We start from the raw sequence: 54,936 nt of genomic DNA on the forward strand, positions 1-54,936 counted from the left end.
ATCGCGAGGATCACCATGGTCCCGGCGAGGCACAGCGCCGCGTGCACGGCCCTGCGCAGCAGCACGGTGCCGAGCGCGCCGAGCACCGCGACGCTGCCGAGCACCCAGAACTGGAAGGTCTCGCCGGTGGAGACGGCGGTCTGCGCCGCCAGCGTGCCGGTCATGAACGCGCCTCCCCGCCCCGGGAGCCGGCGCCGGTTGCGCTCGCCGGGTGGATGCCCGTCGGGTCGGCGCCGGAGGCACCGGTCCCCTCCGCGTGCGAGTGGGCCGGGGACGCCGCCGCCGGTTCCTCGGCGCCGTAGGTGTCGGCCGACTCCTGGGGTACGCCGGTGTCGTGCGGCGTCTGCTGGACCGTGCCGGGCGCGGCCTCGGTGACCAGACCCCGGTAGTAGTCCTGCTCGGTCATGCCGGGGAAGATCGCGTGCGGCGAGTCGACCATGTTCTCGTCCAGGCCCGCGAGCAGCTCCTCCTTGGTGTAGATGAGCGACTCGCGGGAGGAGTCGGCGAGTTCGTACTCGTTCGTCATGGTCAGCGCCCTGGTCGGGCACGCCTCGACGCACAGGCCGCACAGGATGCAGCGCAGGTAGTTGATCTGGTAGACGCGGCCGTAGCGCTCGCCCGGGGAGTAGCGCTCCTCCTCGGTGTTGTCCGCGCCCTCCACGTAGATCGCGTCGGCCGGACAGGCCCAGGCGCACAGCTCGCAGCCCACGCACTTCTCCAGCCCGTCCGGGTGCCGGTTGAGCTGGTGCCGTCCGTGGAAGCGGGGCGCCGTGGGCTTCTTGTACTCGGGGTACTGCTCGGTCAGCCGCTTCTTGAACATGTCCTTGAAGGTCACGCCGAAGCCGGCCACGGGATTGTCAGGCACCGTCGGCCCCCTTCTCGCCGTTGTTCTCACCGTTGTCGCCGCCGGCTCCGCCGGCCGCGCCGCCGCCCGTACCGACGAGCGAGCGCTCGCCGCTCTCCGCGCGCGACCGCCTGCGCGGCACCGGCGGAAGCGTCTGCCCTGGCAGGGGCGGTACGGGATAGCCGCCCGCCATCGGGTCGAAGACCTCGTGCTCCGCCTTGGCGCGCGCCTCCTCGGCCTCCCGCTCCTCCTGCCTGCCGCGGTAGAGGTCCGCGACGAAGGAGAGGATCACGATCACCAGGGCCGCGCCGCCGACCCAGTAGAGCAATTCGCTGGTCTGCAGCAGGCCCTCCCTGCGCATCGCCCGCACGGTGGCCACGAGCATCAGCCACACCAGCGAGATGGGGATGAGCACCTTCCAGCCCAGCTTCATGAACTGGTCGTAGCGGGTGCGCGGCAGCGTGCCGCGGATCCACACGAAGAAGAAGAGCATCAGGTTGAGCTTGATGAAGAACCACAGGAGCGGCCACCAGCCGTGGTTGGCGCCCTCCCACCAGGTGGAGATCGGCGCCGGGGCCCGCCAGCCGCCCAGGAAGAGGGTGACCGCGAGGGCCGAGACGGTGACCATGTGGATGTACTCGGCGAGCATGAACATCGCGAACTTGATCGAGCTGTACTCGGTCTGGAAGCCCGCGACCAGGTCGCCCTCCGACTCCGGCATGTCGAACGGAGCGCGGTGCGCCTCGCCGACCATCGACACCATGTAGATCAGGAACGACACCGGCAGCAGACACGCGAACCACGTGTTGCCCTGCGCCGAGACGATCGACGAGGTCGACATCGACCCGGAGTAGAGGAAGACCGCGGCGAAGCTGAGCCCCATCGCGATCTCGTACGAGATGATCTGGGCCGTCGCGCGCACGCCGCCGAGCAGCGGGTACGTGGACCCGGACGACCATCCCGCGAGCACCACGCCGTACGCGGCGATCGAGGAGGTCGCCAGGATGTAGAGCGCGGCCACCGGCAGGTCGGTGAGCTGCATCGCGGTGCGGGTGCCGAAGATCGAGACCTCGTTGCCCGCGGGCCCGAAGGGGATCACGGCGATGGCCATGAAGGCGGGGATCGCGCCGAGCACCGGCGCGAGGATGTAGACCGCCTTGTCGGAGCCCTTCACCACGACGTCTTCCTTGAGCATCAGCTTGATGCCGTCGGCGAGGGACTGGAGCATGCCCCAGGGGCCGTGTCTGTTGGGCCCGATGCGCAGCTGCATCCAGGCCACGACCTTGCGCTCCATGACGATGGAGATCAGCACGGTCACCATCAGGAAGGCGAAGCAGAACACCGCCTTGATGGCGATCAGCCACCACGGGTCGGTGCCGAACATGGAGAGGTCCTCCGCGGCGAGCACGTGCGTCGCCGTCGTCGCAGCCGTCGCGGTCATTCCGCCACCTCCTGCGCGGCGCCCTGCCGCGCGCCTGCCGTGGTCTGCGCGTCTGCCGGGGCCTTGTCGCCCGCCGTGATCTGCACGAGCTGGCCCGGGCGCGCGCCCAGGTCCGCGTACACGCCGCCGCCCGTCGAGTTGAGCGGGAGCCACACCACGCGGTCCGGCATCTCCGTGACGGCCAGCGGGAGCTGGAGCGATCCGGCGGGCCCGGAGACCCGCAGCAGGCCGCCGTCGGCGACCCCGGTCTCGGCGGCCGTCGCGGGCGAGACCCTGGCGGGCGCCGCGTGCCGCGTACCGGCCAGCGCCTCGTCGCCCTCCTGCAGCCGCCCCTGGTCGAGCAGCATCCGGTGGCCCGCGAGCACCGCCTCGCCCGCCGCCGGCTGCGGCAGCGGCTGGGCCGTGCCCATCGGCGCCGGCGCCGCGACCGCGTCGGCGTCCGCGTGGCCGAGCCGGTCGAACTCTCCGCGCACGGTGTGCACATCGGGCAGCCCGAGGTGCACGTCCATGGCGTCGGCCAGCATGTGCAGCACCCGCGCGTCCGGCGGGACAGCGCGCCGCGTCATCTGGTCGGGCTTGAGCGCGGCCTCGAACGGGCGCACCCTGCCCTCCCAGTTGAGGAAGGTCCCGGCCTTCTCGGCGACCGCGGCGACCGGCAGCACCACGTCGGCGTGCTCGGTCACCGCCCCGGGCCGCAGCTCCAGGCTCACCAGGAAGCCGGCCGACTCCAGCGCCTGCGCGGCGCGCGCCGGGTCCGGCAGGTCGGCGGGCTCGACGCCCGCGACGAGCAGCGCGCCCAGCTCGCCGGTGGCCGCGGCCTCCACGATCTGGGTGGTGTCCCGCCCGTACCTTCCGGGCAGTTGGGCCACGCCCCACACCCGCGCCACCTCGTCGCGGGCCCGCGGGTCGGTGACCGGGCGGCCGCCGGGCAGCAGCCCCGGGAGGGCGCCCGCCTCGACGGCGCCGCGCTCGCCCGCGCGCCGCGGGATCCACACCAGCCGCGCCCCGGTCGCCGCCGCGGTGCGCACCGCGGCGGTCAGCGCGCCGGGAACGGCGGCCAGGCGCTCGCCGACCAGGATCACGGAGCCGTCGGAGCGCAGTGCCCCGGCCGCCTCCTCGCCGGCCGCGTCAAGGCCGACGCCGCCCGCCAGCGCGTCCAGCCACTCGGTCTCGGTGCCGGGGGCCGCCGGGAGCAGGGTGCCCCCGGCCTTCTCCAGACCGCGGGTGACGAACGGGGCGAGGGAGAAGGTGCGCTGGCCGTGCTTGCGCATCGCCTTGCGGAGCCGCAGGAAGACCCCGGGGGCCTCCTCCTCCGCCTCGAACCCGGCGAGCAGCACCGCGGGCGCCGCCTCCAGATCCGTGTAGGTCACGCCGTCGCCGTCCAGGTCACGGCCGGTGCCCGCCACCTGGGACGCCAGGAAGTCGGCCTCCTCGCCGGAGTGCACCCGCGCGCGGAAGTCGATGTCGTTGGTGTCCAGCGCCACCCGCGCGAACTTCGCGTACGCGTAGGCGTCCTCGACCGTCAGCCGCCCGCCGGTCAGCACCCCGGCCCGGCCGCGCGCCGCGGCAAGACCCTCGGCTGCCCGCTCCAGCGCCTCGGGCCAGGAGGCGGGCTCCAGTTCACCCGCCTCGTTCCGTACGAGAGGGGTGGTGAGGCGGTCGGGGCGCTGCGCGTAGCGGAAGCCGAAGCGGCCCTTGTCGCACAGCCACTCCTCGTTGACCTCGGGGTCCTCGGCCGCGAGCCGCCGCATGACCTTGCCGCGCCGGTGGTCCGTGCGCGTCGCGCACCCTCCCGAGCAGTGCTCGCACACGCTCGGCGAGGAGGTGAGGTCGAAGGGGCGGGAGCGGAACCTGTACGCCGCCGAAGTGAGCGCGCCCACCGGGCAGATCTGGATGGTGTTGCCCGAGAAGTACGACTCGAAGGGCTCGTCCTCCCCCGTGCCGACCTGCTGCAGCGCGCCCCGCTCCAGCAGCTCGATCATGGGGTCGCCGGCGATCTGGTTCGAGAAGCGGGTGCAGCGCGCGCAGAGCACGCAGCGCTCGCGGTCCAGCAGCACCTGGGTGCTGATCGGCACCGGCTTCTCGAAGGTGCGCTTCTTGCCCTCGAAGCGGGAGTCGGGGCCGCCCGCGCTCATCGCCTGGTTCTGCAGCGGGCACTCGCCGCCCTTGTCGCACACCGGGCAGTCCAGCGGGTGGTTGATGAGCAGCAGCTCCATCACCCCGCGCTGGGCCTTCTCCGCGACGCCTGAGGTGAGCTGGGTGCGCACCACCATCCCGTCGGTGCACTGGATGGTGCAGGAGGCCATCGGCTTGCGCTGCCCCTCGACCTCCACGATGCACTGCCGGCAGGCGCCCGCGGGGTCCAGCAGCGGGTGGTCGCAGAACCGCGGGATCTCGATGCCGAGCTGCTCGGCCGCGCGGATCACCAGGGTGCCCTTGGGCACGCTGATCTCCGCGCCGTCGATGGTCAGCGACACCAGGTCCTCGGGCGGCGGCCCCGCCTCGCCCCCGCCGGAGGCTTTGGCGTCTGAGCTGGTGACGGTCACGCGTTCACCTCCGGGTGTGTCGTTTCACGGTCGGCCCAGGCGGTCGAGCGCGCCGGGTCGAAGGGGCAGCCGCCGCCGTCGACGTGCTGCTCGTACTCCTCGCGGAAGAACTTCATGGAGGAGGCGATGGGCGCGGCCGCGCCGTCGCCCAGGGCGCAGAAGGACTTGCCGTTGATGTTGTCGGCGATGTCCTCGATCTTTCCGAGATCGTCGCGGGTGGCCTTGCCCTCCTCGATGTCCCGCAGCAACTGGACCAGCCAGTACGTGCCTTCGCGGCAGGGCGTGCACTTGCCGCAGGACTCGTGCGCGTAGAACTCCGTCCAGCGCAGCACGGCCCGCACCACGCAGGTCGTCTCGTCGAAGCACTGGAGCGCCTTGGTGCCGAGCATCGACCCGGCCTCCCCGACGCCCTCGTAGTCCAGCGGCACGTCGAGGTGCTCGTCGGTGAGCATCGGGGTCGAGGAGCCGCCCGGGGTCCAGAACTTGAGCCTGTGCCCCTTGCGCATCCCGCCGCTCATCTCCAGGAGCTGGCGCAGCGTGATGCCGAGCGGCGCCTCGTACTGGCCAGGGCCCGCGACGTGCCCGCTGAGCGAGTACAGCGTGAAGCCAGGGGACTTCTCGCTGCCCATCGAGCGGAACCACTCCTTGCCCTTGAGGACCAGGGCCGGCACCGAGGCGATGGACTCGACGTTGTTCACCACCGTGGGGCACGCGTACAGACCGGCGACCGCCGGGAAGGGCGGGCGCAGCCTCGGCTGGCCGCGGCGCCCCTCCAGCGAGTCGAGCAGCGCGGTCTCCTCGCCGCAGATGTACGCGCCCGCTCCGGCGTGCACGGTGAGCTCCAGGTCCTTGCCCGGGCCGAGCGCATCTTTGCCGAGATATCCGGCTTCGTACGCCTCGCGGACCGCCTCGTGCAGGCGCCGGAGCACCGGTACGACCTCGCCGCGCAGGTAGACGAACGCGTGCGAGGAGCGGATCGCGTGGCAGGCGATCGCGATGCCCTCGATGAGGGAGTGCGGGTTGGCGTAGAGGAGGGGGATGTCCTTGCAGGTGCCCGGCTCCGACTCGTCGGCGTTGACGACGAGGTAGTGCGGCTTGCCGTCGCCCTGCGGGATGAACTGCCACTTCATGCCCGTCGGGAAGCCCGCGCCGCCGCGGCCGCGCAGGCCCGCGTCCTTCACGTACGCGATGAGGTCGTCGGGCTGCATGTCCAGGGCCTTGCTCAGGCCCTGATAGCCCTCGTGTCTCCGGTACGTCGCCAGCGTCCACGGCTCGGGCTCGTCCCAGAAGGCGGAGAGCACCGGCGAGAGCAGCTTCTCGGGGCTGTTCTGGTTCACTTCGGCGGCCACCGTCATCACTCCCCCTCCTCGGCGTCGCGGGGCGGTACGACGTGGTCGCCCTCGGTCCGGCCCTTGGCCAGCCGCAGACCGGCCAGCGAGGCGGGGCCCGCGGCGCCCGTCGCCTCGACCGCGCCCGAGCGCTCGTCGGGGAAGCCCGCCAGGATGCGGGCCGTCTCCTTGAAGGTGCACAGCGGCGCGCCGCGAGTGGGCGCGACCTCACGGCCCGCGCGCAGGTCGTCGACCATGCGCTTGGCGGACTCCGGGGTCTGGTTGTCGAAGAACTCCCAATTGACCATGACCACCGGCGCGTAGTCGCAGGCCGCGTTGCACTCGATGTGCTCCAGCGTGACCTTGCCGTCCTCGGTGGTCTCGCTGTTGCCGACGCCCAGGTGCTCCTTGAGCTCGTCGAAGATGGCGTCGCCGCCCATCACCGCGCACAGCGTGTTGGTGCAGACCCCGACCTGGTAGTCGCCGGAGGGCTTGCGCCGGTACATGGTGTAGAAGGTGGCGACCGCGTTCACCTCGGCCGTCGTCAGGTCCAGCATCTCCGCGCAGAACCGCTGCCCCGTACGGGTCACGTGCCCCTCCTCGGACTGCACCAGGTGCAGCAGCGGGAGCAGCGCTGAGCGGCTGTCGGGGTAGCGGCCGATGATCTCCTTGGCATCCGTCTCCAGCCGCTGCCGCACGTCGGCCGGGTAGTCGGGTGCGGGCATCTGCGGGATGCCCAGGGGTACTTCCGCTGTCATCGGTCGACTCCTCCCATCACGGGGTCGATGGACGCGACGGCGACGATCACGTCGGCCACCTGGCCGCCCTCGCACATCGCCGCCATGGCCTCGAGGTTGGTGAAGGAGGGGTCGCGGAAGTGCACGCGGTAGGGGCGGGTGCCGCCGTCGCTGACCGCGTGCACGCCGAGCTCGCCCTTGGGGGACTCGACGGCCGCGTACGCCTGGCCAGGGGGGACCCTGAAGCCCTCGGTCACCAGCTTGAAGTGGTGGATCAGGGCCTCCATCGAGGTGCCCATGATGTTCTTGATGTGGTCGAGCGAATTGCCCAGGCCGTCGGGCCCGAGCGCCAGTTGGGCCGGCCACGCGACCTTCTTGTCGCCGACCATCACCGGGCCCGGCTCCAGCTTGTCGATGCACTGCTCGATGATCCGCAGCGACTCCCGCATCTCCTCCAGGCGCAGCAGGAAGCGGCCGTAGGAGTCGCAGGTGTCCACGGTCGGCACCTCGAAGTCGTACTCCTCATAGCCGCAGTACGGCTGGGCCTTGCGCAGGTCGTGCGGGAGTCCGGCGGAGCGCAGGATCGGCCCCGTGGCGCCGAGCGCCATGCACCCGGCGAGGTCGAGGTGGCCGATGTCCTTGAGCCGGGCCTTGAAGACCGGGTTCCCGGTGCAGAGCTTGTCGTACTCCACCAGGTTCTTCTTCATCTTCTTCAGGAACTCGCGGAGCGCGTCCACGGTCCCCGGGGGCAGGTCCTGCGCGAGGCCGCCGGGGCGGATGAACGCGTGGTTCATGCGCAGACCGGTGATCAACTCGTACAGGTCCAGGACGTGTTCGCGGTCCCGGAAGCCGAAGATCATCACCGTCGTGGCGCCCAGCTCCATGCCGCCGGTCGCGATCGCGACCAGGTGCGAGGAGAGCCGGTTGAGCTCCATGAGCAGGACGCGGATGACGTTGGCGCGGTCCGGGACGTCGTCCTCGATGCCGAGCAGCCGCTCCACGGCCATGCAGTACGCCGTCTCGTTGAAGAACGGCGTGAGGTAGTCCATGCGCGTGACGAAGGTGGTGCCCTGCGTCCAGGTCCTGAATTCGAGGTTCTTCTCGATGCCGGTGTGCAGATAGCCGATGCCGCAGCGGGCCTCGGTCACCGTCTCGCCGTCGATCTCCAGGATCAGCCGCAGCACGCCGTGCGTGGAGGGGTGCTGGGGGCCCATGTTGACGATGATGCGCTCGTCGTCGCTGCTGGAGATGGCCTGCGCGATCTCGTCCCAGTCGCCGCCGGTGACGTCGTAGACGGTGCCTTCGGTGGTCTCGCGGATTCCGGCAGGTGCGTGCGTGCTCATCAGTTGTACGACCTCCGCTGGTCCGGAGCCGGGATCTGGGCGCCCTTGTACTCGACGGGGATGCCGCCCAATGGGTAGTCCTTGCGCTGCGGATGGCCCTGCCAGTCGTCCGGCATCATGATCCGCGTGAGCGCGGGATGGCCGTCGAAGATCAGGCCGAAGAAGTCGTACGTCTCCCGCTCGTGCCAGTCGTTGGTCGGATAGACCTCGACGACGGACGGGATGTGCGGGTCGGCGTCCGGCGCGGTGACCTCGATGCGGATCATCCGGTTGTGGGTCACGGACCGCAGGTGGTTCACCGCGTGCAGCTCGCGCCCCTTGTCCTCGGGGAAGTGCACGCCGCTCACGCCGGTGCACAGCTCGAAGCGGAGGGCCGGATCGTCGCGCAGGATCCGCACGGCCGGGAGCAGGAACTCGCGGGCGATGCGGAAGGTCATCTCGCCGCGGTCCACCACGGTCTTCTCGATGACGTTCTCCGGTACGAAGCCCTGCTCCTCCAGCGCGCCCTCGAACTCGTCCGCCACCTCGTCGAACCAACCGCCGTACGGCCGTTGGCTCGCGCCCGGGAGCCTGACGGTCTTCACCAGGCCGCCGTATCCGGTGGTGTCGCCGCCGTTGCGGGTGCCGAACATCCCGCGGCGCTTGCCGATCACCTCGCCGGGCTCGTTGCCCCGCGGGGCCGGGACGCCGTCGCCGTTCACGGCGCCGTTGCCGTTCACGTGGTCGTCGCTCACCTCAGCAGCCCCTTCATCTCAATGGTCGGGAGCGCCTTGAGGGCCGCCTCCTCCGCCTCGCGGGCCGCTTCCTCGCGGTTCACGCCGAGCTTGGAGCCCTGGATGTTCTTGTGCAGCTTGAGGATCGCGTCCATCAGCATCTCGGGCCGCGGCGGGCAGCCGGGCAGGTAGATGTCGACGGGTACGACGTGGTCGACGCCCTGCACGATCGCGTAGTTGTTGAACATCCCGCCCGAGGAGGCGCACACGCCCATGGAGATGACCCACTTGGGGTTGGGCATCTGGTCGTAGACCTGGCGCAGCACCGGGGCCATCTTCTGGCTCACCCGGCCCGCGACGATCATGAGGTCGGCCTGCCGGGGCGAACCGCGGAACACCTCCATGCCGAACCTGGCGAGGTCGTACCGCCCGGCGCCCGTCGTCATCATCTCGATGGCGCAACAGGCGAGTCCGAAGGTCGCGGGGAACATCGACGACTTGCGCACCCACCCCGCCGCCTTCTCGACGGTGGTCAGCAGGAAGCCGCTCGGCAGTTTCTCTTCAAGTCCCATTTCTCAGGAGCCCCTAATCCCATTCCAGGCCGCCGCGCCGCCAGTCGTAGGCGTACGCGACGCCGATGAGGGCGACGAAGACCAGCATTTCGAGCAGGCCGAACATCCCGAGGGAGTCGAAGTGGACGGCCCACGGGTAGAGGAAGACGATCTCGATGTCGAAGACGATGAAGAGCATCGCGGTGAGGTAGTACTTCACCGGGAAGCGCCCGCCTCCGGCCGGCTGCGGCGTGGGTTCGATTCCGCACTCGTACGCCTCGAGCTTGGCCCGGTTGTAGCGCTTGGGTCCGATGAGCGAGGCCGCCACCACGGAGAAGATCGCGAAGCCCGCCCCTAGCGCTCCCAGTACAAGGATTGGTGTGTAGGCGTTCACCTATCCCCGCTCCTTCCAGTCGACCCTGCTCGTCGACGCTGACTGCCGGTTGACTGCTCCGGGCCCGTGCGCCCGCCCCACAGAAGATCGCTGCTATGTGAGGCAGTTCACAAGCCCTCGCGCAGGGCATCTTATGCCCGAGCCTCTGTGATCTGCGACACGGGGGTCGCCAACGACTTTGTGATCTCCACCACCTGACGCCGTATCACCCGTGTTCAGCAGGGGTGATGGTCGCACCGGGGGCAGCGGAATGATCACCAGCGGTCACACCGGAACGCTGAGGGGACCCTTAGCGGGCCGAGTGCTATATCAAGTGCCGCGAGAGCGAGGCAAATTCGCAGTGGACAACTTCGGCTGGTATAGGCGCGCTCTTCCTCGTACGCCGCGGGCCCGCCGACCTTGACCGTCGCGAAGATCGTGAACACCGGCACAAACCCGGACAAGCGATCGCTCGGGCACAGCCCTCGGGCCACCCGGGCGCAGCCTCCGGAGGGACCGGGCAACCTCCGGGCGCGAGCCCGCGTCCTGACCTCCGACCCCCCTCGGGCCGTGGGCCGGATCGCCGCCCGGAAACCCCTGCGGGTGACTCCCGGTATCTCCCCGTTGGTTCGTCAGCGTCCGATTTATGGGGCCACTTGGGGGCCATGGGGCCGGTATGCCGTGAGCTATGCCACGCGACCCGCGTGACAGGGGCTGCCATGTTTGCGCGGCCGTTACCCGCGTGATAACCGATCCGTCCGAACCGGACATAACAGAGAACACCGTGGTCACAGGCGCTTAGTTGGGCATTGAGGGGTCGTCAGACCCGCGAATGAGAAGATCATTAAGGCGCCAACTCGCCGTGTACGCGCCGACTGTGGCGCATCGCACCTTTGTTGAGCCGCCCCGCGCGCTCCTGCTACCCATGCAGCCATGTCCCCGAAAGCTCAGATACCCAGCCACCGGAAGCCCCGGTCCCGCAAGGCGAGCATGGCCCTGCGCGCCGGTGTGACCGGCGGCGTGATGGGCACCGTCGCGCTGACCACCGCCGCCAGCTCTTGGGCTGCCGACGCTGACCAGCAGGCCCACACCGTCGAGATGCCGGCCCTCTCCGGCGACCTCGCCAAGGGCGCCACCCAGGCAGCCGACTCCATGGAGGCCACGGCGCAGCAGTACGAGCTGCAGGACGCCCAGCAGAAGGCCTTCGAGTCGGCCCAGAAGCAGGCCAAGGAGAACAAGGAGAAGGCCGAGGCCAAGGCGCGCGCCGAGGCGCAGCGCAAGGCCGAGGCCGCCAAGGCGAAGAAGGAGGCCGCGCAGGAGCGCGCCTCGCGCAGCTCGGACAGGACCCCGCTGTCCGGTGTGGGCGACGCCGTGCAGAACGTCGGCGACAGCGTCGGCGGCGGCAGCGGCAACTCCTCGTCGCTCGTCGGCTTCCTCAAGGCGCAGGTGGGCAAGGCGTACGTCTCGGGCGCCACCGGGCCCTCCGCGTACGACTGCTCGGGTCTGACGCAGGCCGCCTTCAAGCAGGTCGGCGTCGACCTGCCGCGCGTCTCGCAGGACCAGTCCACGCAGGGCACGGACGTCTCGCTGGACAACCTCCAGGAGGGCGACCTGCTCTACTGGGGCGGCAAGGGCAGCGCGTACCACGTGGGCGTGTACATCGGTGGCGGGAAGTTCATCGGCGCGCAGAACTCCTCCACGGGCGTCGTGGAGAAGGACCTGGACTACGACCCGCCGTCGGGCGCGGTCCGCGTACTCTGACGCACACACGCTTGAGGGGCCCCACCGCTTGATTCGCGGTGGGGCCCTTTGCGCGTCCTGGCCCTCTACGAGGTGGTGGGTGACGGTCAAGCCCGGGGGCTTTGCCCACCCACAAGGTTGTGGGCATTCGTTCCGCTGGGGCGGAACGGGTGGGCACAACCGGACCGCAGCCCCCGCACCCGCGCAACCACGCACCCAACGGGCCCGGGGCACAGCCCCGTGGAGGCCCGCGCCGAGCGCGGGACCTGGGTGCGGGGTGGGGACGGCCTCGCGGCTGGCGGTCCCGGTGTGCCCGCCCGTCCCGCCCCAGCGGGACGCACGCCCACACCTCCGTAGGAGGAGCCGATGGCGGCGCGAAGCGCCCACACCTAGGAGCGGGGACGCTCCTACGCTCGCGGCGCGACCTTGGCGAGGGCGTTGATCACGCGGTCTGAGGCGTCGCCGCCCGACGGGTCCGTCAGGTTGGCCATCAGCTTCAAGGCGAAGCGCATGAGGGCAGGGTGGGACATCCCCCGCTCCGTCGCCAGCTTCATCACCTTCGGGTAGCTGATCATCTTCACGAAGGCGCGGCCCAGGTTGTAATGGCCGCCGTACAGCTCCTTCAGCGCCTTCGGGTAGGCCCGCAGCACCATCTCCCGCTGCGCCGCCGTCGCCCGCGCACGCGAGTGCACGATGTGCTCGGCCGCCATCGCCCCGGCCTCCATGGCCTGCGCGATGCCCTCGCCGTTGAAGGGGCTGACCATGCCGCCCGCGTCGCCCACCAGCAGCAGGCCCCGCGTGTAGTGCGGCTGCCGGTTGAACGCCATGGGCAGCGCCGCACCGCGGATCGGGTGCGTCATGTTCTCGGGGACGTACCCCCACTCCTCCGGCATGGAGGCGCACCACGCCTTGAGGATCTCCCGCCAGTCCAACTCCTTGAAGGACGAGGAGGTGTTCAGGACCCCGAGCCCGACATTGGACGTACCGTCACCCATCGGGAAGATCCAGCCGTAACCGGGCAGCAGCCGGTCCTGCTCGCCCCGCCGGTCCCACAGCTCCAGCCAGGACTCCAGGTAGTCGTCGTCGTGCCGGGGCGACGTGAAGTACGTACGGACCGCGACGCCCATCGGCCGGTCCTCGCGCCGGTGCAGGCCCATCTTCAGCGAGAGCCGCGTGGAGTTGCCGTCGGCCGCCACGACCAGCGGCGCGTGGAAGGTGACCGGCTCCTTCTCCACGCCCAGCTTCGCGTGCACGCCCGTGATGCGCCCGGTGCGCTCGTCCACGATCGGCTCGCCGACGTTGCAGCGCTCGTACATCCGCGCCCCGGCCTTCTCCGCCTGGCGGGCGAGCTGCTCGTCGAAGTCGTCGCGCTTGCGGACCAGTCCGTAGTTCGGGAAGGACGCCAGCTCGGGCCAGTCCAGCTCCAGGCGGTGCCCGCCGCCGATGATGCGGAGGCCCTTGTTGCGCAGCCAGCCCGCCTCCTCGGAGATGTCGATACCCATGTCGATGAGCTGCTTCGTGGCGCGCGGGGTGAGCCCGTCGCCGCACACCTTCTCGCGCGGGAACGCGGTCTTCTCCAGCAGCAGTACGTCGAGCCCGCCGCGTGCCAGGTGGTACGCGGCCGCGGAACCGGCCGGTCCCGCACCGACGACGATGACGTCGGCGGTCCGCTCGGAGGCGAGGGATTTTTCGGCGGTCTCGGCCACGAGGACTCCCGCTAAGGCTGGGTGTTGGACAGGTGAAGTCTAGAGAGAGTGGCGGTACGGGCTACGGCCGTACGGCGCGGTGCAGGGCGACGATGCCGCCCGTGAGGTTCCGCCAGGCCACCTTGGACCAGCCGGCGCCCTGCAGGCGACGGGCGAGCCCCGCCTGGTCCGGCCAGTCGCGGATGGACTCCGCGAGGTAGACGTACGCGTCCGGGCTGCTGGAGACGGTCTTGGCGACCGGCGGCAGCGCCCGCATCAGGTACTCGGTGTAGACGGTGCGGAACGGCGCCCAGGTCGGGTGGCTGAACTCGCAGATCACGACCCGCCCGCCGTGCGGCCGCACCACCCGCAGCATCTCGCGCAGCGCCGCGTCGGTGTCCTGCACGTTGCGCAGCCCGAAGGAGATGGTGACCGCGTCGAAGACGCCGTCCTGGAAGGGCAGCCGCGTCGCGTCGCCCGCGGTGAAGGGCATCCAGTCGTGCTTCTTCTTGCCCTCGCGCAGCATCCCGAGGCTGAAGTCGCAGGGCACCGTGTACGCGCCGTTCGCGGCGAAGGGCAGCGAGGAGGTGCCGGTGCCGGCCGCGAGGTCGAGCACCCGCTCCCCCGGACGCGCGTCCACCGCGCGGTCCACGGCCCGGCGCCACAGCCGGGCCTGGCCCAGCGACAGCACATCGTTGGTGAGGTCGTAACGGGCCGCCACGTCGTCGAACATCGCGGCGACTTCCTGCGGCTGCTTGTCCAGAGATGCACGCGTCACCGCTCCATTGTCACGGTGCGGCGAGCCGGACCGTGCGCCGGGTCCGGCTACGGCGCGTACGCCGCGTCCTCCGGTACGGGACCCCGTGACCGAACCCCTATCTGCTGCGGTGCAGCAGGCGCCCGCCCAGCACCGTGGCCAGGCAGGAGCCGTCCGGTGCGAACACCGCGAAGTCCGCGGCCCCGGACGGCGCGAGGGTGCGCGGGCGCGCCTCGGGCAGCACCCGGATCGGCGACCGCTCCACCGCCGTACGCACCGAGGTCCGCCGGAAATGCCCGGAAAGCGAGGTGGTGCCGGTGGCCAGCAGCTCGCGCAGCCCGCGCCGCGCGCTGCCGCCCCAGCGGGCCTCGGTCATCTCCAGCGCCGCGAGCGCCTCGCCGGTCAGCGGCTCGGTGCCGAGCTCCGCCGCCTCCCGCGGATCGGGGAAGTAGGCGTGCTCCAACAGCTCCTCGGCGCGCGCCCTGTGGAGACCCGGGGTGATCACCCCGGGCCACTCCCGTACGCGTGCGCCGGCGCCGAACTCCTCGTACAGCTCCCGGAAGGGCCCGACGGCGGCGATCCGGTCGGCGGAGACGACGAGGGCGTGGCCGGCGTCGGCCGGGCGGTCCTCATCGGTGCAGGGCCGTACCCCGGTGCCGTGGTGGATCGTCAGCATGCCGTGCCCGCCCGTCGCTCCCCCGCGGTCAGTTGGCCTCGGCGAGCTTGAGCTCGGGGCGCGCCTTGCCGGTCTCGATGGCGGTGGAGGAGAAGTGCGAGACGACGCGGTCGTCCGTCGGGTCGTTCGCCGGGTCGTCGTGCACGACCAGGTGCTCGTACGTGGTGGCGCGCTGCGCCGGCACCCGGCCCGCCTTGCGGATCAGGTCCAGCAGCTCGAGACGGTTGGAGCGGTGCTTGGCGCCGGCCGAGGAGACGACGTTCTCCTCCAGCATCACCGAGCCCAGGTCGTCGGCGCCGTAGTGCAGCGAGAGCTGGCCGACGTCCTTGCCGGTGGTGAGCCAGGAGCCCTGGATGTGCGCCACGTTGTCCATGAAGAGGCGCGCGATGGAGATCATCCGCAGGTACTCGAAGAGGGTCGCCTGCGTGCGGCCCTTCAGCGTGTTGTTCTCCGGCTGGTACGTGTACGGGATGAAGGCGCGGAAGCCGCCGGTGCGGTCCTGCACGTCGCGGATCATGCGGAGGTGCTCGATGCGCTCGGCGTTGGTCTCGCCCGTGCCCATGAGCATGGTGGAGGTGGACTCGACGCCCATGTTGTGGGCGGTCTCCATGATCTCCAGCCAGCGCTCACCCGACTCCTTGAGCGGGGCGATGGCCTTGCGGGCGCGTGCGGGCAGCAGCTCGGCGCCCGCGCCGGCGAAGGAGTCCAGGCCCGCCTCCTTGATCCGGCGGATGGCCTCCTCGGGGGTCACGCCCGAGATGCGCGCCATGTGCTCGACCTCGGAGGCGCCGAGGGAGTGGATGACCAGCTCGGGGAAGCGCTTCTTAATCGCGGAGAAGTGCTCCTCGTAGTACTCCACGCCGAAGTCCGGGTGGTGGCCGCCCTGGAACATGACCTGGGTCCCGCCCAGCTCCACGGTCTCCTCGCAGCGGCGCAGGATGTCATCGAGGCTGCGGGTCCACACCTTGTCGCTCTTCGGCGACGCGTAGAAGGCGCAGAACTTGCACGCCGTCACGCAGGAGTTGGTGTAGTTGATGTTGCGCTCGATGATGTACGTCGCGATGTGCTCGGTGCCGGCGTAGCGCTTGCGGCGGGCCGCGTCGGCGGCGGCGCCGAGCGCGTGGAGGGGAGCGGAACGGTAGAGGTCCAGCGCCTCCTCGGGGGTGAGGCGGCCGCCCGCGGCGGCGCGGTCGAGTGCGGACTGCTGGTCGGCGTTCGCGGGCACCGGCGTCCCTCCCGTGGTGGCTCTGACGGACTACATACAACCGCCCCCAGCGTACGCCCACCCCTCCGGACCACCTGCGCCAGTCCCGCGCGGGGTGACGGGGTGGGGTCGGCCTCGCGGCTGGCGGTTCCGGTGTACGGGATACGGCTTACGGCTCCAGGAGTTCCACCCGTACGTCGGGCGGGAAGCCGGTCGTGTCGCCGACCCGGCGGGCGAACTCGGTGACCCCCTCCAGCTGCCGCGGTCCGAAGCGGAAGTCGAGGGTGGTGAAGTACCGCTCCAGCACCGGCGGTTCGAAGACCTCGTAGCGCGCGGCGTGCTCCGCCACCTTGTCGACCTCCTCCAGCGACAGGTCGCGGGAGGAGAGGAAGGCCCTGTGCACCTCGCGGACCGTCTCCGGCTCGCGGGCCAGGTAGTCGCGGCGCACCGCCCACACGGCCATGACGAAGGGCAGCCCGGTCCACTCCTTCCACAGCTCGCCGAGGTCGTAGACGTAGAGATCCTGGTCGGGCACGTCGCGCAGGTAGGCGCGCAGGCCGAGGTCACCGATGACGACGGCGGCGTCCGCCTCGCGCATCATCATGGGCAGGTCGGGCGGGCACGTGTAGTACGTGGGCTCGACGCCGTACCGCTCCGCCAGCAGAAGCTGCGCGAGCCGCACCGAGGTGCGCGAGGTGGAGCCGAGGGCGACGCGTCCGCCGTCCAGCTCCTCCAGCGGCACCCGGCTGACGATCTCGCACGACATCACCGCGCCGTCGCAGCCGACCGCGATGTCGGGCATCGCGACCAGATCGTCCGCGTTCTTCAGGAATTCCACCAGGGTGATCGGGCCGATATCGAGATCGCCGTTCACCAATTGTTCGCTCAGTTTTTCGGGGGTGTCCCGGGTCAGCTCCAGATCGAGGAGCGTGCCGGTGTGCACCAGGCCCCAGTAGAGGGGGAGGCAGTTGAGGAACTGGATGTGGCCTACCCGGGGGCGGGATCTCGGTTGTGCGCTCACCTTCGCGAGAGTACGCCCGGCCGCGGCGCGGGCCCGTGCGCGGGGTGGGATACGGGGTGCCGCGGGGCTCCCCGTGAGGCTCCCTGTCGGGCTCCCCGTGGGCTTGCCGCGGGCCTGCTTCGGGACTGCTGTGGGCCTGTCACCTGCGACTCAACGGGAGGGATCTTGAACTCTTCCACCCGGCCGGTGGACCGTGCTAGGCTCCCGAGCAAGTTGCAGTTTGGTTTCCCTTGCAGTACAGAGCCTGCGGAGCATGTGACCGCGGGCTCTTGTCGTTTTCAGAGACTTCTTCGCGGGGTTCTGGAGGCAGGGCGACCCTTATAGGCCCAGGGAGGGCTTATGGCTACCGGAACCGTCAAGTGGTTCAACGCCGAAAAGGGCTTTGGTTTCATCGCTCAGGACGGCGGCGGTCCCGATGTCTTCGTCCACTACTCCGCAATCAACGCGTCTGGCTTCCGCTCCCTCGAGGAGAACCAGATCGTGACCTTCGACGTCACGCAGGGCCCCAAGGGCCCGCAGGCGGAGAACGTCACCGCGCAGTGACACGATAAGCAGCACCCAAGGAGCCCCCGCCGCAGCCTGCGGCGGGGGCTCCTGTCTTTGTGCCGCCCGGCCCCTACGAGGTCGTGGGCTGTGGTCCGTGTCCTCGCTTGCGAGGTTGTGGGCTACCGCTCCCGTACGAGGTTGTGGGCAGTCGTTCCGCTGGGGCGGAACGGGTGGGCACAACCGGACCGCAGCCCCCGCACCCGCGCCACCACGCACCTGACGGGGTCCGGGGCGCAGCCCCGTGAACGCCCGCGCCGAGCGCGGGACTTGGGTGCGTGGGGGCGGGGGCCTCGCGGCTGGCGGTTCCGGTGTGCCCGCCCGTTCCGCCCCTAGCGGAACGCACGCCCACACCTAAGTGGTCAGGGGCGATCGTACGAGTCGATCGCTGCGACCTTTTCTGCGGAGGATGACGTCTCGTCGAAGTTGTGGTCCAGCCACTCCGAGAGGAGGGTTCGGGCCAGCTCGAGGCCGATCACCCGCTGGCCGAAGCACAGGACCTGGGCGTTGTTGCTCAGGACCGAGCGCTGGACCGAGTAGCTGTCATGCGCGGTGACCGCGCGGATGCCGGGCACCTTGTTGGCGCTGATCGCCACGCCGAGACCGGTGCCGCACACCAGCAGCGCCCGGTCCGCCTCCCCCTCGGCGACCCGGCGGGCCGCCTCGACCGCCACGTGCGGGTACGCGGTGTGCTCGTCGCTGCCCACGCCGACGTCGGTGACCTCGGCGACCCGGGCGTCGCCCTTCAGGTCCTGCTTGAGCGCCTCCTTGTAGTCGAGGCCCGCGTCGTCGGAGCCGACGACGATGCGGAAGGCGCCGGGGTTGTCGGTGGCCATCTGCGCTTACCTCCAGAGGAGTCGAGGGGTCAGGCGGTGGGGAGGGCGCCCAGCACCGCCGCCAGGGAGACCGCGCCGGGGTCGGGGGTCCCGACGCTGCGTTCGGCCAGCGGGCGGGCCCGGCCGAGACGGGGTACGAGGTCGGCGGTGGCCTCGGCCGCGGTGTGCGCCTCGGTGGCCGCCGTGGCGAGGGCCTTGCCGGGGGCCGCGCCCGCCTCCAGTTCGCGGGTGAACGCGGTGACGAACGGGTGCAGGGCGTCGACCAGGGTCTTGTCGCCGGGTTCGGCCTTGCCGAGGGCGGTGACGGCGGTGAGCGCGGCCTTGGCCGCCTCGGCCAGTTCCGCGGGCGTGGGTTCGCGGTCGGCGGGGAGGCCGGCGCCCAGGGCGCGGAGGCCCGCGCCCCACAGGGCGCCGGAGGTGCCGCCCGCCTCTGCGGCCCAGGCCTCGCCCGCGGTGGCCAGGACTGCCGCGGGGGCCGCGCCCTCGCCGTGTACGCGTTGGGCTGCTGCGAGGGCTGCGTCTACGCCCTTGCACATGCCTCTGCCGTGGTCGCCGTCGCCGGCGATGGCGTCCAGGCGGCCCAGGGCGTCGGCCTCCTGGTGGAGGAGGGTTTGGGCGGTGTGCAGCGCGCGCACGGCGTACGCCGCGGTGTCTGCGCCCGCACCTTGTGCGGGGGTTGCTGTGGGGGCTCCGCCCCCTTGCCCCCCTTGCGCGGGCGTGCCGCTGGGGGCGGGTTGGGCCTGCGGCTGGCGTTCCGGTGTGCCCACCCGTTCCGCCCCTGCGGAACGACTGCCCACACCTTCGTGGGGGGAGGCGGAGCGGGCGAAGCCCGCGTCGCCCCTGCGGAAAGCTGGAGTATCAGTCGGGGTCAGCCACAGGCGTTCCAGGTCCTCGTCCAGCCACGTCACCGTCAAGGAGCACCCCGCCATGTCCAGGCTGGTGACCAGTTCGCCCACCTCGGGGCGTACGAGGGTCAGGCCCGCCTCGGCGAGGAGGCGGGAGACCGTGCCCCACACGACGTACAGCTCCTCGTACTTCGTGGAGCCGAGGCCGTTGAGGATCACGGCGACCCGGTCGCCCGCGTCGGCGGGGCGCTCCGCCAGGAGGCCCTCCACGAGCGTGTGCGCCAGCTCCTCCGCGGTGCCCAACGCGCTCTCGCGCACGCCGGGTTCGCCGTGGATGCCCAGGCCGAGGCCCAGCTTCCCTTCCGGAACGGTGAACAGCGGCTCGTCCTGCCCCGGCAGCGTGCAGCCGTCGAAGGCCACGCCGAGGGTGCGGGTGAGCGCGTTGGTGCGCTCGGCCACCCGTACGACCTCCTCCAGCGAGGCGCCCTCCTCGGCGGCGGCCGAGGCCGTCTTGAAGACCGTGAAGTCGCCCGCGATGCCGCGGCGCCGGTCCGCGTCGTCGGCCGGCGCGCTGGCGATGTCGTCGGTGACAGCGAAGCACTGCGCCGGGATGCCCTCGGCGTTCAACTGCTGTGCGGCGAGGCCGAAGTTCATGACGTCGCCGGCGTAGTTGCCGAAGAGGAAGAGGACGCCGCCGCCCCGGTCCGCCTCGACGGCGACGGAGTGGGCCTGAGCGGACGAGGGCGAGGTGAAGATGTTGCCGATGACCGAGCCGTCGGCGAAGCCGGGGCCGACGACCCCGCAGAACGCCGGGTAGTGGCCCGAGCCGCCGCCGGTCAGCACGGCGACCTTGCCCTGCGCGCCGGGAGTCGCCCGTACGACACCGCCGTGCACCGCGCGCACATGCTCGGCGTGCGCGGCGGCGAAGCCGGTGACCATGTCCTCGGTGAAGGATGCCGGGTCGTTGAAGAGCCGTGTCATGCGTCGGTGCTCCATCCCTCGCTGCGGGCGGTGGTGAGGGTGCGCAGGTATCTGTCGTAGCCCTGCGCGTAGTGGTCGACCGCCTCCTGGTCCGCGGTGACCACGCGGATGCCGGCCCGCCACTCGGCGGGGTCGACGGGCGTGCCGAGCGCGTCCCAGGCGACCCGGGCCGCGCCGCGGATGCCCACCGCGTCGTCGCAGACGTGCAGTTCGCGGCCGAGGACACCGGCGAAGATGCGCGCCCATTCGCCGGAGCGCGCACCCCCGCCGGAGGCGGTGATCGTGCCGGAGACGCCGAGCGTCTCCATGCAGTGCCTGGCCGAGTACGCGACCGACTCGCACAGCGCCCGTACGAGGTCGGCGCGCCCGGTCGTCGGCGACAGTCCGTCCAGCCGCCCGCGTGCGCGCGCGTCCACGAAGGGCGCGCGCTCACCGCTGGCGGAGAGGAACGGCAGCGCGGTCACCCCGGCGGCCCCGTACGGGGACTGGGCGAGCAGCGCGTCGAGTTCGGGGATGCCGACGCCGAGCAGGTTGAGCAGCCAGTCCAGGCCGGCGGTGCCGATCATGGCGGGCATGACCCGCAGATAGCGGTCCTCGTACGGGGTGGCCAGCAGCATCCCCGCCGGCTCGTCGGAGAACTTCGGGGTGGGGTCGTCGGTGAGGACCTGGCTCGCGAGGGTCGTGCCGATGATCAGGTTGCCCTCGCCGGGCTTTTCGAGCCCGGCGCCGAAACCGCAGGCCGGGATGTCGAACGGGCCCGCGGAGACCGGGAGTCCGGTCGGCAGGTCCAGTTCGGCCGCGGCCTTGGGGAGCAGCCGGTGCACGGTGCCGCGCGGCGCGGGCTCGGCCAGCAGCCGCCGGTACGGGGTGAGCCCGCACAGCTCCAGCGCCTCGTCGTCGTACGTACGCGAGGAGACGTCGAGGAAGGGCTGCGAGGCGTCCGAGGCGTCCACGGTGATCTCGCCGGTGAAGCGCTGGACGATCGCGTCCACGCAGTACCCGGCGACCGCGGCGCCCTCAAGACGCTCGGGCTCGTGCTCGGCGAGGTGGGCGAGGAGCGGTCCGGCCGAGCCGGGGAACATCCCCGCCCCCGTACGGCCGTGCACCCCGGCCGTCACGCCGCCGGCGGTCCACGCGTCCAGGACGCCGGCGGCGCGGCCGTCCATCCAGGACAGGGCGCGGCCCACGGGGCGCCCCTCGGCGTCCCGCAGCCAGAGCCCGTCGCCCTGTCCTGTGAGGGCCAGGGCCTCGATCTCCTCGTCGCCGCCGAGCAGTCCGGCGTCCGCGACGGCGGCCCGTACGACCGTGATCACGGTGCCGATGACCTCGTCTATGTCCTGCTCCACGCGCTGGCCCGGCAGCGTGTAGACGGTGCTGCGCGCCTCGTGCGCCGGTGTGGTGCGGCCGTCGCGAGTGATGAGCTGGGCCTTGGTGACCGAGGTCCCGACGTCCACCCCGACGATCATGACTCGGCCGCCTCTTCCGGGGCTTCCGTACCGGCGAGCACCTCCGGGTTGGCCAGGTGGTTCAGCGGCTCGCCGCGCAGGTGGCGGGCGGCCTCGCCCGCGCTGATCGCGGCGGCGCGCTCGGCCGTCTGCTGCGTGGCGCCGCCCAGGTGCGGGGTGGTGAGCACGTTGGGCGCGCTGTGCAGCGGCCAGTCGGCGGGCGGCGGCTCGACGTCGTACACGTCCACCGCGAGCGCGCCGAGCTGCCCGGACTCCAGCAGCGCGGGCAGCGGCGCGTAGTCGAGCAGACCGCCGCGCGCGGAGTTGACCAGCACGGTGCCGTGCGGGACCAGCTTCAGGTTCTCCGCGTTGAGCAGGTGCTTCGTCTCCGGCGTGAGCCGCGCGTGCAGGCTGATCACCCGGCTGCGGCTCAACAGGTCGTCGAGCTCGGTGAGTTCGACGCCGTCGGCCTCCGCCTTGGCCTTGTCGGTGTACGGGTCGTGCACCAGCACCCGCGCGCCGAAGGCGTTCAGCACGCGGGCCACCCTGGCGCCGATCGCGCCGTAGCCGACCAGCCCGACGGTGGCGCCCTCCAGCTCGATGCCGGCGTTCTCGTACGCATAGAAGTCGCCGCGCCACACGTTCTTCTTGAGGTCCGCGTCGGCCGCGGGAATGCGGCGCATCGCGGCGAGCATGAGGCCGACGGCGAACTCGGCGGCGGCGGCCGCGTTCCGGCCCGGCGCGAAGGAGACCCGCACGCCGTGCTCGGTGGCGGCCTTCAGGTCCACGTTGACCGGGCCGCCGCGGCACACGCCGATCATCTTGAGGTTCGGCGCGGCCTCGAACACCTTGCGGGTGAAGGGCGCCATCTGGGTCAGCGCGATCTCGGCGTCCCCGAGCGCCTCGATGACCTGCTCCTCCGTACCGCTGGCCTCCTGTACGCCGCCGACCGGGCCGAACGGCTCGACGGGCCAGTGGGTGCGCAGCGTACGGAAGGCGAGGTCGCGGTCCGGGGCGCCCTCGCGGAGCGCGTCGGCGAACAACTCGGGGGCGACGAAGTCGTCACCGGAGACGAGGACCGTGGTCGTGGCCTTGTCCGTCATGCCCGGTCACCCTCCTTCTGGTCTTCCTTCTGGCCGTTCAGGTTGTCGATCAGGAAGCGGCGTACGGCGTCGTGCTCGGGCGACGCGAAGGAGGCGCCCGCGAGGGCGTCCTCGGCCGGCGGGTACTGCGGGTTGGGGATGGCGACGACCGTCATCCCGGCGGCCGCGGCGGCGCGCAGCCCGTTGCTAGAGTCCTCCACCGCGAGGCAGTCGGCGGCGGGCACGCCCAGCTTCTCGGCGGCGGCGAGGTACACGTCCGGGCTCGGCTTGCCGCGCGGCACCTCGGCGCTGGAGACGGTGGCCTTGAAGTGGTGGTCGACGCCGTGCTGCACGAGCACCGCGTCGATGACCCTGCGCGGGGCCGAGGAGGCCAGCGCGATGGGGCCGCGCGCGGCGGCGTCGGCGACCATCTCGCGCGCGCCGCCGAGGAGTTCGATGCGGCCGTCCTCCAGTGCGCGGATCATGCCGTCCACCACGGAGCGCTCGGTGTCCTCGGCGGAGTCCCCTCCCCCGGCGAACTCGGTGAGGAACTTCGCCCACTCGGGCGCGCTCATGCCCTGGCAGCTCTTGGTCTGCTCGGGCCCCCACTGCGCGCCCCGCTCCGCGGCGAACGCCGACCACAGCTCTTCCCAGAGGTGCTCGCTCTCGACGAGCACTCCGTCCATGTCAAACACCACTGCATCGGCCACGGCCGGAACTCCTTAACGTTGCGGTGTTTCGTAAATTAACACTGAGCCTGTTAGCTGTCACTAGGTAAGTGGGAGAGTTAGCAGCTCTCATGGCAGCCCGGGGAACCACGGTGACCTGGGCACGGTGCAGGATGGTGTGCATGACGGACCGGGCAGCACGCGCCACGCGGCAGCAGCGACAGCAGATGATCATTGACCATGTGCTGGCACACGGGGACGCGAGCATCGCCGAGCTCACCGAGATGACGGGCGTCAGCCTGATGACCGTGCACCGGGACATCGCGGAGCTGGCCGACCGCGGGATCCTCCGCAAGTACCACGGCGGGGTCTCGGCGCAGCCCTCCACCGTCTTCGAGTCCAGCTCGGACTTCCGGCTGCACGCGCACAGCGACGAGAAGGACGCGCTGGCCCGCGAGGCGCTGAAGTTCGTCTCGCCCGGGATGTCGCTGATGCTGGACGACTCCACCACCGCGCTCGCGCTGGCCAGGCGGCTGCCGCAGGTGGGCCCGCTCACCGTGGTCACCAACTACCGACTGATCACCGAGGAGCTGCGGAACGCCGAGGACATCCGGCTGATCTGCATCGGCGGCGAGTACAGCCGCACCCACGACTCCTGGATCGGACTGCCGGCGCTGGAGATGATCGGCGGCTTCTCTGTGGACGTCGCGGTCGTCTCCACCTCGGCGATGACCGGGTCCATGACGTACCACCAGGAGCAGGAGATGGTCGCGGTCAAGCGGGCCATGCGGGAGGCGGGCTCGGTCAGCGTGCTGCTGATGGACCACAGCAAGGTGGGGCGCAGCGCGCTGCACCGCCTGGAGTCCGTGGACTCCTTCGACCACGTGGTGCTGACCCGCCCCGTGGACGAGGAGGTGCTCGCCGGGATGGCCAAGCTGACCGACGTACGGGTGGCGGGCACCGAGTCCTGAGCCGGCCGGCGACCGAGGCGCCCGGCGACCGGGGTGTCCGGCGCTCGGGACACCCGGTGTGTGAGTGATCGCTCAGCGCAGCCTTAACAACACTGCTGGTTATTTTTCACAGACCCCTTGATATTTCTCTCAAGGAGTTTGAGTATCTGCGGCTGTAACACATCACCTCGGAGTGGAGGCCGCGATGCCGGGACGATCCGCGGGAGCGGGAACAGGCGGGCTGCTGGACCGCATGGGGATGCCGAAGCCCCTGCTGTTCGGCTATATCGGCGTGCTGCTCTTCATGATCGGCGACGGCGTGGAGAGCGGCTTCATCGCCCCGTACATGGCGGACCACGGCGCCGGTACGGATGTGCGGGCCGGCTATGTGATCACCGTGTACGGGATCGCGGTCATGCTCGCCTCGTGGTTCTCCGGCGCGCTGTGCCAGGTGTGGGGACCGCGCAGGGTGATGTGGGTGGGCCTGGCCATCTGGGCCGTGTTCGACGTGCTGTACCTGGTCGCGGCCCTCGGCGCGGAGAACTACCCGGCGATGCTGATCCTCTACGGCATCCGCGGCTTCGGCTATCCGCTCTTCGCCTTCGGCTTCCTGGTGTGGATCACCGACACGGCGCCGACGGCGCGCCTGGGCACGGCCGTCGGCTGGTTCTACTTCGCCTTCACCGGCGGTCTGCCGACCCTCGGTTCGCTGTGGTCGAGCTGGACGATTCCCGCGTTCGGCGAGATGGGCACGCTGTGGTCGGCGCTCGGTCTGATCCTGGTCGGCGGCGGCTTCGCGCTGCTGGGCGCCCGCAAGCGGGCGGGCGGTGACCGGCTGGCTCCGCCGGAGACCACCACCGGCGAATCGCTGATGAACAGCGTCTCGATCATCTGGACCCATCCGCGGGTGCTGGTGGGCTGCCTGGTGCGGGTCATCAACACCGCGCCGGAGTTCGGCATGCTGGTCTACCTGCCGCGGATCTTCTCCGACGACGTGGGCTTCGGCACCGACAAGTGGCTCCAGCTTCTGGCGATCATCTACGGCACCAACATCTTCTTCAACCTGATCTTCGGTGCGCTCTCGGACCGGATCGGGTGGCGTACGACGATCGCGGGCTTCGGGGCGCTGGGGTGCGCGATCAGCGTGACGGTCCTGTACTTCGTGCCGACGTGGCTCGGCCCGGACTACTACTGGGTCGCCGTGCTGGCGGGGATCCTGTACGGGGCGACGCTGGCGGGCTTCGTGCCGATCTCGGCGCTGATCCCGTCCATGGCGCCGGAGAACAAGGGCGGCTCCATGGCGCTGCTCAACCTCGGCGCGGGCGGCGCGACCTTCGTGGGCCCCGCGATCGCCTCCCTCTTCTTCCCGCTGGTCGGCGCGGGCGGCGTGACCTTGATCTTCATGGGCCTCTACCTCCTCGCCCTGGTCCTGACGATGTTCCTCAAGCTCCCGCACGAGCGGGGCGGCACGGGCTCGGCTTCGGGACCCGAAAAGGACGCCTCGGCGGCTTCGGCTCCGGCGCCCGCCTAGGCGCCGCCTAGACCGGGTGGGGACCCGGCCCCCTCGGGCCCCGCCCTTCCACCCCGGCCCCCAGCCCCGGCTCTCCCCCGACCCGGGCACGGGGGCCGGGGCTTTTCTGCGCCCGAACACCCCTCCCCGCACAGGGAATTCACAGCATCCCGTGCCGCGGCACGGCTGTCTAAGAGAATCTCAGCGGTATCTCACGCGGGTCTCACCGGTTTCATCGGTCTCTCCCATCTTCGGTCCGTAGCTTTCCGGTGTCGCAGCCGAACGGCCGCCCCTCAGGGGCCGGTTGTCCCGTGCGACGCAGGAAAGCGAACCGGACGAAGGGGAATTCCCATGAGCTTCATCAAGGTCACCACCGCAGTCGGCAAGCCCGGCAAGCGCGCGAAGACCGTCGGCCGCCCGGGCTGCGAGAAGGCGCACGGCAGGCCCGGCGTCCCCGCGAAGCGCAAGGGCGGCCACAAGGGCCACCGCCGGGTGATCACCACAGGCCGCTGACCCGGGAGACCCCGGGCAACAGCCCTGACATGCGGCGGGTTCGCGGTGTGCCACTGCGAACCCGCCCGCCCGTCGCCCCACCACCGCCCCCAGGGGAGGGTTTCACGTGGGCGATGGCTGCTCGCCCGCATGAGCCGCCCCCTCCCCGCACGAAAGCAGGCCGCCGTGCACGCGCGTACCGCCTTCCGCCGTTTCTGGCCGCTCACCCGGGGCGACCGGCACCGGCTCGTGCTGGTGTGCCTCTGCGTGGTGCTCGCCGCGCTCGCCGAGACGGCGGCGATTCTGCTGTTCGGAGAACTCACCGACAACGCGCTCAGGAAAGGGTCGCTCAGCGCCTTCTGGGAACCGGCCGGAATGTGGCTGGGGGTCGCCGCGGCGGGCGCCCTCGTCGGCTATCTGGGCAATTCGCTCGCGGCATGGACGGCCGAGCGTTTCGTGATGCGGTTGCGCGCGCGGGTTTTCGCCCATGTGCAGACGCTGCCCCCGCACTTCTTCCAGCGGCACCGGCAGGGCGACCTGGTGGAGCGGCTGACCGGGGACGTCGAGGCCATCGAGGAGATGGCCGTCACCGGGGTGGTGCAGACGGCCTCCGCGCTGTTCCAGACGGTCCTCTTCGCGGCCGCCGCGCTGTGGCTGCGCTGGGACCTGGCGCTGGCCACCTTCCTCCTCGCCCCGCTCTTCCTGCTGGCGGCCAAGCGCTTCTCCGGCCGGGTCGGCGCCGTGGCACGCCGCGAGCGGGCAGCGGACGGCGTGATCACCTCGGTGGTGGAGGAGTCGCTGGGCAACATCGTGCTCACCCAGGCCTACAACCGGCAGCGCGCGGAGGAGCGGCGGCTGCGGCGGGCCTCGCGCGCGTGGATGCGCGCCTCGGTGTCGGCGGCGCGCTGGAACGAGATGTACGAGCAGCTCGTCGAGGTCGTCGAGACCGTGTGCGTGCTGGCGGTGATCGGGCTCGGCGCGTGGGAGATCTCCGCGGGGCGCATGACGCTCGGGGAGCTGCTGTCCTTCGCCGCCTTCATCGGCTACCTCTATCCGCCGGTACGGCAGCTCGGCCAGGTGGGCCTGACCCTCAGCGCGGCGGCGGCGGGCGCGGAGCGGCTGCGGGAACTGCTGGACGCGCGGCCCGCGGTGAGCGATCCCGCAGAAGCGCGGCCGGCGGCGGGAGAACCGGCCACGGAGGAGCCCCGCCCCCTCCGCCGTGCCGAGGGCGTCGTCTCGCTGCACGACGTCCACTTCGGCTACCCCGGCGACGAGGAGGACGACGCGGGGAACAACGCGGGGAACAACGCGGGGAACGACGCGGACAAGGAGAACGGCGGCGCGCGCCGGCCCGCCCTCCGCCGCTCCTCGTCGCAACCCGCCCTCAACGGCGCCTCGCTGACCCTCCGCCCCGGTGAGTTCGTGCTGCTCACAGGGCCCAGCGGCGCGGGCAAGTCCACGCTGGCGCGGCTGCTGCTCCGCTTCTACGACCCCGACGCGGGCTCCGTACGGCTGGACGGCGTCCCCCTGGACGCGCTGCCGCTCGCCTACGTACGGGAGAACGTCACGCTGCTCCCCCAGCAGACGCTGCTCCTGCACGGCACGGTGCGGGAGAACATCGCCTGCGGCCGGGTGGGCGCGACCGAGGAGGAGATCCGGAGCGCCGCGGCGGACGCCGACGCGGACGGCTTCGTCTCCGCGCTCCCCGACGGGTACGAGACGGTGCTCGCCCCGCACACCACCCGGCTCTCCGGCGGGCAGCTCCAGCGGATCGCGATCGCCCGCGCGATGCTCCGCGACTCCCCCGTCCTCGTGCTCGACGAGCCGACCACGGGCCTCGACGCGCGGGCTGCGCGCCGCGTGCTGGAACCGCTGCGGCGGCTGGCGCGGGGCCGCGCCACGCTCGTGATCAGCCACGACACGTCCCTCGCCGCGCACGCGGACCGGGTGCTGGTGCTGGAGGAGGGGCGGCTGACGGAGCGGACGCCGGCGGGCGTGCTGACGGCCTCGCCGGCCCGGCCCCGGGGCCAGACCTCCTGACTTAGCCATCAGTCAGTGGCTCATCGGCTATCTCATCAGTCGTGAAAGCTGTCCGTATTGCCCCGCAATAATGGGTGTTGGGCGCGCAAAATCGGGCGGCCGACACGGCGCACCCCCGCAAGGGGTTGCGCTCATCTCAACACTCGCCTACCGTCACTGACCATGCAGCAAGCCCCCGGTCAACGCGTCGCCGACAGCGGCGGTGATGTGGCCGAGCGCGTGCGGCAGGTGATCGCTGAAGCCGGTTGCAGCCAGCGGGAGTTCGCCCGACGGATCGTCATGGACCCGTCGAAGCTCTCCCGCTCCCTCGGCGGCAGCCGCAGATTCACCGCCGGCGAGCTCGCCAGGATCGCCGACGCGGGCGCCGTGGACGCGGGCTGGCTGCTGGGTACCGGGACTTCCGGCGCAGGGGCATCCCCCGAGCACGCCCCTGCGCCGGCCTCCCCGGACATGGAGGCCCCGAGCCCCTACGGGTCCCCTCCGCAGGCGCGGGCCACGACGGCGGCGCCCGAGGGCGGTCGGCCGCTCCAGATCGTTCGCGAGACGGTGCGGCTGATCGCCGAGCACGGCTACCACGCGGTGCGGGTCTCCGACATCGCGGAGGCCTGCGCGACCAGCACGGCCGCCATCCACTACCACTTCCCCGGCCGCGCCGAACTCCTCGAGGCGGCGGTGCGCTGGTGCATGGACGAGGACACCGTGCGCCGGGACGAGCACATCGCCGAGGCGGGCGACGCCGCGGGGGAACTGCGCCAGCTGATCGAGTTCCAGATCCCGGACACCGAGCAGCAGCGCGTCCAGTGGATGGTCTGGTTCGACCTGTGGGCCGAGGCCGCGCGTTCCACGGCCATCGGCCAACTGCACGCGCACTACTACACCGTGTGGCGCACGACCGTCGCCGACGTGCTGCGCCGCGGCATCGCCCAGGGCGTGTTCCGCGACGTGGACCCGGAGTTCAGCGCACTGCGCCTGACCGCGCTGATCGACGGCCTCGCCGCGCAGGTCATCGCGAGCCCGTGCAACATGCCGAGCGCGGGGACCAGCACCGAGGAGATGCGCACCGCGCTCCTGGCGTACGTGGAGACCGAACTCGCGGCGTGACGCGTAAGCGCCGCCCGCGACGCCGCGCCTCGCCGGTGCCGGTACGCGTGTGTGCGCCGCACCCGTTGTGCGGGCGCCGCCCCGCCCCTATCCCTGAGCCGTAGACCCGTCGACCCGTACGTCGCCCGGCCCGCCCTCCCCCGACTCGCTTGTCACCGACCGCACCGCGGTCCCCGCAGCCGTACCCGTACCCGCCCCGTACCCGTCCCGCATCCGTACGCACGGAGAAGGAGAAATCACCATGCCCATGAACGATTCGGTCATCATCACCGCCGCCCTCACCGGCGCCGGCGACACCACCCGCCGCAGCCCGCACGTCCCGGTCTCGCCGGAGCAGATCGCGCAGTCCGCGGTGGAGGCCGCGAACGCCGGTGCCGCCGTCGTGCACATCCACGTACGCGACCCCGAGACCGGCGCGCCCTCGCGGGACCGGAACCTGTACGCGGAGACCGTCTCGCGCATCAAGGAGACCGGCACCGACGTGGTCATCAACCTGACCGCGGGCATGGGCGGCGACCTGGTGCTCGACCCCGACCAGCCGCTGGAGAAGGGCGCGCTGGAGGGCACCGACCTGGTCGGAGGACTGGACCGGCTGCCGCACGTCGAGGACCTGCTGCCCGACATCTGCACCCTGGACTGCGGCTCGCTGAACTTCGGCGACCAGCTCTACATCTCGACCACCGAGATGCTGCGCAAGGGCGCCAAGCGCATCCAGGAGCTGGGCGTGCGGCCCGAGTTGGAGATCTTCGACACCGGGCAGCTCTGGTTCGCCAAGCAGCTCCAGTCCGAGGGCCTGCTGGACGACCCGGTCGTCGCGCAGCTCTGCTGCGGCATCCCGTGGGGCGCCCCCGCCGACCCGGGCGTGCTCCAGGCGATGGTGAACGCGCTGCCCGCGGGCACCGAGTGGGCGAGCTTCGCGCTGGGCCGCATGCAGATGCCGTGGGTGGCGCAGTCCATCCTGCTCGGCGGCAACGCGCGGGTGGGCCTGGAGGACAACCTGTACCTCAGCAAGGGCGTGAAGGCGACGAACGCGCAGCTCGTGGAGCGCGCCGTGACCATCACCGAGTCGCTGGGCGCGAGCGTGGCCTCGCCGGATGAGGCCCGCCGCCGCATGGGCCTCAAGCCTCGCGCCTGACGGCGCCGCAAGCCGCTTCTCCGGTCCCGTCCGCATAAGACCGCCGACCACTCCTCCTGTGGTCACGCGCCGCTGCGGCGGGCCAAGTTGAATTCACCCCAGAGAGGAACTCCCCTCATGTCCACCCCCACTCCCATATCCCCCCAGGACGTCACCCGGGTCGCCTGCGTCGGCGCCGGCGTCATCGGCGGCGGCTGGGTCGCGCACTTCCTCGCCAAGGGGTACGACGTCAAGGCGTGGGACCCCGCGCCCGACGGCGAGACCAAGCTGCGCCGTCTCGTCGAGGCCGCCTGGCCCGCGCTCACCCAGCTCGGGCTCGCCGAGGGCGCCTCGCAGGACCGGCTCACGGTCGTCTCCACCGTCGAGGAGGCCGTCGCCGACGCGCACTTCGTGCAGGAGAGCGCCCCGGAGAACCTGGAGCTCAAGCAGGACCTGCTGGCCCAGATCGACGCCGCGGCGCCGGCCGGCGTGGTGATCTCCTCCTCCACCTCCGGCTACCCGATGACCGACATGCAGACCAAGGCGGCCGACCCGGGCCGCCTGCTGGTCGGGCACCCCTTCAACCCGCCGTACCTGATCCCCCTCGTGGAGGTCGTCGGCGGCGAGAAGACCGACCAGGACAAGGTCGACTGGGCCTCGGAGTTCTTCGAGGTCGCGGGCAAGTCCGTGATCAAGATGGACAAGGAGCTCCCCGGCTTCATCGCCAACCGGCTCCAGGAGGCCCTGTGGCGGGAGGCCCTGCACATGGTCGCCAACGGTGAGGCTACGGTGAAGGACATCGATGACTCGATCACCGAAGGACCGGGGCTGCGCTGGGCGTTCATGGGCCCCTGCCTGACCTTCGCCCTCGCGGGCGGCGAAGGCGGCATGGGACATATGCTCGACCACTTCGGCCCGTCGCTGAAGTCGCCGTGGACGCGTCTTGAGGCTCCGGAGCTCGACAAGGCGCTGCGTGATGCGATGGTCGACGGCTGTGAGGAAGCCGCCGGCGAGCGCTCGATCGCGGACCTCGTCGCCGAGCGCGACCAGGGCGTCATCGACGTTCTGCGGGCGACCGGCCGACTGCCCCAGTAGTTATAGGGAGGCTCCAAGTGACCGAGCAGACAGCCGAAGAGGAAACCCGGACCGCCGCCGCAACCGCGGGTGAGGCGGAGCCGGTCGGCATCAACGACGGGCCGCTGCCGGAATTCCGGCAGACCGTGCGCCCCGAGTGGATCGACTACAACGGCCACATGAGCGAGGCGTTCTACGTGCTCGTCTTCGGCCACGCCACGGACGCGATGATGATCGAGACCGGTCTCGGTCCGCGCTATCGCGAGCAGAGCAACTGCTCGCTCTTCACCGCCGAGGCGCACGTCCGCTACCTCCAGGAGGTGGAGGAGGGCGCCGAACTCACCGTCGTCACGCGCATTCTCGGCGCCGACGCGAAGAAGGTCCGCTTCGCGCACGAGATGTACGTGGGCGAGGTGGACGGTCAGGAGCCCGTGGCGACGACCGAACTGCTCGGCATCCACGTGGACCAGGGCAAGGGGCGCTCCGCGCCGATGCCCGAAGGGGTGAAGCAGCGCTTCTCCGAGCTGGTCGAGAAGGACCTGCCGGAGTGGGCGGGCCGCTCGATCGGCCGCGTCCCGAAGTAACCCCGGGCAGAGCCCACACACAGCGCCCCGGCCGACACCCCTCCGGCCGGGGCGCTCGTGCTGCGCCGGGCTCCTCACATGTGCTTGATCTTCTCGAACGGGTAGCGGCTGAGGACCACCACGAGGAATCCGTAGGCCGCCAGCGCGGCCAGGGCGCCGAGCGACCAGGAACTCCCGCCGTCGCCACGGAGGATCGCGCCGGCCGACGGCACCAGCGGCGGCACGCTGAGCACGGCCGCGCCGGTGCACCAGAACGCGACCGTCTCGTTGGCCCGCTTCCGCAGCGCGGCGTCCGCGCGCACCCGCTCGGGCACCTCGTACCCGCGATGCCGGTCGCACGCCTGCCCCCGGTACCCGGTGACGGCCGCCAGGAGCGACACCGCACCCAGCACCGAGAAGCAGACGACGGTGAAGTAAGCCATGCTCAGCGATTCTCCAGGGCCTAGCGCACGTACTTGATGATGAAGGCGGCGACCGCCGCGACGGCCTTGTTCTTGACCCAGCCCGGCAGCACCTTCCAGGCCCAGCCGCCGATCTCGCCGCCCAGGCAGCCGATGATGGCGTTCTTGGCGTAGGTGCCCTTGCCGGAGAACTTGCCGTCCGCGACATCGCTGAGCACCGAGGTCGGAATGCTGGCCACGGCGCCCCTGGCGCACCAGGCCGCCGCGGCGATGGCCACCGCGGCGATGGGCAGGGCGCGCGGCGCCGGCGCGTCGTCCGGCGCGGAGCTGAGCGCGGCGGCCAGCTCCGCTTCCGCCTCGGGGCCGAGCTCGGACTTGATGAACGCGATCTGCTCGTCCGTCACGTCCGGGGTCTCGCCGCTCGCGGCGGCAGCGGCCTGGGCGGCGCGGTTCTCGCTGGTCGCGGCGGCTGCGTGCGCGGAGGTGGCGGTGGCGAACACACTCGCCGCCGTGAGGCCCGCGACGGTCAGGGCGGTACGGCGCAGCGCGGTGCGCGACAATATGGAGGTCGACACGTTGGTTCCCATTCTGTGGTTCCGTGCGTTGTCGTTCGTGCTGCCGGTCGGGGCTGTACGGGTCGAAACGAACGGCCCTGACCGGCGGCTTTGAAGTTCTACCGGCATTTCTTTACCCGGGTAAAGCCCGGGAGTTCGGTTCCGTGCGCGTTGCCCGCTTTGCCGGGATGGGTTGGTTCCGAGGGAGGAGAAGCCGCGCGACCCGATCTCCTCCCGGCGAAGGACAACCCCGCACTGCGCTGGTGCGTCATGTCCGCCCCCGGTGTACGGGGCACTGGCAGGGCGGGTACGTGCCGGGGTTCTCGAAGCCGGAGAACGGGCGTTCGCCGGAGGCGACGACCGTACGGATCGGCGTGCGGCGACCGTCGGCGGCGAGGCGGTAGACGCGCAGCGTCATCCGCGCCCCCTCCCCCTTCACGCGCGCTCCCTGATCCACCGCGCGAGGTGGAACACCGTCTCGGCGTTCGCGCCGCCCAGCTCCACGTACGCGCGGCCCATGACGGGGAAACCGCCCGTGAGGGACGGCAGCTTGCATTCGGCCAGCGCGAGGGCCGCGGCCAGTTCCTCGGCGGCCCGTCGACCGAGCGCCAACGCGCTTTCTGGCGCGGGAGTTTGTGGGGTCACTTCCGGATTCATGGGTACGAAGATTCCGGTACGGCCGTAGGCTGAAAAGTATCGGTGCCCCTACAGCGAGTCACTGTGGCCGGTGCCGCGCCAACTGTGGCAACGAGGGGTGGCCAACACCGTGACCGAACTCGAACTCCCAGAGCCTTCGTCTTTCGTGAAGGGCTTCGGCAAGCAGATGAAGAGGCTCCGCGAGGGCCGTTCCATGTCGCGAGGGAAGTTGGGTGAGCTGGTCGGTTTCGCCGAGTCGACGATCGGGGCGTTCGAGAGGGGTGAGCGGATCGCCGATGCGGCGACGGCGTGCGCGATCGACCGCGCGCTGGACGCGGGCGGAGTGCTCGCGTGTGTGGGCGACGAGCTGGAGCGCCAGCGGTACCCGAAGCGGTTCGGCCAGTTCTTCCAGTTGGAAGCGCAGGCGCTCAGCTTGAACTCGTACGCAACGCAGACCGTTCACGGCCTGTTGCAGACGGAGGCATACGCACGCGCGGTTCTGAGGGTCAGCATCCCGTACCGGGACGAGGACGAGGTCGAACGGCTCGTCTCCGAGCGACTGGCCCGGCAGGCGCTGCTCAGCCGCCGCCCAATCCCCTACCTTTGTTTCGTCGTCGACGAGGCAGTGCTGCGGCGCCGTACGGGCGGCCACGGGGTTGCCCGTGGCCAGCTCCAACACCTGCTGGACGTCGGCCAGTTGCACAACGTCCAAGTACTGGTGTTTCCCCTGGACTGCGAGGACCCTGTGTGCGCTCCGGGATCGGTAACGCTGCTGGAGCTTCCGGACAAAAGGATGCTGGGCTATGCCGAGGTCCAGGAAGAGAGCATTCTTGTCTCCGACAAGGATGAGGCCAGCGCGTGGATGCATCGCTTTGGGCTGGTTCTGGCACGGGCTCTGCCACCCGCGCACTCAGCGAGCCTCATCAAGCGCTTGATGGAGGAAATTTGAGCGGCGAGTTGGCGTGGTTCAAGTCGAGCTACAGCGGCACGGGCGGCGGCGAATGCCTCGAAGTCGCCCTGGACTGGCGGAAGTCCAGCCACAGCGGGCCGGGCGGCGGCGAATGCCTCGAAGTCGCCCTGGACTGGCGGAAGTCCAGCCACAGCAGCGGCGAGGGCGGAGCCTGCGTCGAGGTCGCCAACTGCCGCCCGCACACCGTCCACGTACGGGACTCGAAGAACCCCGGCGGCGCGACGCTCACGTTCTCGGCCGCCGCCTGGGCCTCCTTCTTGGCGCGGTGAGCGCAGCCGGGCGGAACGGGCGGCCCACTCGTGAGGAGCTGGGCCGCTCCCTGCTGGAGATGCAGGCCATGACCCCCGATTGGCTCGGCGCCTTCGAAGACGTACCGCGTGCCGCGTTCCTGCCCGAGGTGATGTGGCCCTTCGACGTGGCCACCGGCCGCACGGTCACCGTCGACAAACAACAAGACCCCGACTCCTGGCAGGGGTACGCCGACAGCGACGTCCCCATCGTCACGCAGTGGGACGACGGGACGCACGAGGGGCCCTGGCCCGGAAGGGTCTCGACGAGTTCGGCCAGCATGCCGAACGTCGTGTTCTCCATGCTCCGGGACCTGGACGTACGGCCAGGGCAGAAGGTGCTGGAGATCGGCACGGGTACGGGCTACAACGCCGCTCTGCTCGCCCACCGGGTCGGCGCACGCAACGTCACGACCATGGAGGTCGACGCCGCCGTGGCGACGACCGCGCGCACCGCGCTGGAACGGACAGGGCTGCCGGCCCACGTCGTCGCAGGCGACGGATACGCGGGCCACCCGGACGGCGCACCGTACGACCGGATCGTCGCGACCTGCGGACTCCGGCAGATCCCGTACGCATGGGTGGAGCAGACACGGCCCGGCGGGCTGATCGTGACTCCCTGGGGGACGCACTACACCCACCGGGACGCGGTGGCGCGGCTCACCGTCGGCGAGGACGGCACGGCGTCGGGACGCATCATCCGCCCTGTGCAGTTCATGAAGCTGCGCACTCAGCGTCTGCCGTTCGCCGGACACGCTTCCTACGTGCCCGAGAACGTGACGGGGAACGGGGAGGAGTCCGTGACGAGGCTCGACGAGTCCGCGTTCGCGGTGGACACGCTCGCCCCCGCGCCGTTCGCCATCGGCCTGCGGGTGCCCGACTGCTGGCACACCGTGGCGGACAAACGCGACGGGATGCGGCCGGTGTGGTTCTACGGACTGAGCGACGCCTCTTGGGCCGTGGCGATCTTCCGGGACGGGCGGCCGGAGTCGAAGGTCTACCAGTCGGGGCCGCGTCGCCTGTGGGACGAGGTCGAAGCCGCGTACGGCTGGTGGCAGGAGCATGGGCGGCCGGACTACGAGCGGTTCGGTCTCACCGTGACTCCCGAAGAACAGTTCGCGTGGCTCGACACCGAGACCAACAGAGTCACCGCCTCGCGTGGGCCCGCGCCCTCCGCACCGGGGTCGTCAGCCGCGTCGACACCCTCGTACCCGGCATCGAACGCCCCGGGCTGAACCGAACCCGCCTGCACCGCAGCGTGGTTCACGACGCGGAGCGCCCGGCCGGCGCCTTCGGGCTGCGCACCGTGGCCGCGAACGCGCGCTCCTGGTCACGGAATGGGCCGAGGCCACCGGGCCCAGCGGCGGCACGTACGCCACGTACACGCTGCACCGCTCGTACGTCGACTCCCCCTCTGACGTGCCGTAATCCACCTCACACCGGTTGACGTGCCGCGTACGGGCCGCGGAAAATGGCTCGCATGATCTCCTACACCTCTACCGCCCCCGCCGCGCTGCTCGGCGTGCCGTGGCGGCGCGGGTGTGAGCGGTCGGGCCTCTAGCTGTGGCATCCGTGCCCCAGCCGGACGTACCGACAACCGACCGCAAGGATCGTTCACATGACTGTCATCGCCCAGGACACCCCTGCCCAGAAGTCCTCCGAGGCGCCTGAAACGCCCGTTCTCCGCGAGGCCCACGTGCCCGAGGGCGGCATGTACGAGGGCCGCCGCATCCTCAACCGCGTGCCCGAGGGCTGGGAGGACCGGCCGTACGAGCACATCACCGTCGTACCGCAGGGCCGGATCATCGGCGCGGAGATCCGCGACGTCGACCTGAGCAGGCCGCTCTCCCCGGCCGTCTTCGAAGAGATCGACCGCGCCTTCCAGGAGTGGAAGGTGCTCTTCTTCCGGGGCGCGCACCTCACGCCCGAGCAGCAGGCCGCGTTCGCCAAGAACTGGGGCCCGCTGGAGACCAACCCGCTGCTCGCGCGCGGTTCCTCGGACGAGGTGGCGCGCTTCGACAAGGGGAGCAGCGCGGTGCCGACGTTCGAGAACGTGTGGCACGTGGACGTCACCTTCCGCGAGGAGCCGGCGATGGGCGCCGTACTCCAGCTCCGCGAGGTGCCGCCGGTGGGCGGCGACACCATGTGGGCGGACATGGCGGCCGCGTACGACAACCTGCCGGACGAGGTGAAGGCGAAGATCGACGGGGCGACCGCGATCCACGACTTCATCCCCGGTTTCCGGCGCTTCTACGGTGACGAGAAGCTGATCCCGCTCCAGGAGGAGTTTCCGCCGGTCGAGCACCCCGTGGTGCGGACGCATCCGCAGACGGGGCGGAAGCTGCTGTTCGTGAACACGTCCTTCACGACGCGGATCGTGGGGATGTCGCGGGAGGAGAGCGACCAGCTCCTCTCCTACTTGGTGCGGCAGGCGCACGTGCCGGAGTTCCAGGTGCGCTTCACCTGGCAGGCGGGCGACATCGCCTTCTGGGACAACCGCGCGACCCAGCACTACGCGGTCGACGACTACTTCCCGCACCGGCGGGTGGCGGAGCGCGTCGCGATCGCGGGCGACCGGCCGTTCTGAGGCGCGCTTAGCGCCTGACGCTGCGCTGGCGGCTTACGCCGCCCCCCGAGGAGCGTGGGCTGCGCCCCGCGTTCTCCCCCACCTAGGTGTGGGCACTCGGACCGCCCCGAGGGGCGGTACGGGTGGGCACACCTAGTGGGGGGGGGGAGGGGCGGGCGTTACCCCTCGTACAGCGCGACTATCCGGGCCGCGTAGCGCTCAGCCACCGCTGCGCGGCGCAGCTTCAGCGTGGGGGTGAGTTCGCCCGACTCGACCGTGAAGTCGTCGTCCAGCACGGCGAATGCACGGATGCGGGACGGGCGGGCCACCTTCGCGTTCGCCTCGTCCACCGCCTGCTGGACGCGGGCTCGGGCCGTCGACGGGGACAAGTCGGCCGTCGTGTCGGGGTCCAGGGTGATCAGGGCCACCGGGTACGGGCGGTTGTCGCCGATCATCACGGCGCGGGAGACGTAGCGGGAGGACTGGATCGCGAGCTCGACCTCCGACGGGGAGAGGTTCTTGCCCGCGGAGGTGATGATCAGCTCCTTCTTGCGGCCCGTGATGCGGAGGTAGCCGTCCTCGTCCAGGGACCCCAGATCGCCGGTGTGGAGCCAGCCGTCGGGGGAGAGGGCGGCGGCCGTGGCGGACGGATTCCGGTGGTAGCCGGGGAACACCGCGGGCCCCCGCGCCAGCACCTCGCCGTCGTCCGCGATCCGCACCTCGGCCCCGGGTATCGGCCGCCCCACCGTCCCGTACCGCACCGCCCCCGCGTGGTTGAGCGTGATCACCCCGCCGGACTCGGTCATCCCGTACCCCTCGTACACCTCGATCCCGCAGGCCCGGAGGAAGTCGAGGGTGCGCGGAGCGATCGGCGCCGCGCCCGTCAGTGCCCACTTCAGCCGGCCGCCGAAGACCCCGCGCACGAGCCCGTACAACGCGCCCTCGGCCGCCTCGTACCGCTCCCGCAGCTCCCCCTCCGGCTCCTCCCCTCGCGCCCGCAGGTCCGCGACCCGCACTCCGACGTCTATCGCCGCCTCGAAGCGCTCCTTGCCGTCGGGCCCGCGCGACTCGGCGACCTGCTCCACCATCGCGTGGACCTTCTCGAAGAGGCGGGGGACGGAGGGAAGGTGAGTGGGTCTCACTTCCGCGAGCTCGGCTACGACGTTCTCGATGCGGCCGCCGAAATAGGCGAGTTCGCTGCCCGCGAGGAGCGCGCGCCACTCGATGAGCTGGGCGAGGAGGTGCGCGAGCGGGAGGTAGAGGTACGTGAGCGTGCCAGGGCCGCCCTCCAGCAGGGGTTCGGTCGCGTCGTGCAGGGCGGTGATGTTGCCGTGCGTGAGGACGCAGCCCTTGGGGAGGCCCGTGGTGCCGGAGGTGTAGACGATGGAGCAGGGGTCGGTGGGGCCGACGGCCTCGGCGCGCGCCGACAGGGCCTCCAGGGACGCCGGCTGGGACACCGCGTACATGTCCGGCATCCGCACCACGTGCCGCAGCTCAGGGAGCCCGCCCGCGGCGCGCAGGCTCTCGACGCGCGCCGCCTGCGCGTCGTTCTCACAGATCACGACTGTGGCGCCGGAGTCGCCCAGCACCCAGGCGACCTCCTCCTCCCCCGCGGTCGGATACACCGGCACCACCACCGCGCCCACCGCGAACGCGGCGAGATGCGCGTGCGTCCACTCCGGCCGCGTCTCGGCCAGGATCGCGACGCGGTCGCCGTGCCGTACGGAGAGGTGCGCGCCCATCAGGCCGCGGGCCACTTCGCGTACGGAGTCCCGCAGTTGCTCGAAGGTGGCTGCCGTCCAGGTGCCGTCGGGGGTCTTGTGGCGCAGAGCCGGCAGCGCGCCGTGCCGGTCCGCCGCGTACTCGGCCATCAGCGCGAGGGTGCGGGGGCGGGTGGGGTGCTCCGTGTGCTGCTCCGTGTGCTCCGTGTGCTCCGTGTGCTCCGTGTGCGCGGGCATCGGCGCCTCCTGGTGACCTGGCCTGTGTAGCGCGGACCGTAGGACGACGCTAGGCAGCGCGTCTCCTCACCGGGATGACAGGAAACGTCACCACCGCTGACCTCTGCGCTCAACGCGGTTACCTTCGGATACGTGGTCGCACACGGGGACATCCGGGACTCGGGACACCGGGACCTCCATCGCCGGTCGGTCAGCGTGCAGCGGGTGCGGGCCGCGCTGTGCGGCGCGGAACGTCTGGGGCTCGACCTCGTACCGCTCCTCCAGCGCGCGGGGATTCCGCCGCTGCTGCTCGGCGACGAGCGGGCGCGGGTGGAGCCCGAGCGCTTCGCGCGGCTGCTGCGGGAGGTGTACGTCGCGACCGAGGACGAATTCCTGGGCCTCGGGCCGGCGCCCAGCAGACCCGGCACCTTCGCGATGATGTGCTACGCCTCGATCGGCTGCGCCGACCTGGGCAGCGCGCTGCACCGGGCGATCCGCTTCTACGGGCTGTTCCCGCGCGGGCCCGAGCTGGCGCTGGACACCGAGGACGGGGTGTTCCGGTACGCGGTGCGCAGCGAACTCGCCGAGGACCGGGACCACTTCCTCGCCGAGTGCCTGATCGTGCTGTGGCACCGGCTGTCGGCGTGGCTGGTGGGGCGGGCGGTGCCGCTGCTGTGGGCGGAGTTCGCGTACCCGGCGCCGGCTCAGCCGCACCGGTCGGAGTACGAGGCGATGCTCGGGTGCGTGCCGCGATTCGGCGCTGAGGTGACGCGGGCGGCGATCGACGCGCGCTGGCTGCGGCAGCCGGTGGTGCAGGACGAGGGGTCGCTGCGGGTGCTTCTGCGCCGGTCGCCGACCGATCTGCTGGCGCGGAGGACGTGGGACGCGTCGGTGGGGGAACAGGTGGCGCGCACCTTGCGCTCCGGCCTGCGCGAACGTGGCCGCGTCCCCGAACTCGCCGTGGTCGCGGCCCAATTGGCGGTGAGCCCCGCGACGCTGCGCCGCCGCCTGGGCGCCGAGGGCCTGTCCTTCCAGTCCCTGAAGGACGCGGTACGGCGGGACGCGGCGCTCTCCTATTTGGCCACAGGCCAGGAGCCCATCGCCTCGCTGGCGCATCGCCTGGGCTTCTCGGAGGACACGGCCTTCCACCGAGCGTTCCGCCGCTGGACGGGGACGACGCCGGGGGCGTTCCGCCAAGGCGGCGCTTGAGCCGCACCGAATGTGAGCTGTTCGGTCATTAACGGATATGGGCGGTCCTCCCTACGGTCATGAATGTCCCAGCACCACCGACCGTTGGGAGCCCAGATGCACCGGCGCAGAATCCGCCTCCTCGCCGCCGCCGCGACCTGCGGCCTTATTCCGCTCGTGCCCGCCACCAGCGAAGCCGCGCAGCCCCGCCCCGGCGACATCACCCGCACGGAGCCCTCCGCCTTCCGCCTCGCGCCCCACCTCCCCACCCCCACCTCCGCCTGGAAGGTCCACTACCGGTCCACCGACGCGCGGGGGCGGCCCGACACCGTGTCCGGCACCGTCGTCGTGCCCAAGGACGGGCGCGCGGGGCCCCGGCCCCTCGTCTCGTACGCCGTCGGGACCGTCGGCATGGGGGATCAGTGCGCGCCCTCCGCCACGCTGCCCCAGGGCAGGACCGCCGAAGCGGCGCTGGTCAACGGCGCGCTGCTGCGCGGCTGGGCCGTGGCGCTCACCGACTACGAGGGGCTGGGGACCCCGGGCGACCACACGTACACCGTCGGCCGCGCCGAGGGCACCGCCGTACTCGACGCGGCCCGCGCGGCCCAACGCCTGCCGCAAGCACGGGAGATGGGCGTCGGCGAGGAATCGCCCGTCGGGATCATGGGCTATTCGCAGGGCGGCCAGGCCAGCGCCTGGGCGGCCGAGCTGCACCGTACGTACGCGCCCGAGCTCAAGGTGAAGGGGACCGCCTCCGGCGGCGTGCCCGCCGACCTGGAGAAGACGGCGCTCTACAACAACGGCCCGGGCGACCCGGACTCCGGCCTCGTGCTGATGTCGGCGATCGGGCACGACGCGGCGTTCCCCAGGCTGCGCCTGAACCGGTATCTGAACGACGAGGGGCGGCGCCTCGCCGCGTTCATGCGCAAGGGGTGCGTGGAGGAGAACACCCGGGCCGGCGCCGGCAAGCGCATCGAGGACGTGACCACGCGCAACCCGCTGGACCAGCCGGACTGGCAGGCCGCGCTCCGCGCCGACAGGCTCGGCCGCACCGCACCGGACGCGCCGGTACGCCTGTACCACGGCGGCGCCGACGAGATCATCCCGTACGAGGTGGGGCGCCGGCTCCGCGCGGACTGGTGCGCGCGCGGCGTGGCCGTCGACTGGCAGACGTACCCGGGACAGAAGCACGTCGGCGCGGCCGTCCTCGGCTCGAACCCCGCCATGAACTGGCTCGCCGGCCGCTTCGCCGACCGACCGGCCCCCGACAACTGCGGCCGGTCAGCCGGTACGGCACAGCGCGGCCAGTGAATGTGAGCGCTCCGGTCAGCGCCTGACGTACCCGCGGCTCACTACTTTCTCCCGGCAACCCACGCACAACCGCGCACCGCACCGCACCGCACACGCCGACGCCGGGAGAGCCGCATGCACATCCGTACGTCCCGTGCCCGCAGCGCACGCCTCGCCGCGGCGGCCGTCGCGCTCGCCGTGCCGGCCGCCGCACTCTCCGGGAGCACCGCCGAAGCAGAGGGGAACGGCCAAAGACCGGGTGACGTGCTGTCCGCGCAGGCCCAGCGCTTCCTGCCCAACCCGGTGACACCCTCCGACTCCCGTTCCTGGAAGGTGCACTACCGGTCCACCGACGCGCAGGGCCGCCCCAACACCGTGTCCGGCACCGTGATCGTCCCGAAGGATGGAAAGAAGGGGCCGCGCCCCCTCGTCACGTACGCCGTCGGCACCGTCGGGCTCGCCGACAAGTGCGCGCCCTCGAACGGGTTCCCCAAGGGCACCACCAAGGAGGGCTCGCTCATCCAGCAGGCGATCGCCCGCGGCTGGGCCGTCGCGGTCACCGACTACGAGGGGCTGGGCACGCCCGGCACGCACACCTACACGGTCGGCCGCTCCGAGGGCACCGCGATGCTGGACGCGGCCCGCGCGGCCCAACGCCTGCCGGGGGCGCAGGAGATGGGGGTCGGCGCAGACTCCCCGGTCGGGATCATGGGGTACTCGCAGGGCGGCCAGGCCAGCGGCTGGGCCGCCGAGCTGCACCGTACGTACGCGCCCGAGCTGGACGTGAAGGGCACGGCGACCGGTGGCGTGCCCGCCGACCTCAACAAGGTCGCCGACTTCAACGACGGCAACATGGGCTCGGGGCTCCTCGCCATGGCGGCGGTCGGCCAGGACGCCGCCTTCCCCGAGCTCAGGCTGGACCACTACCTCAACGCGCGCGGCAGGCTCCAGAAGAAGATCGCCGAGACGCAGTGCATCGAACTGGGCGCGGCGACATGGCCGTTCGGCAAGATCGACGACATCACGACCACGAACCCGCTGCACCGTCCCGATTGGCAGAAGCGACTGCGCGAATCCACCCTCGGGACGACCGCGCCGGACGCGCCCGTGCTGCTCTACCACGGCACGGCCGACACCCTCATCCCGTACGAGGTCGGCACCCGCCTGCGCGACGAGTGGCGGGACAGGGGCGCCGACGTCGACTTCCGTTCGCTGCCGCTGGAGCATGTGTCGGGGGCGGTCGCCGGGTCGCCGATGGCGATGAGCTGGCTGGCCAAGCAGTTCAAGCAGTAGGGAGCGAGAACGTGGACCCCGGATTCACGCCTGGGGGAAGGTGAAGGAGTAGCCCTGCTCGCGCAGTGAGGGCAGGAGCCGCTGGAGCGCCGCGTACGTCTCCGCGCGATCGCCTCCCCCGTCGTGGGTCAGGATGATCCGCGCGCCGTTGCCCACCTCGCGCTGGACGGTGTTCACGATCGCGTCGACGCCGGGGAGCCGCCAGTCGTCGGAGTCCGCCGTCCAGCCGAGGGGGCGCATGCCGTTCTTCGCCGCGTACGCGCGGCTGTCGGGGGTGAACGCGCCGCCGGGCGCCCGGTAGTAGCGCAGCGGCGCGCCCCCGGAGGCCTTGTCGATCATGCGCTTGGCATCGCGTATCTCCTGCTCCTGGTACGCGACGGACTTGCCGTCCATGGCGGTGTCGTGACTCACCGAGTGATTGCACAGCCGGTGCCCGTCGGCGACGATGCGCCGCACCAGCTTCGGGTTCTTCTCCGCGTTCGGGCCGATGAGGCAGAAGGTGGCCTTGATGCGGTAACGGTCCAGCAGGTCCAGCATCTTGGGGGTCCACACCGGGTGCGGCCCGTCGTCCAGCGTGAGCGCGACGGCCTTGCCGCTCTTCCCCGCAGTGCCCGTCCCCGCGGCGCCCGTCCCCGCGGCGCCCTTCCCCGCCGCACCCGTCTCCGTCTCGTGGGATATGGACCGCGCGGTCGGCTTGGGCGGGGGAGGCGTGGCGGGCCGCGCCTTCTGCTGGGGCTTCGGCGCCTCGGCCACCGAGCCCGCGTGGCCCTCCCCCTGCACGGCCAGCCCCAGCACGAGCCCGAGCAGCGCCGTACCGACACCGGCGACCGCCGCGACGCCGTTGGGCCGCCGCTTCCCCTTCACGAACACGCATGCCCCCATATACCTGAACAGTCCGATTAGACCCGCATGCGAGGACGGGTCACCTATTCAGAGGGTTGAGGGCATCCAGAAGTTCCTGAGCGGAAACGGGCGAGAGATAAGCCACACCGCGAGTGGCCCGTGGAGCGCCTTTGCGCTGGTGGGGCCCGGTGCTCACGGACGTTTGCCGTAGCCCTCGTACAACCTGTCTATCTCCGCCGCGAAATCGCGGAGTATCGCGGCCCGGCGCAGTTTCAGCGACGGGGTCACATGGCCGCGTTCCTCGGTGAAATCGTGCGGGAGCACGGCGAAGCGGCGGATGGATTCCGCCCTGGAGACCATGGAGTTGGCCTCGTCCACGGCCTGCTGGAGGTTGCGGCGCAGATCGTAGTCGTCGGCGAGTTCGCGGAAGGTGAGCTGCTCCTTGCGGTGCATCCGCTTCCAGTGCCGCAGCCCCTCAGGTTCCAGGGTCAGCAGCGCGGCGACGTACGGCCGGTCGTCCCCCACCACCAGGCACTGGCTCACCAGCGGATGCGCGCGCAGCCAGTCCTCCAGCGGCGCGGGGTAGACGTTCTTGCCGCCGGACGTGATGATCAGGTCCTTCTTGCGCCCGGTGATGGTCAGATAGCCGTCGTCGTCGAGCTCGCCGATGTCCCCGGTGGCGAACCAGCCCTCGCCGTCCAGCTCGGGCACCACGCTGCCGGACCGCGCGTCCCAGTAACCGGCGAACACATGGCCCCCCTTGAGCAGCACCTCACCGTCCTCCGCGACCCGCACCGCCGTGCCCGGCATCGGCCAGCCCACCGTGCCCAGCCTCGGCCGCTGCGGCGGTGTCGAGGTGGAGGCCGCCGTGGTCTCGGTGAGCCCGTAGCCCTCGTACACCGAGATCCCCGCGCCCTCGTAGAAGGCGGCCAGCCGGCGCCCCAGCGGCGAGCCGCCGCAGATCACATAGCGGCAGCGGCCGCCCAGCGCGGTCCTGATGCGCCGGTAGAGCAGCACGTCGTAGAGCCCGCGCACCGCGCGCAGCCCGGAGCCAGGGCCCTTGCCGCGGCCGTGCTCCAGCTCCTCGACGGCCGCGCCGTAGCGGCGGGCGATGCGCGCGCCGCGGTCGAAGGAGGAGCCGCGGCCCATCGTCTCTGCCGTGGCCCGCGCGGTGTTGTAGATCTTCTCCAGCACGTACGGGATGCCCAGCAGGAAGGTCGGCCGGAAGCTCGCGAGGTCCCCGAGCAGGTCCTCGGTCTCGGTGCTCGGCGCGTGCCCGGCGCGCACCCGCGCGCGCATGCAGCCGATCGCCGCCATCCGGCCGAAGACGTGCGAGAGCGGAAGGTAGAGGAGGGTGGCGGGCGGCTCGCCGCCGGCCAGCTCCTTGAAGACCGGGTAGAGCAGCTCGATCGCGTTGTCCACCTCGGCGAAGAAGTTCCCGTGCGTGAGCGCGCAGCCCTTGGGCGAACCCGTGGTCCCCGAGGTGTAGATGAGCGTGGCCACGTGTTCCGGCCGCAGCGCCGCGCGCCGCTCGGCCACCGCCTCGGCCGGCACGTCCCGCCCCGCGTCCATGATCTGCCGCACCGCGCCGGTGCTGATCTGCCAGAGCAGTTCGAGCCCGGGGAGGTTGCCGCGCTCGGCGCTGATCAGGCGCGCCTGTTCCACGTCCTCGACCGCGCAGGCCCGCACCGCCGCGTCCTGGAGGATCATCCGCGCCTGGGAGGCCGAGGAGGTCGGGTAGACCGGCACCGTGACGAGACCCGCCGCCCACCCCGCGAAGTCCAGCAGGGTCCACTCGTACGAGGTCCTGGCCATGATCGCGAGCCGGTCGCCGGGGCGCAGGCCGTGCGCGATCAGGCCGCGGGCCAGCGCCTGGACCTCGTACGCGAACTCGGCCGCCGTCATGTCCCGCCAGCCGCCGCCCGGTTCGGGGCGGGAGAGCACCGCCGCGTCCGGTGCCTCCTCGGCGTTGGTGAACGGGATGTCGGCGAGCGAACCGCGCGTGACGGGCGGCGCCAGCGGCGGCACGTACGCCTCCCGCACCGCCCCGTCGATCACCACGGTCTCGGGCGGCGCGAGCGGCCCGCCCGAGGTCACGGCGCCGGGGCCGGTGCTGTTCGCGCCGGACTCGGTACCTTCGCTGCTCACTTTCTGGGACGACACGAGCGGCTCCTCTCCATGACGCACCTTCAACGCGGCGGCGTGCGGCCGGTGCCCGCACCGGTGCGGTGCGGACGCCGTCGTCCCCGGTGAGCGGCCAGGCCGCGGCGGCCTAGGCCCGCTCCAGGATGGCGGTCACCCCCTGCCCGCCCGCCGCACAGATCGAGATCAGTCCGCGCGCCCCAGGGCCCGCGCCGGGCCGCTCCGCCAGCAGCTTGGCCAGCGTCGCGACGATGCGGGCCCCGGTGGCCGCGAAGGGGTGCCCGGTGGCGAGCGAGGAGCCGGCGACGTTGAGCCGGTCCCTGTCCACGGGGCCGAGTCCCTGCTTCTCCCAGGCGGCCAGGGTCGCCAGCACCTGGGAGGCGAACGCCTCGTGGATCTCCACGAGTTCGAAGTCGGCGAGGCTCTCCAGACCCGCGCGCTCCAGCATCCGCGGCACGGCGTACGCGGGCGCCATCAGCATCCCTTCGCCGCCGTCCACGAAGTCCACACCGCGGGTCTCGAACGCGGTCAGATACGCCAGCGGCCGCAGACCGCGCCGCTCGGCCCACTCCTCGCCGGCCAGCAGCACGGTGGCAGCGCCGTCCGTCAGCGGGGTGGAGTTGCCGGCGGTCATGGTGGCCGCGTCCCGGCCCTCGCCCGCGTCACTCTCCGCGTCCCCGACGCCGAAGACCGGCTTCAGCTCCCCCAGCTTCTGCACCGACGTGCCGGGCCGCAGATTCTGGTCCCTGGCCAGACCGTTGAAGGGCAGCACCAGGTCGTGGAGGAAGCCGCTGTCGTACGCGGTCGCCAGGTTGCGGTGGCTGGCCGCGGCGAGTTCGTCCTGCTCGCGCCGGGTGATCCCGTACGCGGCCGCCGTACGCGCCGCGTGCTCCCCCATCGAGAGCCCGGTGCGCGGCTCCGCGTTGCGCGGCACCTCGGGCAGCAGGTCGCGGGGGCGTACCCGCGCGAACTCCCGCGCCCGCTCCCCGAGTCCGCTCGCCCGCCGCACGGCCAGCAGGATGCGGCGCAGCCGGTCGTTCACGCCGAGCGGCACGTCGCTCGCGGTGTCGGCGCCGCCCGCGATGCCGGAGTCGAGCTGCCCGAGCGCGATCTTGTTGGCGACCGAGATGACCGCCTGCAACCCCGTGCCGCAGGCCATCTGCAGGTCGTACGCGGGTGTACGGGGATCGAGCCCCGAACCCAGAACGGTCTCCCGCGCCAGGTTGAAGTCCCGGCTGTGCTTGAGCACGGCGCCGGCCGCGAACTCGCCCACCGCGCCCGGCTCCTGGAGCCCGAAGCGCTCCACGAGCCCGTCGAGCGCGGCGGTGAGCATCTGCTGATTCGAGCAGGTCGCATACGGGCCGTCCGAGCGCGCGAAGGGGATGCGGCAGCCGCCGATCACCGCGACGCGGCGCGGGAGGGCGCCGGAACCTGTGAGGTCGGGACCCTCGGCGCCGTCTTGCTCGGCACCGTCGCCCGTGAGGCCGTCCGCAGAGCGGGAACTCATACTCGACCAAACTCCTGACCTGTAAGTAACCTTACTCTGAAGTAAATTTACGCGCACACGAGGAGCTGGGGAACATGGGCGACCGTTACCTTCACCTGACCAACACCGGCCCCGGCCGCTTCCTTTCCCGACGCCTCGGCCTCCCCCAGCCGGCCCCGCTGCACCGCTGGTCGGCGGAGCGGTCCGTGCTGGAGGGCGGCCCGCTGCTGCACCTCACCGCCGCACACCCCTCGGCGTGCGGAGACGGCGAACTGGCGGCGGTGCTCGACGGCGTGGGCATCCCGGTGGTGCGCGAGGACGACCGGGAGACCCGGTACGCCGCCGTGGCGGTCGACGCTACGGGGATCAGCACGGTTTCGGAACTGCATGGCGTGTACGCGGTCCTGCACCCGGTCATGCGGCGGCTCGCGGACAACGGCCGCGTGGTGCTGCTCGGTTCGGCCCCCGACCCCGATGACCACCGGCAGGCCGCCGCGCAGCAGGCGTTGGAGGGCTTCGTGCGCTCGCTGGGCAAGGAGGCGGGCAAGGGGCGCACGGCCCAGCTCCTGCGCCTGGCACCGGGCGCGACGGCTCGGGACGCGGAGTCCACGCTGCGGTTCCTGCTCTCGCCGCGGTCGGCGTATGTGAGCGGGCAGGTGATCGGGATCGGCGGCGCGGGTACGGCGGGCGGCTCCGCGGGCTCTGGGAGCTCCTCGGGCTCCGGGCGCGCCGACCTCGACTGGGAGCGGCCGCTTTCCGGTCGTACGGCGCTGGTGACCGGTGCCGCGCGGGGCATCGGCGAGCAGGTCGCCGCCACCCTGGCCAGGGACGGCGCGCGGGTGCTGTGCCTCGATGTGCCGCAGGCCGAGGAGGACTTGGCGCGGGTCGCCGAGCGGCTGGGCGGCGACGCGCTGCCGCTGGACATCACCGCGGACGACGCGGCCGAGCGCATCGCGGCGGCGCTGCCCTCCGAGGGCCTGGACGTCCTGGTGCACAACGCGGGCATCACCCGCGACCGAAAGCTGGCCAACATGGGCGCCGACCGCTGGGACGCGGTGCTCGAAGTGAACCTGGACAGCGTGCTGCGCACGACCGACCACCTGCTGAAGGCGGGGGCGCTGCGGGAGGGCACCGGCCGCGTGATCGGCACCGCCTCCATCGCGGGGATCGCCGGGAACGTCGGGCAGACCAACTACGCCGCCAGCAAGGCGGGGATCATCGGCATGGTGCGCTCGCTGGCCCCGCGCGCGGCCGAGCAGCACGGCGTGACGGTGAACGCCGTGGCCCCCGGCTTCATCGAGACGAAGATGACCGCTGCCGTGCCGTTCTTCATCCGCGAGGCCGGCCGCCGGATGAACTCCCTCTCCCAGGGCGGCCTTCCGGTGGACGTCGCGGAGACGACGGCCTGGTTCGCCTCGCCCGCGTCCGGCGCGGTGAACGGGCAGGTGGTGCGCGTGTGCGGGCAGAGCCTGCTGGGCGCGTGAGCGTGGTTTCCGACCGAGGAGAACTTTCATGACCAGTCCGGCCAGTCAGCCCCGTACGCCGGTCCAGCGCTACGGCGTACCCCCGAATCTGCCCCTCCTGCTCGCCTCCGGCGCGGCCACTTCACTCACCAAGCGCGGCCCGTACGAGGAGGCGCGGCTGCCCGATACGCGCTACGTGCTGGAGGCCGCCCGCGCCGAGCCCGGCAAGCTGCGCGCCTACACCGAGGTGTGCGGCTTCACGGCGTCCTCGGCGCTGCCCCCCACCTACCCGCACATCCTCGGATTCCCGCTGGCCATGCGGCTGATGGCGGACCGCGCCTTCCCCTTCCCGCTGCTGGGCCTGGTGCACACGGCGATCGAGCTCACCCAGCACAGGCCGCTGCACGCCTCGGAGCGCCCCGGCATCTCCGTACACGCGGAGGATCTGCGGCCGCACCGGAAGGGGACGCAGTTCGCCGTGGTGACCGAGGCGCGGCTGGAGGGGGAGGTGGTGTGGGGGTCGCGCAGCACGTATCTGTGCAGGCACCGGCGCTCGGACTCCGGCGGCCCGGCGGAGAAGTCCGGGCACACGGAGGGCGGCCCCCTCCCCGCTCGTGCCACCTGGCGGCTCCCCTCCTCCCTCGGCCGCCGCTACGCCTCGGCGTCCGGCGACCGGAACCCCATCCACCTGCACCCGCTCACCGCGAAGGCGTTCGGCTTCCCGCGGCACATCGCGCACGGCATGTGGACCTTCGCGCGCTGCCTCGCCGAGGCGGACAGGGAGGAGGGCGGACTGCCGGGCGGCTTCACCGCGTACGCGGAGTTCAAGGCGCCGGTGCTGCTGCCGGGGACGGTGACGTACGGGGCGTCCTCGGAGACGGGGGCGTTCGAGCTGCGCGGCGGCTCGGGCTCGGGCTCGGGCTCGGGCTCGGGCTCGGGCGATTCTGAGGGCCGCCTGCATCTCACCGGGAGGCTGGCCGCCACCTCGCGCCCTTGAGGAGGTTCTCCAGCCCGGCCCAGCAGAAGTTCATCAGCGTCGCCGCGGTCTCCTTCGCCGAGGGTGCGTCGGGCTCGCCCGCGCGGGCGTTGGCCCACCCCGCGAGGGATTCCGCGGCTCCGACCAGCGCGTGCGCGAGCCCGGACACCTCGCGCCCGGCCAATTCCCCATCACAGCCCGCGTCCTGGGCCGCCTGGCCGAGCAGCACCCGCACCAGTTCGGTGATCTCGGCGCGCATCGCGGCCACCTCGTCGGCGAAGGGCTGCCCCTGGTTGCCGGCGCGGTGCAGGACCTGCCACGCGTCGGGGTGCGCCGCGGTGTGCGCGAAGAACGCGCAGAGCCCGTCCCACAGTTGCTGGTCGGCGCTGCGGGCGCCGCCCTTGGTGCCTTCCCTTACCGCCTCGACCAGCGCGGCACCCTCACGCCGAATACAGGCGCTGAACAGCTCTTCCTTGGACTTCAGATACAGATACACCAGCGGCTTGGACACCCCCGCCGCCTCGGCGATGTCGTCCATCGAGGCGGCCTGGTACCCGTGCCGCGCGAACCCCGCGACCGCGGCGTCCAGCATCTGCCGCTCCCGCACCTCCCGCGGCATCCGCTTCTGCACGCCCTTGCTGCCCACGAACCTCTCCACCCCTGGCGACCTGTCGACTACCCAGCCCCTGAGGGTACGGGTCCGAGGCGGAAGGAGGACGAGGCGTGTAGGGGGTGTGACCGGAAACAGAGGGTGAGCCTAGGGTGGGCGCACCCTAGGGACATATTTGCGAGGAGGGGCCCATGCCGGAGACCGCGAGGCAGATCGCCGACGAGCTGCGGGCGCGCATCGACTCCGGCGCGCTGGCCCCTGGCGACCGGCTGCCAGGGGAGCCTACCCTGGTCCGGGAGTACGGGGTGGCGAAGGAAACGGCCAACAAGGCGCTGAAGCTGCTGGTCAGCGAGGGTCTGGCGGTGCGCCGCCACGGTTCGGGGACGTACGTACGCTCGTTCCGCCCCATCCGGAGGGTGGCGCCGGAACGCACGTCCCGCGCCCAGTGGCAGGCCGGAGCCCCGGTGTGGTCGGCCGAGACCGAGGGGCGCGAATTCGACGTGACGGTCGAGGTGTACGAGGAGCCCGCGTCGCAGTTGGTCGCGCGAGCCCTGTCCCTGGACGAGAACACCGCCGTGCTGGTGCGCGACCGCCGCTACGTGGTGGACGGCGAACCCGTACAGCTCGCCACCTCCTACCTCCCCGCCGCCCTGGTGACCGGGTCCCCGATCGCCAACGAGGACCCGGGCCCCGGCGGCACCTACGCCCGCCTGGCCGAACTCGGCCACGCCCCGGCCCACTTCACCGAGGAGCTGCGCAGCCGCCTCCCCGACCAGCGCGAAGCCGAACTGCTCGCCCTCCCCACCGGCATCCCGCTCCTGGAGATCTGCCGCACAGCCCTGACGGCCGAGCACCGCCCCGTGGAGTTCACGCGCATGCTGCTCGACGCGGGCTCGTACGTGCTGGAGTACCGATTCGACGCGTAACCCCCAACTCCGGCTCCCACAAGCACGCTTGACTTCCCTAGGGAACTGCGACTCAATATCCCTAGGGAACTTCAAGCCTGCCCGGCTTGCCCTGCCAAGGGAGCTGACCGCATGCCCCTCCTCCGCACTCTGCGCGCCCTCTTCGCCCCTCCCCGCGGACGCCGCCGCGCCGCCACCCCGCTGCCGCCGCCCGCGCAGCACACCGACCGGCCGTCCAGCAGACGCCGGCGCGCCCTCGACCTCCCCATCGACGGCGACTCCACCCGCCTCATCCGCCCCTACCTCGTCGCCCACGAACAGGGCGTTCGCCGCCAGGAATTGGCGCTCGCGCTCCTGGGCCTGGACGGTCCCGGGCCGTACGTGATCCACGGCGCGGAGGTCTCCTGATGCCCGAGCCCCCGGAGACCCCCGCCCGTCTCACCCTCCGCGTCTACACCGTCGCCCCCGACGGCACGCTCCTCCGCGACCGCGGCACGGTCCGCTTCACCGCCGAGCAGTGCGGGATCGACGTCTTCGCGCTCAGCTCGGCGTACCCGCCGTGTGCGTGCGCGCGGTGCGCGGGCCGCGCGACCACCCCGTAACGCGGGCCCACGAAGGCCCCGTACGCGAAACGGCCCCGCCGCCGCGGGGCCGTTCTCACGCGCCGGACGCGCGCTTACGCGTTGTTGTCCGCGTCCTCGCACCGCTTCGCGCGGGCCTTGTACGCCGCGGCCTTCTTGTCGTGGGCGTTCGCCATCTTGGCGTAGTGCTTGACCTTCTTCTTGGAGGGGTGCGCCTTCTGCAGCTCGCGGTGGCGCAGCACCCGGTACTGGTCGGCCTTCTTCTGGTGCTGCTTCGCCTTCGCGCGCAGCTTCGCGGGGTGGCACTCGATGGGCCCGGCTGCCGCCTGCGCCGAGATCTGCTGGACCGAAGCGGCCTGCGCGGGGGCGCCCGCGGCCGAGGCGGGCGCCGCACCGAGCGCCACAGGCCCCGTGAACGCGATCGCCGCGACCGCGGCACCCGCGAGGGAACGGCTGAACTTACGCATACGCGTGATCCTCCCGTTGTGCGGCTCAACAGCCGCATGTCGCAGGCCACTTGGGCAGATCCCCGAGGGAGAGCCCCCTAGGGAGAGTCCCCGGGCCCGCGATCTTGATGGTCAAGATCACCCTAGGGCGCCCGCCCCGCCGCGACAACGTACTCAGGACCCAACTCACCTGAGTACAAAGGCACTTGCGCGACCCGCCACCCCTCGCGTACCGCTCACCCACCCGCCTGCGAAATGCCGTTCACCAGCTTCTCCAGGAAGTCCAGGATCCCGCGCCCCACCGAGGTAGGCGCGATGAGGATCCCCAGCGCCAGCGTGATGAACGCGGTGAGCCACGCGTCGCCCCGCGTCCGCGCCAGCGGCTTGCGGCGCACCCGCACCACGACGATCACGGCCAGCAGCAACGCCACGTTCAAGGTCAGCTTCATCCGGACCTCCCCCGCCCAGCAGCCACCGCCCCCAAACCACCTGTATAGCCCGAATCCGGCATTCCGGCGCGCGAAATCTCCCGCTTGGCGGCATTACGCCGCCGCCTGGCCCGATTACGCGGATCCCCCCTGGAACGCGTCGACCCCGAGCTTCACCGCCAGCCCGAGCCCCGCGACGCCGATGCCGACCCGCAGCGCGCGGGCGGGCAGCCGCCGGGCGAGCGGCGGGCCCAGCCACGAACCGGCCAGCAGCCCGAGCGTGAGCGGTACGGCCATGCCCCACGCCACGTGCCCGAACACGGCGAACCCCGCGGCGGCCACCACGTCGGCGATCCCCACCAGCACGTTCTTGAGCGCGTTGCTGCGCAGCAGCCCCTCCGAGGCGGAGGTGGCGAGCAGCAGCGCGAGCATCACGACACCGGAGGCGGCGGCGAAGTACCCGCTGTAGAGCGCGACCGCGAACATCCCGCCGACAGCACTCCACTTCACCGTCCCGCCCGGCCCGTCCCCACCGCTCGGCTGCCGCCGCAGAATGACCACCGAGGCCCCTCCGACCAGGAACGGCACCACCCGCTCGAACACCCCGGGCGGCGTGACCAGCAACAGCGCGGCCCCCGCGGCACTCCCCGCCGCACAGGCCACCCCGAGCCGCACGATGGCCGCCCGCTGCCCCCTCAACTCCCGCCGCGAGCTGGGCACGACCGTCACGTTCCCGACCGCGAGCGCCACGGTGTTGGTCACGTTGGCGACGGTCGCCGGCAGCCCCGCGCCCAGCAGCGCCGGATACGAGAACAGCGAGGCCAGCCCGGCAACGGTCCCGGTCACCCCCGCGGCGACCCCCGCGAGGACGAGCCCGACGAACTCCCCGACCGACATGACAGCGGCTCCTTGGTTCGTGGGCGTTCCCCGTACACCTCCGGCCAGGGCCAGTTGGTAGTGGAATCCCCCGCTCCCGGGCAACGGAATTCCGCCCACGCTCCGACCGCGCTCCCTGTCCGAATCGCTCCCCTGAACGTCACCTTCCGCCCGGGGACCGGTGACAGCCCGTGGGGCCGCTGTCAGAGTGGCCGCGCAAGGTTCCATGGGGCCGGCCGGACCCTCCCGCGTTCCCGCTGTCCGCCTCCGCGGCGCCGGACGCCTTCCCGTACGTACCCGACGTACCCGTACGTGCCCATACGTACCGCCTCAGCATGCCCCGCCCGTGACGCACCGGGCCGTGGGCCGGAGAGGAACACGATGGCTTCATGGAAGTGGAACGACCAGCAGCGGCCCACCAGTACGACCGGCGTGCGGGCCACCATGGGCGCCGTCACCATGAAGGACGACCCCGAGGCCGCGCGCCGCCCGTACGTCTTCGTGCGCGGCCTCGACTCGCGCCTGCACGTCAACTGGTGGGACGGCAAGGCCTGGCACTGGAGCGACCAGGGAACTCCCGCCGGGCGCACGGTCATCGAGAAGGTCGGCGCCGTCACGGTGCAGGACAACCCGAACGCCCAGCAGCGCCCGTACGCCTTCGTCATCGGCGACGACTCGAAGCTGTACGTGAACTGGTGGGACGGCTCCACCTGGCACTGGAGCGACCAGGGCGCACCGAGCGGCCGGCTCGTCCGCGAGGGCGTCGGCGTCGTCACCTACCAGGACGGCCCGAGCACGTCGCAGCGCCCGTACGCGTTCGTCCTCACCGACGAC

The 54,936-nt window shown here is 71.6% G+C and carries 55 protein-coding genes (2 of these 55 only partly in view); 23 read left to right on the plus strand and 32 right to left on the minus strand.

The annotated features are described in order from the left end of the window. The 10 genes in view from ABEE00_RS26145 to ABEE00_RS26190 are tightly spaced (at most 37 nt apart) and all read right to left on the minus strand, a layout consistent with a single transcriptional unit that may run on beyond the window. Window positions 1–164, minus strand: partial view of an NADH-quinone oxidoreductase subunit J gene (locus tag ABEE00_RS26145; RefSeq protein WP_345748111.1) — the 5' portion only. Its footprint begins 715 nt before the window's first position; the window shows 164 of its 879 coding nt (coding positions 1–164); its start codon is at window positions 162–164; its stop codon lies beyond the left edge, outside the window. Continuing rightward, window positions 161–820, minus strand: a complete 660-nt coding sequence (gene nuoI, locus ABEE00_RS26150) for an NADH-quinone oxidoreductase subunit NuoI (protein WP_451918669.1) — start codon at window positions 818–820, stop codon at window positions 161–163. Before nuoI ends, ABEE00_RS26145 begins: the two co-directional genes overlap by 4 nt. Window positions 821–857: 37 nt before the next feature. After that, complete coding sequence (gene nuoH / locus ABEE00_RS26155) at window positions 858–2,285, minus strand: NADH-quinone oxidoreductase subunit NuoH (RefSeq protein WP_345748113.1); 1,428 nt, start codon at window positions 2,283–2,285, stop codon at window positions 858–860. Further along, on the minus strand, window positions 2,282–4,831 hold the full coding sequence (locus ABEE00_RS26160) for an NADH-quinone oxidoreductase subunit G (RefSeq protein ID WP_345748114.1): 2,550 nt from the start codon (window positions 4,829–4,831) through the stop codon (window positions 2,282–2,284). The genes nuoH and ABEE00_RS26160 overlap by 4 nt, the downstream gene beginning before the upstream one ends. Continuing rightward, window positions 4,828–6,186, minus strand: a complete 1,359-nt coding sequence (gene nuoF / locus ABEE00_RS26165) for an NADH-quinone oxidoreductase subunit NuoF (RefSeq protein WP_345748115.1) — start codon at window positions 6,184–6,186, stop codon at window positions 4,828–4,830. The genes ABEE00_RS26160 and nuoF overlap by 4 nt, the downstream gene beginning before the upstream one ends. Beyond that, window positions 6,186–6,917, minus strand: coding sequence for an NADH-quinone oxidoreductase subunit NuoE (gene nuoE / locus ABEE00_RS26170; protein WP_345748116.1), 732 nt, complete (start codon window positions 6,915–6,917; stop codon window positions 6,186–6,188). The genes nuoF and nuoE overlap by 1 nt, the downstream gene beginning before the upstream one ends. Next, window positions 6,914–8,239 (minus strand): NADH-quinone oxidoreductase subunit D, encoded by a 1,326-nt coding sequence (locus ABEE00_RS26175; RefSeq protein ID WP_345748117.1) that lies wholly within the window; start codon window positions 8,237–8,239, stop codon window positions 6,914–6,916. Before ABEE00_RS26175 ends, nuoE begins: the two co-directional genes overlap by 4 nt. After that, the gene (locus ABEE00_RS26180) at window positions 8,239–8,973 is read right to left on the minus strand and encodes an NADH-quinone oxidoreductase subunit C (RefSeq protein ID WP_345748118.1); all 735 of its coding nucleotides are present in this window, start codon (window positions 8,971–8,973) and stop codon (window positions 8,239–8,241) included. Before ABEE00_RS26180 ends, ABEE00_RS26175 begins: the two co-directional genes overlap by 1 nt. Continuing rightward, window positions 8,970–9,524 carry a NuoB/complex I 20 kDa subunit family protein gene (locus tag ABEE00_RS26185; RefSeq protein WP_345748119.1) on the minus strand — a complete coding sequence of 185 codons (555 nt, stop codon included), beginning with the start codon at window positions 9,522–9,524 and terminating at the stop codon, window positions 8,970–8,972. Before ABEE00_RS26185 ends, ABEE00_RS26180 begins: the two co-directional genes overlap by 4 nt. 13 nt (window positions 9,525–9,537) lie before the next feature. Beyond that, the gene (locus tag ABEE00_RS26190; protein ID WP_345748120.1) at window positions 9,538–9,897 is read right to left on the minus strand and encodes an NADH-quinone oxidoreductase subunit A; all 360 of its coding nucleotides are present in this window, start codon (window positions 9,895–9,897) and stop codon (window positions 9,538–9,540) included. 912 nt (window positions 9,898–10,809) lie between these two features. On the opposite strand from ABEE00_RS26190, the gene ABEE00_RS26195 reads away from it, so the two are divergent. Continuing rightward, entirely contained in the window at window positions 10,810–11,637 is an 828-nt protein-coding gene (locus ABEE00_RS26195) for a C40 family peptidase (RefSeq protein ID WP_345748121.1), read from the plus strand. A gap of 386 nt (window positions 11,638–12,023) precedes the next feature. Here the strand turns inward: ABEE00_RS26195 and ABEE00_RS26200 are convergent, their stop codons facing one another. The 5 genes from ABEE00_RS26200 to ABEE00_RS26220 all read right to left on the minus strand — a co-directional run bounded on the left by ABEE00_RS26200 (window position 12,024) and on the right by ABEE00_RS26220 (window position 16,959). Further along, a complete protein-coding gene (locus ABEE00_RS26200) occupies window positions 12,024–13,322 on the minus strand; it encodes a geranylgeranyl reductase family protein (protein WP_345748122.1) in 1,299 nt (432 codons plus the stop codon). Between the two features lie 61 nt (window positions 13,323–13,383). Next, complete coding sequence (locus ABEE00_RS26205; protein ID WP_345748123.1) at window positions 13,384–14,079, minus strand: demethylmenaquinone methyltransferase; 696 nt, start codon at window positions 14,077–14,079, stop codon at window positions 13,384–13,386. Window positions 14,080–14,176: 97 nt separating this feature from the next. After that, entirely contained in the window at window positions 14,177–14,734 is a 558-nt protein-coding gene (locus tag ABEE00_RS26210) for a hypothetical protein (RefSeq protein WP_345748124.1), read from the minus strand. A gap of 28 nt (window positions 14,735–14,762) precedes the next feature. Next, entirely contained in the window at window positions 14,763–15,959 is a 1,197-nt protein-coding gene (gene mqnC / locus ABEE00_RS26215; RefSeq protein ID WP_345748125.1) for a cyclic dehypoxanthinyl futalosine synthase, read from the minus strand. 148 nt (window positions 15,960–16,107) lie between these two features. After that, window positions 16,108–16,959 carry a menaquinone biosynthetic enzyme MqnA/MqnD family protein gene (locus ABEE00_RS26220; protein ID WP_345748126.1) on the minus strand — a complete coding sequence of 284 codons (852 nt, stop codon included), beginning with the start codon at window positions 16,957–16,959 and terminating at the stop codon, window positions 16,108–16,110. Between the two features lie 339 nt (window positions 16,960–17,298). Here ABEE00_RS26220 and ABEE00_RS26225 point away from each other — a divergent pair, with 339 nt between their 5' ends. Continuing rightward, window positions 17,299–17,502, plus strand: coding sequence for a cold-shock protein (locus ABEE00_RS26225; protein ID WP_180931495.1), 204 nt, complete (start codon window positions 17,299–17,301; stop codon window positions 17,500–17,502). 362 nt (window positions 17,503–17,864) lie between these two features. On the opposite strand, the gene ABEE00_RS26230 is transcribed toward ABEE00_RS26225, so the two are convergent. Genes ABEE00_RS26230 through ABEE00_RS26250 form a run of 5 tightly spaced genes read right to left on the minus strand, consistent with a single transcriptional unit; the run spans window position 17,865 to window position 23,401 of the window. Then, window positions 17,865–18,338, minus strand: coding sequence for a ribose-5-phosphate isomerase (locus ABEE00_RS26230; RefSeq protein WP_345748127.1), 474 nt, complete (start codon window positions 18,336–18,338; stop codon window positions 17,865–17,867). 29 nt (window positions 18,339–18,367) lie between these two features. Beyond that, window positions 18,368–20,164 carry a dihydroxyacetone kinase family protein gene (locus ABEE00_RS26235; RefSeq protein WP_345748128.1) on the minus strand — a complete coding sequence of 599 codons (1,797 nt, stop codon included), beginning with the start codon at window positions 20,162–20,164 and terminating at the stop codon, window positions 18,368–18,370. Further along, a complete protein-coding gene (locus ABEE00_RS26240) occupies window positions 20,161–21,630 on the minus strand; it encodes an FGGY-family carbohydrate kinase (protein WP_345748129.1) in 1,470 nt (489 codons plus the stop codon). The genes ABEE00_RS26235 and ABEE00_RS26240 overlap by 4 nt, the downstream gene beginning before the upstream one ends. Next, entirely contained in the window at window positions 21,627–22,712 is a 1,086-nt protein-coding gene (locus ABEE00_RS26245) for a 2-hydroxyacid dehydrogenase (RefSeq protein WP_345748130.1), read from the minus strand. Before ABEE00_RS26245 ends, ABEE00_RS26240 begins: the two co-directional genes overlap by 4 nt. Next, window positions 22,709–23,401 (minus strand): HAD family hydrolase, encoded by a 693-nt coding sequence (locus ABEE00_RS26250; RefSeq protein WP_345748131.1) that lies wholly within the window; start codon window positions 23,399–23,401, stop codon window positions 22,709–22,711. The genes ABEE00_RS26245 and ABEE00_RS26250 overlap by 4 nt, the downstream gene beginning before the upstream one ends. A 140-nt stretch (window positions 23,402–23,541) precedes the next feature. Here ABEE00_RS26250 and ABEE00_RS26255 point away from each other — a divergent pair, with 140 nt between their 5' ends. The 8 genes from ABEE00_RS26255 (at window position 23,542) to ABEE00_RS26290 (ending at window position 32,224) form a co-directional block, all read left to right on the plus strand. After that, entirely contained in the window at window positions 23,542–24,330 is a 789-nt protein-coding gene (locus tag ABEE00_RS26255) for a DeoR/GlpR family DNA-binding transcription regulator (protein WP_345748132.1), read from the plus strand. 184 nt (window positions 24,331–24,514) lie between these two features. After that, complete coding sequence (locus ABEE00_RS26260; protein ID WP_345748133.1) at window positions 24,515–25,840, plus strand: MFS transporter; 1,326 nt, start codon at window positions 24,515–24,517, stop codon at window positions 25,838–25,840. A gap of 330 nt (window positions 25,841–26,170) precedes the next feature. Continuing rightward, window positions 26,171–26,332: a hypothetical protein gene (locus ABEE00_RS26265; protein WP_345748134.1), complete on the plus strand. Its 162-nt coding sequence runs from the start codon at window positions 26,171–26,173 to the stop codon at window positions 26,330–26,332. Window positions 26,333–26,461: 129 nt separating this feature from the next. Next, the gene (locus ABEE00_RS26270; RefSeq protein WP_345748135.1) at window positions 26,462–28,351 is read left to right on the plus strand and encodes an ABC transporter ATP-binding protein; all 1,890 of its coding nucleotides are present in this window, start codon (window positions 26,462–26,464) and stop codon (window positions 28,349–28,351) included. 162 nt (window positions 28,352–28,513) lie between these two features. Beyond that, window positions 28,514–29,452 carry a TetR/AcrR family transcriptional regulator gene (locus tag ABEE00_RS26275; RefSeq protein ID WP_345748136.1) on the plus strand — a complete coding sequence of 313 codons (939 nt, stop codon included), beginning with the start codon at window positions 28,514–28,516 and terminating at the stop codon, window positions 29,450–29,452. A 241-nt stretch (window positions 29,453–29,693) separates the two neighbouring features. Next, window positions 29,694–30,587 carry a beta-keto acid cleavage family enzyme gene (locus tag ABEE00_RS26280; RefSeq protein WP_345748137.1) on the plus strand — a complete coding sequence of 298 codons (894 nt, stop codon included), beginning with the start codon at window positions 29,694–29,696 and terminating at the stop codon, window positions 30,585–30,587. Window positions 30,588–30,704: 117 nt separating this feature from the next. Next, entirely contained in the window at window positions 30,705–31,661 is a 957-nt protein-coding gene (locus tag ABEE00_RS26285) for a 3-hydroxyacyl-CoA dehydrogenase NAD-binding domain-containing protein (RefSeq protein WP_345748138.1), read from the plus strand. An 89-nt stretch (window positions 31,662–31,750) separates the two neighbouring features. Then, a complete protein-coding gene (locus tag ABEE00_RS26290) occupies window positions 31,751–32,224 on the plus strand; it encodes a thioesterase family protein (RefSeq protein WP_345748185.1) in 474 nt (157 codons plus the stop codon). Window positions 32,225–32,298: 74 nt separating this feature from the next. On the opposite strand, the gene ABEE00_RS26295 is transcribed toward ABEE00_RS26290, so the two are convergent. The 4 genes from ABEE00_RS26295 to ABEE00_RS26310 form a co-directional block, all read right to left on the minus strand. Beyond that, on the minus strand, window positions 32,299–32,646 hold the full coding sequence (locus ABEE00_RS26295) for a hypothetical protein (protein WP_345748139.1): 348 nt from the start codon (window positions 32,644–32,646) through the stop codon (window positions 32,299–32,301). Window positions 32,647–32,666: 20 nt separating this feature from the next. Continuing rightward, window positions 32,667–33,212 (minus strand): hypothetical protein, encoded by a 546-nt coding sequence (locus ABEE00_RS26300; protein ID WP_345748140.1) that lies wholly within the window; start codon window positions 33,210–33,212, stop codon window positions 32,667–32,669. A 235-nt stretch (window positions 33,213–33,447) separates the two neighbouring features. After that, window positions 33,448–33,618: a hypothetical protein gene (locus ABEE00_RS26305; RefSeq protein WP_345748141.1), complete on the minus strand. Its 171-nt coding sequence runs from the start codon at window positions 33,616–33,618 to the stop codon at window positions 33,448–33,450. Then, entirely contained in the window at window positions 33,615–33,791 is a 177-nt protein-coding gene (locus ABEE00_RS26310) for a hypothetical protein (protein ID WP_345748142.1), read from the minus strand. Before ABEE00_RS26310 ends, ABEE00_RS26305 begins: the two co-directional genes overlap by 4 nt. A gap of 154 nt (window positions 33,792–33,945) precedes the next feature. Here ABEE00_RS26310 and ABEE00_RS26315 point away from each other — a divergent pair, with 154 nt between their 5' ends. The 4 genes from ABEE00_RS26315 to ABEE00_RS26330 all read left to right on the plus strand — a co-directional run bounded on the left by ABEE00_RS26315 (window position 33,946) and on the right by ABEE00_RS26330 (window position 37,659). Next, a complete protein-coding gene (locus ABEE00_RS26315) occupies window positions 33,946–34,764 on the plus strand; it encodes a helix-turn-helix domain-containing protein (protein WP_345748143.1) in 819 nt (272 codons plus the stop codon). Continuing rightward, the gene (locus ABEE00_RS26320) at window positions 34,761–35,054 is read left to right on the plus strand and encodes a DUF397 domain-containing protein (RefSeq protein WP_345748144.1); all 294 of its coding nucleotides are present in this window, start codon (window positions 34,761–34,763) and stop codon (window positions 35,052–35,054) included. Before ABEE00_RS26315 ends, ABEE00_RS26320 begins: the two co-directional genes overlap by 4 nt. Next, window positions 35,051–36,307, plus strand: coding sequence for a methyltransferase domain-containing protein (locus ABEE00_RS26325; RefSeq protein ID WP_451918667.1), 1,257 nt, complete (start codon window positions 35,051–35,053; stop codon window positions 36,305–36,307). Before ABEE00_RS26320 ends, ABEE00_RS26325 begins: the two co-directional genes overlap by 4 nt. Before the next feature lie 383 nt (window positions 36,308–36,690). Beyond that, entirely contained in the window at window positions 36,691–37,659 is a 969-nt protein-coding gene (locus tag ABEE00_RS26330) for a TauD/TfdA dioxygenase family protein (RefSeq protein ID WP_345748145.1), read from the plus strand. A gap of 158 nt (window positions 37,660–37,817) precedes the next feature. Here the strand turns inward: ABEE00_RS26330 and ABEE00_RS26335 are convergent, their stop codons facing one another. Then, entirely contained in the window at window positions 37,818–39,596 is a 1,779-nt protein-coding gene (locus ABEE00_RS26335) for an AMP-dependent synthetase/ligase (protein ID WP_345748146.1), read from the minus strand. Between the two features lie 132 nt (window positions 39,597–39,728). On the opposite strand from ABEE00_RS26335, the gene ABEE00_RS26340 reads away from it, so the two are divergent. The 3 genes from ABEE00_RS26340 to ABEE00_RS26350 all read left to right on the plus strand — a co-directional run bounded on the left by ABEE00_RS26340 (window position 39,729) and on the right by ABEE00_RS26350 (window position 43,346). Further along, window positions 39,729–40,784, plus strand: a complete 1,056-nt coding sequence (locus ABEE00_RS26340; RefSeq protein WP_345748147.1) for an AraC family transcriptional regulator — start codon at window positions 39,729–39,731, stop codon at window positions 40,782–40,784. A gap of 96 nt (window positions 40,785–40,880) precedes the next feature. Then, on the plus strand, window positions 40,881–42,074 hold the full coding sequence (locus tag ABEE00_RS26345; protein ID WP_345748148.1) for a lipase family protein: 1,194 nt from the start codon (window positions 40,881–40,883) through the stop codon (window positions 42,072–42,074). Window positions 42,075–42,188: 114 nt separating this feature from the next. Continuing rightward, the gene (locus ABEE00_RS26350) at window positions 42,189–43,346 is read left to right on the plus strand and encodes a lipase family protein (RefSeq protein WP_345748149.1); all 1,158 of its coding nucleotides are present in this window, start codon (window positions 42,189–42,191) and stop codon (window positions 43,344–43,346) included. A gap of 24 nt (window positions 43,347–43,370) precedes the next feature. Here ABEE00_RS26350 and ABEE00_RS26355 read toward each other — a convergent pair whose 3' ends face one another. From ABEE00_RS26355 to ABEE00_RS26365, 3 genes are all read right to left on the minus strand, one after another. Next, window positions 43,371–44,216, minus strand: a complete 846-nt coding sequence (locus tag ABEE00_RS26355) for a polysaccharide deacetylase family protein (RefSeq protein ID WP_451918668.1) — start codon at window positions 44,214–44,216, stop codon at window positions 43,371–43,373. A 165-nt stretch (window positions 44,217–44,381) separates the two neighbouring features. Further along, on the minus strand, window positions 44,382–46,286 hold the full coding sequence (locus ABEE00_RS26360) for an AMP-dependent synthetase/ligase (RefSeq protein ID WP_345748188.1): 1,905 nt from the start codon (window positions 46,284–46,286) through the stop codon (window positions 44,382–44,384). Between the two features lie 175 nt (window positions 46,287–46,461). Continuing rightward, window positions 46,462–47,838: an acetyl-CoA C-acetyltransferase gene (locus tag ABEE00_RS26365; protein WP_345748150.1), complete on the minus strand. Its 1,377-nt coding sequence runs from the start codon at window positions 47,836–47,838 to the stop codon at window positions 46,462–46,464. Window positions 47,839–47,912: 74 nt separating this feature from the next. Here ABEE00_RS26365 and ABEE00_RS26370 point away from each other — a divergent pair, with 74 nt between their 5' ends. Both ABEE00_RS26370 and ABEE00_RS26375 read left to right on the plus strand, forming a co-directional pair. Then, window positions 47,913–49,301 carry a 3-oxoacyl-ACP reductase gene (locus tag ABEE00_RS26370; RefSeq protein ID WP_345748151.1) on the plus strand — a complete coding sequence of 463 codons (1,389 nt, stop codon included), beginning with the start codon at window positions 47,913–47,915 and terminating at the stop codon, window positions 49,299–49,301. Window positions 49,302–49,329: 28 nt separating this feature from the next. Then, entirely contained in the window at window positions 49,330–50,277 is a 948-nt protein-coding gene (locus ABEE00_RS26375) for a MaoC/PaaZ C-terminal domain-containing protein (RefSeq protein WP_345748152.1), read from the plus strand. Here ABEE00_RS26375 and ABEE00_RS26380 read toward each other — a convergent pair. Further along, on the minus strand, window positions 50,243–50,875 hold the full coding sequence (locus tag ABEE00_RS26380; RefSeq protein ID WP_345748189.1) for a TetR/AcrR family transcriptional regulator: 633 nt from the start codon (window positions 50,873–50,875) through the stop codon (window positions 50,243–50,245). The two genes, ABEE00_RS26375 and ABEE00_RS26380, sit on opposite strands and share 35 nt — an antisense overlap. 182 nt (window positions 50,876–51,057) lie before the next feature. On the opposite strand from ABEE00_RS26380, the gene ABEE00_RS26385 reads away from it, so the two are divergent. The 3 genes from ABEE00_RS26385 (at window position 51,058) to ABEE00_RS26395 (ending at window position 52,373) form a co-directional block, all read left to right on the plus strand. Then, window positions 51,058–51,792: a GntR family transcriptional regulator gene (locus ABEE00_RS26385; protein WP_345748153.1), complete on the plus strand. Its 735-nt coding sequence runs from the start codon at window positions 51,058–51,060 to the stop codon at window positions 51,790–51,792. Window positions 51,793–51,903: 111 nt separating this feature from the next. Further along, a complete protein-coding gene (locus tag ABEE00_RS26390; protein ID WP_345748154.1) occupies window positions 51,904–52,179 on the plus strand; it encodes a hypothetical protein in 276 nt (91 codons plus the stop codon). After that, a complete protein-coding gene (locus ABEE00_RS26395; RefSeq protein WP_345748155.1) occupies window positions 52,179–52,373 on the plus strand; it encodes a hypothetical protein in 195 nt (64 codons plus the stop codon). Before ABEE00_RS26390 ends, ABEE00_RS26395 begins: the two co-directional genes overlap by 1 nt. Before the next feature lie 74 nt (window positions 52,374–52,447). Here ABEE00_RS26395 and ABEE00_RS26400 read toward each other — a convergent pair whose 3' ends face one another. The 3 genes from ABEE00_RS26400 to ABEE00_RS26410 all read right to left on the minus strand — a co-directional run bounded on the left by ABEE00_RS26400 (window position 52,448) and on the right by ABEE00_RS26410 (window position 54,123). After that, window positions 52,448–52,819, minus strand: coding sequence for a hypothetical protein (locus ABEE00_RS26400; RefSeq protein ID WP_345748156.1), 372 nt, complete (start codon window positions 52,817–52,819; stop codon window positions 52,448–52,450). A gap of 215 nt (window positions 52,820–53,034) precedes the next feature. Beyond that, window positions 53,035–53,247: a hypothetical protein gene (locus tag ABEE00_RS26405; protein WP_345748157.1), complete on the minus strand. Its 213-nt coding sequence runs from the start codon at window positions 53,245–53,247 to the stop codon at window positions 53,035–53,037. A 114-nt stretch (window positions 53,248–53,361) separates the two neighbouring features. Next, a complete protein-coding gene (locus ABEE00_RS26410; RefSeq protein WP_345748158.1) occupies window positions 53,362–54,123 on the minus strand; it encodes a sulfite exporter TauE/SafE family protein in 762 nt (253 codons plus the stop codon). A gap of 360 nt (window positions 54,124–54,483) precedes the next feature. On the opposite strand from ABEE00_RS26410, the gene ABEE00_RS26415 reads away from it, so the two are divergent. Then, on the plus strand, window positions 54,484–54,936 hold the beginning of the coding sequence (locus ABEE00_RS26415; protein WP_345748159.1) for a PLL family lectin. 672 nt of this gene lie beyond the right edge of the window; the window shows 453 of its 1,125 coding nt (coding positions 1–453); its start codon is at window positions 54,484–54,486; its stop codon lies off the right edge, out of view.

It is taken from the genome of Streptomyces odontomachicola, from assembly GCF_039605595.1.
Classification (GTDB): Bacteria; Actinomycetota; Actinomycetes; order Streptomycetales; family Streptomycetaceae; genus Streptomyces.

What these genes read in the sequence shown, in the direction of transcription:
- nuoI (WP_451918669.1), bottom strand. Translation starts at nt 820, where the DNA reads ATGTTCAAGAAGCGGCTGACCGAGCAGTACCCCGAGTACAAGAAGCCC.
- nuoH (WP_345748113.1), bottom strand. Translation starts at nt 2,285, where the DNA reads ATGACCGCGACGGCTGCGACGACGGCGACGCACGTGCTCGCCGCGGAG.
- nuoF (WP_345748115.1), bottom strand. Translation starts at nt 6,186, where the DNA reads ATGACGGTGGCCGCCGAAGTGAACCAGAACAGCCCCGAGAAGCTGCTC.
- nuoE (WP_345748116.1), bottom strand. Translation starts at nt 6,917, where the DNA reads ATGACAGCGGAAGTACCCCTGGGCATCCCGCAGATGCCCGCACCCGAC.
- ABEE00_RS26175 (WP_345748117.1), bottom strand. Translation starts at nt 8,239, where the DNA reads ATGAGCACGCACGCACCTGCCGGAATCCGCGAGACCACCGAAGGCACC.
- ABEE00_RS26185 (WP_345748119.1), bottom strand. Translation starts at nt 9,524, where the DNA reads ATGGGACTTGAAGAGAAACTGCCGAGCGGCTTCCTGCTGACCACCGTC.
- ABEE00_RS26195 (WP_345748121.1), top strand. Translation starts at nt 10,810, where the DNA reads ATGTCCCCGAAAGCTCAGATACCCAGCCACCGGAAGCCCCGGTCCCGC.
- ABEE00_RS26210 (WP_345748124.1), bottom strand. Translation starts at nt 14,734, where the DNA reads ATGCTGACGATCCACCACGGCACCGGGGTACGGCCCTGCACCGATGAG.
- ABEE00_RS26225 (WP_180931495.1), top strand. Translation starts at nt 17,299, where the DNA reads ATGGCTACCGGAACCGTCAAGTGGTTCAACGCCGAAAAGGGCTTTGGT.
- ABEE00_RS26230 (WP_345748127.1), bottom strand. Translation starts at nt 18,338, where the DNA reads ATGGCCACCGACAACCCCGGCGCCTTCCGCATCGTCGTCGGCTCCGAC.
- ABEE00_RS26235 (WP_345748128.1), bottom strand. Translation starts at nt 20,164, where the DNA reads ATGACACGGCTCTTCAACGACCCGGCATCCTTCACCGAGGACATGGTC.
- ABEE00_RS26240 (WP_345748129.1), bottom strand. Translation starts at nt 21,630, where the DNA reads ATGATCGTCGGGGTGGACGTCGGGACCTCGGTCACCAAGGCCCAGCTC.
- ABEE00_RS26245 (WP_345748130.1), bottom strand. Translation starts at nt 22,712, where the DNA reads ATGACGGACAAGGCCACGACCACGGTCCTCGTCTCCGGTGACGACTTC.
- ABEE00_RS26255 (WP_345748132.1), top strand. Translation starts at nt 23,542, where the DNA reads ATGACGGACCGGGCAGCACGCGCCACGCGGCAGCAGCGACAGCAGATG.
- ABEE00_RS26260 (WP_345748133.1), top strand. Translation starts at nt 24,515, where the DNA reads ATGCCGGGACGATCCGCGGGAGCGGGAACAGGCGGGCTGCTGGACCGC.
- ABEE00_RS26265 (WP_345748134.1), top strand. Translation starts at nt 26,171, where the DNA reads ATGAGCTTCATCAAGGTCACCACCGCAGTCGGCAAGCCCGGCAAGCGC.
- ABEE00_RS26270 (WP_345748135.1), top strand. Translation starts at nt 26,462, where the DNA reads ATGAGCCGCCCCCTCCCCGCACGAAAGCAGGCCGCCGTGCACGCGCGT.
- ABEE00_RS26275 (WP_345748136.1), top strand. Translation starts at nt 28,514, where the DNA reads ATGCAGCAAGCCCCCGGTCAACGCGTCGCCGACAGCGGCGGTGATGTG.
- ABEE00_RS26280 (WP_345748137.1), top strand. Translation starts at nt 29,694, where the DNA reads ATGCCCATGAACGATTCGGTCATCATCACCGCCGCCCTCACCGGCGCC.
- ABEE00_RS26285 (WP_345748138.1), top strand. Translation starts at nt 30,705, where the DNA reads ATGTCCACCCCCACTCCCATATCCCCCCAGGACGTCACCCGGGTCGCC.
- ABEE00_RS26295 (WP_345748139.1), bottom strand. Translation starts at nt 32,646, where the DNA reads ATGGCTTACTTCACCGTCGTCTGCTTCTCGGTGCTGGGTGCGGTGTCG.
- ABEE00_RS26300 (WP_345748140.1), bottom strand. Translation starts at nt 33,212, where the DNA reads ATGGGAACCAACGTGTCGACCTCCATATTGTCGCGCACCGCGCTGCGC.
- ABEE00_RS26330 (WP_345748145.1), top strand. Translation starts at nt 36,691, where the DNA reads ATGACTGTCATCGCCCAGGACACCCCTGCCCAGAAGTCCTCCGAGGCG.
- ABEE00_RS26335 (WP_345748146.1), bottom strand. Translation starts at nt 39,596, where the DNA reads ATGCCCGCGCACACGGAGCACACGGAGCACACGGAGCACACGGAGCAG.
- ABEE00_RS26345 (WP_345748148.1), top strand. Translation starts at nt 40,881, where the DNA reads ATGCACCGGCGCAGAATCCGCCTCCTCGCCGCCGCCGCGACCTGCGGC.
- ABEE00_RS26350 (WP_345748149.1), top strand. Translation starts at nt 42,189, where the DNA reads ATGCACATCCGTACGTCCCGTGCCCGCAGCGCACGCCTCGCCGCGGCG.
- ABEE00_RS26365 (WP_345748150.1), bottom strand. Translation starts at nt 47,838, where the DNA reads ATGAGTTCCCGCTCTGCGGACGGCCTCACGGGCGACGGTGCCGAGCAA.
- ABEE00_RS26370 (WP_345748151.1), top strand. Translation starts at nt 47,913, where the DNA reads ATGGGCGACCGTTACCTTCACCTGACCAACACCGGCCCCGGCCGCTTC.
- ABEE00_RS26375 (WP_345748152.1), top strand. Translation starts at nt 49,330, where the DNA reads ATGACCAGTCCGGCCAGTCAGCCCCGTACGCCGGTCCAGCGCTACGGC.
- ABEE00_RS26380 (WP_345748189.1), bottom strand. Translation starts at nt 50,875, where the DNA reads ATGCCGCGGGAGGTGCGGGAGCGGCAGATGCTGGACGCCGCGGTCGCG.
- ABEE00_RS26385 (WP_345748153.1), top strand. Translation starts at nt 51,058, where the DNA reads ATGCCGGAGACCGCGAGGCAGATCGCCGACGAGCTGCGGGCGCGCATC.
- ABEE00_RS26390 (WP_345748154.1), top strand. Translation starts at nt 51,904, where the DNA reads ATGCCCCTCCTCCGCACTCTGCGCGCCCTCTTCGCCCCTCCCCGCGGA.
- ABEE00_RS26395 (WP_345748155.1), top strand. Translation starts at nt 52,179, where the DNA reads ATGCCCGAGCCCCCGGAGACCCCCGCCCGTCTCACCCTCCGCGTCTAC.
- ABEE00_RS26400 (WP_345748156.1), bottom strand. Translation starts at nt 52,819, where the DNA reads ATGCGTAAGTTCAGCCGTTCCCTCGCGGGTGCCGCGGTCGCGGCGATC.
- ABEE00_RS26405 (WP_345748157.1), bottom strand. Translation starts at nt 53,247, where the DNA reads ATGAAGCTGACCTTGAACGTGGCGTTGCTGCTGGCCGTGATCGTCGTG.
- ABEE00_RS26410 (WP_345748158.1), bottom strand. Translation starts at nt 54,123, where the DNA reads ATGTCGGTCGGGGAGTTCGTCGGGCTCGTCCTCGCGGGGGTCGCCGCG.